The 57,671-nt window shown below is 31.6% G+C and carries 55 protein-coding genes; 30 read left to right on the plus strand and 25 right to left on the minus strand.

The window, feature by feature from the left end:
• The first annotated feature begins 12 nt into the window (after positions 1-12).
• Positions 13-789 (plus strand): 5'-nucleotidase C-terminal domain-containing protein, encoded by a 777-nt coding sequence (locus MW871_RS03030; protein WP_248427513.1) that lies wholly within the window; start codon positions 13-15, stop codon positions 787-789.
• Positions 790-947: 158 nt separating this feature from the next.
• Positions 948-1,859, plus strand: coding sequence for a bifunctional metallophosphatase/5'-nucleotidase (locus MW871_RS03035; protein WP_248427514.1), 912 nt, complete (start codon positions 948-950; stop codon positions 1,857-1,859).
• On the opposite strand, the gene MW871_RS03040 is transcribed toward MW871_RS03035, so the two are convergent.
• The 6 genes from MW871_RS03040 to rpsF form a co-directional block, all read right to left on the minus strand.
• Positions 1,856-2,557, minus strand: coding sequence for a hypothetical protein (locus MW871_RS03040; RefSeq protein WP_210646304.1), 702 nt, complete (start codon positions 2,555-2,557; stop codon positions 1,856-1,858). The two genes, MW871_RS03035 and MW871_RS03040, sit on opposite strands and share 4 nt — an antisense overlap.
• Before the next feature lie 108 nt (positions 2,558-2,665).
• Positions 2,666-4,663, minus strand: a complete 1,998-nt coding sequence (ligA, locus tag MW871_RS03045) for an NAD-dependent DNA ligase LigA (protein WP_248427515.1) — start codon at positions 4,661-4,663, stop codon at positions 2,666-2,668.
• 76 nt (positions 4,664-4,739) lie between these two features.
• Complete coding sequence (locus MW871_RS03050) at positions 4,740-5,213, minus strand: DUF6495 family protein (RefSeq protein WP_188050440.1); 474 nt, start codon at positions 5,211-5,213, stop codon at positions 4,740-4,742.
• A gap of 216 nt (positions 5,214-5,429) precedes the next feature.
• Entirely contained in the window at positions 5,430-5,873 is a 444-nt protein-coding gene (rplI, locus tag MW871_RS03055) for a 50S ribosomal protein L9 (protein ID WP_210646301.1), read from the minus strand.
• A gap of 66 nt (positions 5,874-5,939) precedes the next feature.
• Positions 5,940-6,236: a 30S ribosomal protein S18 gene (rpsR, locus tag MW871_RS03060; RefSeq protein ID WP_066077030.1), complete on the minus strand. Its 297-nt coding sequence runs from the start codon at positions 6,234-6,236 to the stop codon at positions 5,940-5,942.
• 2 nt (positions 6,237-6,238) lie between these two features.
• Complete coding sequence (gene rpsF, locus MW871_RS03065; RefSeq protein ID WP_188050438.1) at positions 6,239-6,580, minus strand: 30S ribosomal protein S6; 342 nt, start codon at positions 6,578-6,580, stop codon at positions 6,239-6,241.
• Between the two features lie 167 nt (positions 6,581-6,747).
• Between rpsF and MW871_RS03070 the strand changes: the two genes are divergently transcribed.
• Positions 6,748-7,443, plus strand: coding sequence for a LytR/AlgR family response regulator transcription factor (locus tag MW871_RS03070; RefSeq protein WP_188050437.1), 696 nt, complete (start codon positions 6,748-6,750; stop codon positions 7,441-7,443).
• A gap of 113 nt (positions 7,444-7,556) precedes the next feature.
• On the opposite strand, the gene priA is transcribed toward MW871_RS03070, so the two are convergent.
• The 4 genes from priA to nadC form a co-directional block, all read right to left on the minus strand.
• On the minus strand, positions 7,557-10,007 hold the full coding sequence (gene priA / locus MW871_RS03075) for a replication restart helicase PriA (RefSeq protein ID WP_248427516.1): 2,451 nt from the start codon (positions 10,005-10,007) through the stop codon (positions 7,557-7,559).
• 75 nt (positions 10,008-10,082) lie between these two features.
• Positions 10,083-10,511 carry a DUF2147 domain-containing protein gene (locus MW871_RS03080; RefSeq protein ID WP_210646299.1) on the minus strand — a complete coding sequence of 143 codons (429 nt, stop codon included), beginning with the start codon at positions 10,509-10,511 and terminating at the stop codon, positions 10,083-10,085.
• Positions 10,512-10,653: 142 nt separating this feature from the next.
• A complete protein-coding gene (locus MW871_RS03085) occupies positions 10,654-11,565 on the minus strand; it encodes a YihY/virulence factor BrkB family protein (RefSeq protein ID WP_188050434.1) in 912 nt (303 codons plus the stop codon).
• Positions 11,562-12,419, minus strand: a complete 858-nt coding sequence (nadC, locus tag MW871_RS03090; protein ID WP_248427517.1) for a carboxylating nicotinate-nucleotide diphosphorylase — start codon at positions 12,417-12,419, stop codon at positions 11,562-11,564. Before nadC ends, MW871_RS03085 begins: the two co-directional genes overlap by 4 nt.
• A gap of 214 nt (positions 12,420-12,633) precedes the next feature.
• On the opposite strand from nadC, the gene MW871_RS03095 reads away from it, so the two are divergent.
• The 4 genes from MW871_RS03095 (at position 12,634) to MW871_RS03110 (ending at position 14,861) form a co-directional block, all read left to right on the plus strand.
• Complete coding sequence (locus MW871_RS03095; protein ID WP_248427518.1) at positions 12,634-13,080, plus strand: hypothetical protein; 447 nt, start codon at positions 12,634-12,636, stop codon at positions 13,078-13,080.
• A gap of 27 nt (positions 13,081-13,107) precedes the next feature.
• Complete coding sequence (locus tag MW871_RS03100) at positions 13,108-13,599, plus strand: CIA30 family protein (protein WP_188050431.1); 492 nt, start codon at positions 13,108-13,110, stop codon at positions 13,597-13,599.
• Between the two features lie 115 nt (positions 13,600-13,714).
• Positions 13,715-14,188, plus strand: coding sequence for a 23S rRNA (pseudouridine(1915)-N(3))-methyltransferase RlmH (rlmH, locus tag MW871_RS03105; RefSeq protein WP_188050430.1), 474 nt, complete (start codon positions 13,715-13,717; stop codon positions 14,186-14,188).
• A gap of 103 nt (positions 14,189-14,291) precedes the next feature.
• Positions 14,292-14,861, plus strand: coding sequence for a helix-turn-helix domain-containing protein (locus tag MW871_RS03110; protein ID WP_248427519.1), 570 nt, complete (start codon positions 14,292-14,294; stop codon positions 14,859-14,861).
• Between the two features lie 37 nt (positions 14,862-14,898).
• Here the strand turns inward: MW871_RS03110 and MW871_RS03115 are convergent, their stop codons facing one another.
• Both MW871_RS03115 and folP read right to left on the minus strand, forming a co-directional pair.
• Positions 14,899-15,522, minus strand: coding sequence for a hypothetical protein (locus MW871_RS03115; protein WP_248427520.1), 624 nt, complete (start codon positions 15,520-15,522; stop codon positions 14,899-14,901).
• A complete protein-coding gene (gene folP / locus MW871_RS03120) occupies positions 15,522-16,346 on the minus strand; it encodes a dihydropteroate synthase (RefSeq protein ID WP_248427521.1) in 825 nt (274 codons plus the stop codon). The genes MW871_RS03115 and folP overlap by 1 nt, the downstream gene beginning before the upstream one ends.
• An 89-nt stretch (positions 16,347-16,435) precedes the next feature.
• Here folP and MW871_RS03125 point away from each other — a divergent pair, with 89 nt between their 5' ends.
• From MW871_RS03125 to MW871_RS03160, 8 genes are all read left to right on the plus strand, one after another.
• A complete protein-coding gene (locus tag MW871_RS03125) occupies positions 16,436-16,981 on the plus strand; it encodes a DUF1599 domain-containing protein (RefSeq protein ID WP_188050427.1) in 546 nt (181 codons plus the stop codon).
• A 140-nt stretch (positions 16,982-17,121) separates the two neighbouring features.
• On the plus strand, positions 17,122-18,222 hold the full coding sequence (locus MW871_RS03130; RefSeq protein WP_248427522.1) for a BT_3928 family protein: 1,101 nt from the start codon (positions 17,122-17,124) through the stop codon (positions 18,220-18,222).
• Between the two features lie 263 nt (positions 18,223-18,485).
• Positions 18,486-18,980 (plus strand): TlpA family protein disulfide reductase, encoded by a 495-nt coding sequence (locus tag MW871_RS03135; RefSeq protein WP_248427523.1) that lies wholly within the window; start codon positions 18,486-18,488, stop codon positions 18,978-18,980.
• A gap of 52 nt (positions 18,981-19,032) precedes the next feature.
• Entirely contained in the window at positions 19,033-19,785 is a 753-nt protein-coding gene (gene tpiA, locus MW871_RS03140; RefSeq protein WP_248427524.1) for a triose-phosphate isomerase, read from the plus strand.
• A 108-nt stretch (positions 19,786-19,893) separates the two neighbouring features.
• On the plus strand, positions 19,894-20,727 hold the full coding sequence (prmA, locus tag MW871_RS03145; RefSeq protein ID WP_248427525.1) for a 50S ribosomal protein L11 methyltransferase: 834 nt from the start codon (positions 19,894-19,896) through the stop codon (positions 20,725-20,727).
• Between the two features lie 45 nt (positions 20,728-20,772).
• Positions 20,773-21,048, plus strand: a complete 276-nt coding sequence (locus tag MW871_RS03150; RefSeq protein ID WP_210646290.1) for an ATP-dependent Clp protease adaptor ClpS — start codon at positions 20,773-20,775, stop codon at positions 21,046-21,048.
• 95 nt (positions 21,049-21,143) lie between these two features.
• Positions 21,144-22,415, plus strand: a complete 1,272-nt coding sequence (locus MW871_RS03155) for a sterol desaturase family protein (RefSeq protein WP_248427526.1) — start codon at positions 21,144-21,146, stop codon at positions 22,413-22,415.
• Positions 22,416-22,424: 9 nt separating this feature from the next.
• Entirely contained in the window at positions 22,425-23,108 is a 684-nt protein-coding gene (locus MW871_RS03160; RefSeq protein WP_248427527.1) for a lysoplasmalogenase, read from the plus strand.
• A gap of 41 nt (positions 23,109-23,149) precedes the next feature.
• On the opposite strand, the gene MW871_RS03165 is transcribed toward MW871_RS03160, so the two are convergent.
• Together MW871_RS03165 and MW871_RS03170 are read right to left on the minus strand one after the other, a co-directional pair.
• A complete protein-coding gene (locus MW871_RS03165; RefSeq protein ID WP_188050419.1) occupies positions 23,150-23,566 on the minus strand; it encodes a DUF6691 family protein in 417 nt (138 codons plus the stop codon).
• Positions 23,567-23,609: 43 nt separating this feature from the next.
• Complete coding sequence (locus MW871_RS03170) at positions 23,610-24,170, minus strand: YeeE/YedE family protein (protein ID WP_188050418.1); 561 nt, start codon at positions 24,168-24,170, stop codon at positions 23,610-23,612.
• Between the two features lie 247 nt (positions 24,171-24,417).
• Between MW871_RS03170 and MW871_RS03175 the strand changes: the two genes are divergently transcribed.
• The 9 genes from MW871_RS03175 (at position 24,418) to MW871_RS03215 (ending at position 35,235) form a co-directional block, all read left to right on the plus strand.
• Complete coding sequence (locus tag MW871_RS03175; RefSeq protein ID WP_248427528.1) at positions 24,418-25,731, plus strand: TolC family protein; 1,314 nt, start codon at positions 24,418-24,420, stop codon at positions 25,729-25,731.
• Between the two features lie 475 nt (positions 25,732-26,206).
• Positions 26,207-27,283, plus strand: a complete 1,077-nt coding sequence (locus MW871_RS03180) for an efflux RND transporter periplasmic adaptor subunit (RefSeq protein WP_248427529.1) — start codon at positions 26,207-26,209, stop codon at positions 27,281-27,283.
• 142 nt (positions 27,284-27,425) lie between these two features.
• On the plus strand, positions 27,426-30,674 hold the full coding sequence (locus MW871_RS03185) for an efflux RND transporter permease subunit (RefSeq protein WP_248427530.1): 3,249 nt from the start codon (positions 27,426-27,428) through the stop codon (positions 30,672-30,674).
• A gap of 77 nt (positions 30,675-30,751) precedes the next feature.
• On the plus strand, positions 30,752-31,057 hold the full coding sequence (locus MW871_RS03190) for a hypothetical protein (RefSeq protein WP_248427531.1): 306 nt from the start codon (positions 30,752-30,754) through the stop codon (positions 31,055-31,057).
• A gap of 23 nt (positions 31,058-31,080) precedes the next feature.
• Positions 31,081-31,266, plus strand: a complete 186-nt coding sequence (locus MW871_RS03195) for a YgaP family membrane protein (protein ID WP_188050413.1) — start codon at positions 31,081-31,083, stop codon at positions 31,264-31,266.
• A gap of 259 nt (positions 31,267-31,525) precedes the next feature.
• Positions 31,526-31,978: a 2-dehydro-3-deoxyphosphooctonate aldolase gene (locus tag MW871_RS03200; protein ID WP_248427532.1), complete on the plus strand. Its 453-nt coding sequence runs from the start codon at positions 31,526-31,528 to the stop codon at positions 31,976-31,978.
• A 169-nt stretch (positions 31,979-32,147) separates the two neighbouring features.
• Positions 32,148-32,966 carry a 3-deoxy-8-phosphooctulonate synthase gene (gene kdsA / locus MW871_RS03205; protein WP_210646282.1) on the plus strand — a complete coding sequence of 273 codons (819 nt, stop codon included), beginning with the start codon at positions 32,148-32,150 and terminating at the stop codon, positions 32,964-32,966.
• A gap of 18 nt (positions 32,967-32,984) precedes the next feature.
• Entirely contained in the window at positions 32,985-33,830 is an 846-nt protein-coding gene (locus tag MW871_RS03210; RefSeq protein ID WP_248427533.1) for a hypothetical protein, read from the plus strand.
• Positions 33,831-34,122: 292 nt separating this feature from the next.
• Entirely contained in the window at positions 34,123-35,235 is a 1,113-nt protein-coding gene (locus MW871_RS03215; RefSeq protein ID WP_248427534.1) for a PAS domain-containing sensor histidine kinase, read from the plus strand.
• Positions 35,236-35,283: 48 nt separating this feature from the next.
• Here MW871_RS03215 and MW871_RS03220 read toward each other — a convergent pair whose 3' ends face one another.
• The 4 genes from MW871_RS03220 to corA form a co-directional block, all read right to left on the minus strand.
• Positions 35,284-36,660, minus strand: a complete 1,377-nt coding sequence (locus MW871_RS03220) for a M28 family peptidase (RefSeq protein ID WP_248427535.1) — start codon at positions 36,658-36,660, stop codon at positions 35,284-35,286.
• A 166-nt stretch (positions 36,661-36,826) separates the two neighbouring features.
• Entirely contained in the window at positions 36,827-38,026 is a 1,200-nt protein-coding gene (locus tag MW871_RS03225; RefSeq protein ID WP_248427536.1) for an acetate/propionate family kinase, read from the minus strand.
• Between the two features lie 205 nt (positions 38,027-38,231).
• Complete coding sequence (gene pta / locus MW871_RS03230; RefSeq protein ID WP_248427537.1) at positions 38,232-40,325, minus strand: phosphate acetyltransferase; 2,094 nt, start codon at positions 40,323-40,325, stop codon at positions 38,232-38,234.
• 72 nt (positions 40,326-40,397) lie between these two features.
• A complete protein-coding gene (gene corA / locus MW871_RS03235; protein WP_248427538.1) occupies positions 40,398-41,468 on the minus strand; it encodes a magnesium/cobalt transporter CorA in 1,071 nt (356 codons plus the stop codon).
• Positions 41,469-41,793: 325 nt separating this feature from the next.
• On the opposite strand from corA, the gene MW871_RS03240 reads away from it, so the two are divergent.
• On the plus strand, positions 41,794-44,355 hold the full coding sequence (locus MW871_RS03240) for a zinc-dependent metalloprotease (protein WP_248427539.1): 2,562 nt from the start codon (positions 41,794-41,796) through the stop codon (positions 44,353-44,355).
• A gap of 143 nt (positions 44,356-44,498) precedes the next feature.
• On the opposite strand, the gene MW871_RS03245 is transcribed toward MW871_RS03240, so the two are convergent.
• On the minus strand, positions 44,499-45,104 hold the full coding sequence (locus MW871_RS03245; RefSeq protein ID WP_248427540.1) for a hypothetical protein: 606 nt from the start codon (positions 45,102-45,104) through the stop codon (positions 44,499-44,501).
• 127 nt (positions 45,105-45,231) lie between these two features.
• Entirely contained in the window at positions 45,232-45,957 is a 726-nt protein-coding gene (locus MW871_RS03250; protein ID WP_188050403.1) for a bacteriorhodopsin-like, read from the minus strand.
• A gap of 109 nt (positions 45,958-46,066) precedes the next feature.
• Here MW871_RS03250 and MW871_RS03255 point away from each other — a divergent pair, with 109 nt between their 5' ends.
• Positions 46,067-46,960, plus strand: coding sequence for a Brp/Blh family beta-carotene 15,15'-dioxygenase (locus tag MW871_RS03255; protein ID WP_248427541.1), 894 nt, complete (start codon positions 46,067-46,069; stop codon positions 46,958-46,960).
• Positions 46,961-47,057: 97 nt separating this feature from the next.
• Here MW871_RS03255 and dnaK read toward each other — a convergent pair whose 3' ends face one another.
• Positions 47,058-48,944, minus strand: coding sequence for a molecular chaperone DnaK (gene dnaK, locus MW871_RS03260; RefSeq protein WP_188050401.1), 1,887 nt, complete (start codon positions 48,942-48,944; stop codon positions 47,058-47,060).
• 287 nt (positions 48,945-49,231) lie between these two features.
• Between dnaK and MW871_RS03265 the strand changes: the two genes are divergently transcribed.
• From MW871_RS03265 to MW871_RS03275, 3 genes are all read left to right on the plus strand, one after another.
• Complete coding sequence (locus MW871_RS03265) at positions 49,232-49,564, plus strand: hypothetical protein (RefSeq protein WP_248427542.1); 333 nt, start codon at positions 49,232-49,234, stop codon at positions 49,562-49,564.
• Positions 49,565-49,675: 111 nt separating this feature from the next.
• Positions 49,676-50,065: a DUF1398 domain-containing protein gene (locus tag MW871_RS03270; protein ID WP_248427543.1), complete on the plus strand. Its 390-nt coding sequence runs from the start codon at positions 49,676-49,678 to the stop codon at positions 50,063-50,065.
• 87 nt (positions 50,066-50,152) lie between these two features.
• Entirely contained in the window at positions 50,153-50,590 is a 438-nt protein-coding gene (locus tag MW871_RS03275) for an acyl-CoA thioesterase (protein ID WP_248427544.1), read from the plus strand.
• A gap of 159 nt (positions 50,591-50,749) precedes the next feature.
• Here the strand turns inward: MW871_RS03275 and MW871_RS03280 are convergent, their stop codons facing one another.
• From MW871_RS03280 to MW871_RS03295, 4 genes are all read right to left on the minus strand, one after another.
• Complete coding sequence (locus MW871_RS03280; RefSeq protein WP_248427545.1) at positions 50,750-52,333, minus strand: MFS transporter; 1,584 nt, start codon at positions 52,331-52,333, stop codon at positions 50,750-50,752.
• 4 nt (positions 52,334-52,337) lie between these two features.
• Complete coding sequence (locus tag MW871_RS03285; protein ID WP_248427546.1) at positions 52,338-53,390, minus strand: HlyD family secretion protein; 1,053 nt, start codon at positions 53,388-53,390, stop codon at positions 52,338-52,340.
• Between the two features lie 37 nt (positions 53,391-53,427).
• On the minus strand, positions 53,428-54,798 hold the full coding sequence (locus tag MW871_RS03290) for a TolC family protein (RefSeq protein ID WP_248427547.1): 1,371 nt from the start codon (positions 54,796-54,798) through the stop codon (positions 53,428-53,430).
• 110 nt (positions 54,799-54,908) lie between these two features.
• Positions 54,909-55,739 (minus strand): AraC family transcriptional regulator, encoded by an 831-nt coding sequence (locus MW871_RS03295; protein WP_188050394.1) that lies wholly within the window; start codon positions 55,737-55,739, stop codon positions 54,909-54,911.
• Positions 55,740-55,896: 157 nt separating this feature from the next.
• Between MW871_RS03295 and scpC the strand changes: the two genes are divergently transcribed.
• On the plus strand, positions 55,897-57,390 hold the full coding sequence (gene scpC / locus MW871_RS03300) for a succinyl-CoA:acetate CoA-transferase ScpC (RefSeq protein WP_248427548.1): 1,494 nt from the start codon (positions 55,897-55,899) through the stop codon (positions 57,388-57,390).
• Positions 57,391-57,671: the final 281 nt, after the last annotated feature.

Below are 57,671 nucleotides of genomic sequence, written 5' to 3' on the forward strand. Positions count from 1 at the left end.
AGTTGCATTTAAATGGTAAATCTAAAAAAGTATAATGACGTTTCTAAACTTTTTGTTATATTCTTAACATTATTTTTAGTCACATCGTGTAGTAAACAAAATTATCAAGTCACTAAGATTGTTGGCAAACAATTTCCTATTACTGAGAAGGAAAATCAAGTTACTGAAATTGAGAATTTTATAAAACCATACAGAGAACATATTAATAAGGATTTAGACAGTATTCTTGCTTACTGCCCAGTAACACTTGATAAAAGCGGAAAATGGCAATCTACTATTGGTAATCTTATGGCAGATGTTTCTTTGATGCGTGGGAATCTTGTATTTGAAGCAAGAGAAAACAAAAAAATAGATATTTGCTTGCTAAATAGTGGCGGTGTTCGTTCTATACTTCCTAAAGGTAATGTAACCGCTAGAAATGCTTTTGAGATTATGCCGTTTGAAAACAGTATGGTTGTAATTGCTTTAAAAGGAGAGCAAATCAATGAAATGGTTGATTTCTTTATCGCTGATAAAAAGCCACATCCTCTTTCTGGAATAACATTTACAATTGATAAAAACAATCAGTCTAAAAATATATTAGTTCAAGGAAAACCACTTCAAAAAGAGACTATTTATTATGTAGGAACAAATGATTATTTATCTGATGGTGGCGATAATATGAATTTCTTTAAAAAAGCAGTTCAGAAATTTTATTTAGATTACAAGTTACGAGACATACTTATTGACTATTTTAAGCAAGTAGATACCATTCCAGTAATTACTGATGTTAGAATAACTGTTGAATAGATAAAAGAAGTCGGAAAGAAAGATATTCTTTAGAAACGTTACCCCCTAGCCCCGATTGAAGCGGCATCCCACGCTTTTTAGCGTGGATACAGCGTAAAGCGGGAAAAAGCTCCTGATTGTTATTTGCCTTATACTGGCGATCACTAAAAATACATAAAATGAAAAGAAGAGAATTTATAGAAAAAACAGCTGCAACTTCAGCTTTATTGAGTTTAGGACTTTCCTTAAGTAGTTTTGAAACCGCAAAGACCAAACACCTTACCATTTTACATACCAATGATGTACACAGTTATATTGATCCATTTCCGGCAGATCATCCGAGAAATGCAAATATGGGAGGTGTAGCCCGCAGAGCAGCATTGATAGAAACAATTAGAAAAGAAAATCCAAACGTACTGCTTCTTGATGCAGGAGATATTTTTCAGGGAACTCCTTATTTTAACTATTATGGAGGAGAATTAGAATTTAAACTAATGAGCATGATGAAATATGATGCCTCTGCTATAGGAAACCATGATTTTGATAACGGTTTACAAGGTTTATATGCTCAACTTCCGCATGCTACCTTCGATTTTATATCGGCTAATTACGATTTTAAAAATACAGTTATGAATGGGTTTGTAAAACCTTATAAAGTTTTTGATAAAAACGGAATAAAAGTGGGTGTTTTTGGATTGGGAGTTGAATTACAAGGTTTGGTTGATAAAAAAATGTACGGAGAAACAGTTTACAATGATCCTGTGGAAACTGCTCAAGATATGGTTCGTATATTAAAAAAAGAACTTAAATGCGATTTGGTTATCTGTTTGTCTCACATTGGTTACAGCTATAAAAATGAACCTAATAAAATATGTGATTTAAAATTAGCTACTTTAACAAAAGATATTGACATGATAATTGGTGGACATACGCACACCTTTCTAGATAAACCAACTATTGTGAAAAATATTGAGGATAAAGACGTACTAGTAAACCAAGTAGGATGTTACGGAATTAATCTTGGAAGAATTGATGTGTTTTTTGATTCGGACAAAAACAAAACACACCAAGGAAGATCCATCGTGGTTTAACTGATGTTTTTCATAGCATTCGTTTCTGCATCTATAACAAAGCGATAAAAAACATAATAAACACCCGCATTTAGCAACATCGCCAATGGTCTAAACACGATTGGCGCTAAGTTAGATAAATAATATTTTTCTATAAAAACAATAAAATATTGTGTCAGAGACAATAATCCAAAAATAAACAACCAAGCATTTTTTTTGTTAGGATCCATTAGATATTCTGATAAAGCGAGACCTCCAATTACAGATATTAGTATGTTTTGAAACACTAGTAGAACGTAACTTTTGGTGTCGATACCAGTAGAAATTAACAAGAGATAGAAAAAAATAAATACAAAAGGGATTATCGCTATAAAAAAAGGAATGTAATCTTTGAGTTTAATTAATTGAATAACATAATAAATTAAAAGGATTCTGTGTACTAAGAAAACGAGTAGACCTAAAAACAATAAATATTGAGTATTGGGTATAAACAAAACATTAGTAATTAAGGAAAGAAAGAGAACTATAAAAAAGAGCCAATTTCGTTTTTTAGACATGTTCCAATAAAGAACCATAATCCCAATTGACAATAATGGTTTAAAAAAAAACAACAAGCCTTTATCAAAAAAGAATTCTATCACTACTTCAATTATCACTATGATAAAAAAAAGTAAAGACAAGCTTTTTCCAATCCTATTTTCATGTTTAAGAGTAAACATAATAATTTGTTTTTTTTCAATTTATAAAATACACCAATTCACCATTAACCACTCATAAAGAGCGACTTAGAGTAAATAAGTTTAATTTAATAATAAATGTACAAATTATTATTCTACTAATTTCATAAATTCAATTTCTGAAATAATCGGAATATTGAGTTTACTAGCTTTCTCCAGTTTTGCTGGTCCCATATTTTCTCCAGCAACCACATAATCCGTTTTGGTAGAAATAGAGCTTCCCACTTTTCCTCCGTTATCTTCAATTGCTTTCTTTAAGTCATCCCGTGAGAATTTTTCAAAAACTCCAGAAACTACAAAGGTTTTATTTGCAAGTTTATTGGTCGCATTTAGATTTATTTTCTCTATAATTTCAAACTGAATTCCATAATTTTTCAATCGCTCTATAATAATTTTATTTTCAGCATTATCAAAAAATTCTATTACACTTTTTGCTATACGTTCGCCTATTTCGTCTACTAAAATCAAATCTGGTAAAGTTGCATTACTTAAAGCATCAATAGACTTGTAGTATTTTGCTAATTTTTTAGCTACAGTTTCACCCACAAAACGAATTCCCAAAGCAAATAATACACTTTCAAATGGTATATTTTTGGAATTTTGAACACCTTTAACCAAATTTTCTGCAGATTTCTGAGCCATTCTTTCTAAAGGAAGAATTTGATCCACTGTTAATTCATACAAATCAGCATAATTATGAACCAACCCATTATAGAATAATAGCGCAACGGTTTCACCACCTAGTCCTTCAATATCCATTGCTTTTCTAGAAATATAATGTTGAATTCTGCCAATAATTTGCGGAGGGCAACCATAAAAATTAGGACAGTAATGATTAGCCTCACCATCATTGCGAACCAATAAAGTTTCACATTCCGGACAGTGGGTAATGTATTTTGTGCGTTCTGAATTCTGTGGTCTTTTACTTAAATCTACGGCAATTATTTTAGGAATAATTTCACCTCCTTTTTCTACAAAAACGGTATCATCAACTCTGATATCGAGTTTTTCTATTTGATCAGCATTATGTAAAGAAGCTCTTTTTACAATGGTTCCTGCTAATTGTACAGGCTCTAGATTAGCAACAGGAGTTATTGCTCCTGTGCGTCCTACTTGATAAGAAATTGAATTTAATTTTGTAGAAACTTGTTCTGATTTGAACTTATAAGCAATTGCCCAACGTGGGGATTTAGCCGTAAAACCCAATTCATCTTGGTAATGAAAAGAATTAACCTTTACCACTACTCCATCCGTTTCATAAGGAAGATTGTGTCTATGTGTATCCCAATAATCAATAAATTTAAAAACCTCCTGTAAATTTCGAGCTAATATAGCTTCTTTAGGCGCTTTGAACCCCCAGTTTCTAGCGACTTCTAGTCCTTCAAATTGAGTTTTAAAAGGAAGATTGTTACCTACTAAAAAATACAATAAACAATCCAAAGGACGTTTGGCTACTTCGGCACTATCTTGTAATTTTAAACTTCCTGAAGCTGTATTTCTAGGATTAGAATAAGGTGTTTCACCTATTTCAATCAATTCCTGATTCATTTTTTCGAACCCAGCAAATGGCAAAATAATCTCTCCACGAACATCAAACTTTTCAGGGAAATTTCCTTTCAGTTTTAATGGAACTGATTTTATAGTTTTAATATTATTGGTAACATCATCACCTTGAAAACCATCTCCGCGAGTTACCGCACGTTTTAGAATTCCATTTTCATAAGTAATACTAATTGATGCGCCATCGTATTTTAATTCACACGTATATTCTAAAGGAACGTCTCCTAATACTTTTTGAATGCGTTTTTCCCAATCTAATAATTCTTCTTTAGAATAGGAATTATCAAGAGAATACATGCGTTGTTGATGCGCAACTGTTTGAAAGTTTTTGGTTATAGCACCACCTACTCTTTGTGTTGGAGAATTTTCATCAAAGTATTCAGGATGCTGATTTTCAAGTTCTTGAAGTTGTTTTAATTTCAAGTCAAAATCATAATCAGAAATTAATGCTTCATCTAACACATAGTAATTATAATTGTGTTGATTTAATTCCTCTCTGAGAGTCTGAATTGTATTTTGGATGTCCATATAAAATAAAAATTGGCTATTTTAGTTTCTGTAAAAGCGTACTAAAATAACCAATTTAAAAATAAAAACACTAAAATTACGACTCAATAATCGAATTTATTTGTTTATACAAAAGTCCATCACTTAAAAATGCACCTTGCTGAATCAATGCAAAAAGAGAGGTGTTTCGATCTTCTGTAAATTCTTTCTTTCCTATTTTCATTTCAATAGTATCGGTAAACATATTGTCGCTTAACCACTGCAATCCTTCTTTAGTTAAAAAATCAGTCTCGGGAACCAAAGACTTCAACACGATAGATTGTACGTGGGTATCAAAACATTGAAAAAGAAAAATATGATTTTTAGAAAAATGCTCTAAAAATTCTGCTTTTGTAAGAACGCCTTCCCAAACCAAATCAGAAAAAACATCTAATTCTTGTTCAGCCACTTCTGGTTTTTCTTTTTTAATGGTATCCCATTCTGCTTTATCAATAGTTTGCGTCGCTAGGAAAGTACTAAATTCCTGATTTAGTTCCTCAAATTGTTCTTTAGTTAATCTGGAGTATTTCATAATAGTAAATTTTGCCGCTAAGGCATTAAAGCGCGAAGCAATTTTTTATGACTTGTAATTATAATCACTTTTTCACGAAATTGAAAAGAATCTTAGAATGGTGTTGAAATAAAATTATTTTCAAGAAAAAAAATCAATTTCTTCGGTATTTCTTGAGGTAATTAAAACAAAAAAAATCCCGACTTTCATCGGGATTTAGATATCTAAATATAGAAATTATGCTTTTTCAGCAACAATTTCATAATCCAATTCAACGATTACATCTCTATGTAAACGAACGTTAGCAGTATATTTACCAGTACGTTTAACGATTCCGCTAGTGATGAATTTTCTATCGATTGTTTGTCCACCTTTAGCTAAAGCTGCTGCGATATCAATATTCGTGATTGAACCGAATAATTTTTCACCACCTGCTTTCGCGAAGATTTTAATTTCGATAGCTTTTAAAGCTTCTGCTAATGCTTTTGCATCTGCAACAACTTTAGCTTCTTTGTGCGCTCTTTGTTTTAGGTTTTCAGCCAATACTTTCTTTGCAGAAGAAGTAGCTAAATGTGCTTGACCAGTTGGGATCAAAAAGTTACGACCGTAACCATTTTTTACCGTAACGATATCATCTTTAAATCCTAAATTCTGAACGTCTTGTCTTAAAATAAGTTCCATGTTGTTGTCCTTGTATTATAGAAGTTAGGTTTCATATTTCAGAAAACCAACAAACTTTGTTAAATATTATTTTAGTAAATCCGCCACGTATGGCATTAAAGCTAAGTGACGAGCTCTTTTTACAGCAACTGAAACTTTTCTTTGGTATTTTAATGAAGTTCCAGTTAAACGACGTGGAAGAATTTTTCCTTGTTCGTTTACGAATTTCAATAAGAAATCAGCATCTTTATAATCAATATATTTGATACCTGATTTTTTGAAACGACAATACTTTTTTTGTTTGTTTGTCTCTATATTCAAAGGCGTAAGATATCTAATATCTCCGTCTTTTTTTCCTGAAGCCGATTGTTGTAGTGTAGCCATGATTACGCTTTTGTTGCTTTTAATTTAGTTCTTCTTCTTTCCGCCCAAGAAATTGCGTGTTTGTCTAAACTTACAGTTAAGAAACGCATAATTCTTTCGTCACGTCTAAATTCAGTTTCAAAAGCAATAAGAACTTCTCCTGGTACTTTGAATTCGAATAAATGGTAAAAACCAGATTTTTTGTTTTGAATTTCGTAAGCCATTTTTTTAAGACCCCAATCTTCTTTCGATACCATTTCTGCTCCTCTACTAGTAAGAAAATCTTCAAATTTGCTTACTGTTTCCTTTACCTGTGTGTCAGATAAAACGGGATTTAAAATGAAAACAGTTTCATAATGATTCATAAAAATATATTTATATGTTATTTTGGGTGCAAAAGTAATCAATATTTTTAAACAAACAAGTCTTAACTCCTTTTATTCGACGAATGACTAAAAAAAAGGAAATTCACTTGGTTTTTTTCAAATAAAAAAAGTATGTTTACGTAGCCAAATCTAAAAATTCATTATTTATGAAACTAAACTGTGTCGTAGTGGATGATAGTTCTATCCAGAGAATGATAATAGCTAAGTTAGTTAATAATCATCAAAATTTGAACTTAATAGGCGACTTCTCTAATGCTATTGAAGCCAAGAATTGTATGGCTATACATAACGTTGACTTGATTTTTCTTGATATTGAGATGCCTGTTATTAGTGGCTTTGATTTTCTTGATGGTTTAAAAGTAAAACCTCAAATTATCTTTATCACTTCTAAGGCTGAATATGCTATGAAAGCTTTTGATTATGATGCAACAGATTACCTTCAAAAGCCTATTGCGATTGATCGTTTTAATTCGTCAGTAAAAAGAGCTATTGATTCTCACTTATTAAAAAAAGACAATAAAGAAGAAGAAGGAGAACATATATTTATTAAAAGTAATTTAAAAAAATTAAAAATTTTCACTTCTAAAATTAAGTGGATTGAAGCTTTTGGTGATTACGTTAGAGTTGTAACCGAAGACGATAGCAATCTAGTCCTTTCGACGATGAAATCTTTTGAGAATGATTTATCAAAAGAAAAATTTGTCAGAGTACATAAGTCTTACATCATCAATATTGATAAAGTAGAGCGTTTTAATAGCAAGTATGCCGAAATTGGAATGACTAAAATACCTTTAAGTAGACACAAGAAAGAAGACTTAGTCAAAGCGCTTTCATTCTCTTAAAAGACTAAAATCAATAAATTATAAATCCCCCATTTTTTTAATTAAAAAAAATGGGGGATTTTATTTATAAGTCATCAATAATCTATAATAGTAGTAATATCAAATAATCTTTTTTAGTAAAAGTCAACATTCAACATTACTTTTATAGCCCTATATTGAGCAACCGCTTCAAAACTATTCAACATTTTCTGAATAGTAATTTTTGTAGCACCTATAGAAGTATTTTGAGGTATTTTAATAATAATGGTACGAATGTATTCATTTCTAATTCTGCTTATAAGTGGCTCTTCTGGGCCTAAAACAGGCATATTCAAATTTTGACTCATTACTTGATACAACCACATTGCACCTTCTTTTAATTTGTCATAATCCCTTTGTTTCAATGTTAATTTGATGATCCTAAAATACGGTGGATATTTATAAATTTGTCGGTCATAAAGCTGCTCTTTATACATTCCAACATAATCATTATTTGCCACTTGTTGTATCGTATTATGATTCGGATTGTAAGTTTGTATAATAACTTTACCTTGTTTTTCAGCTCTTCCTGCTCTTCCTGCAACCTGTGTTAACATTTGAAAACTTCTCTCAAAAGCTCTAAAATCCGGATGGTATAACATATTATCAGCATTCATAACTCCTACCAAACTTACATTATCAAAATCCAATCCTTTAGCTAGCATTTGCGTACCTACTAAAATATCTATTTCTCTATTCTTGAAACTATCAATAATTTTTTCGAAACCAAACTTTCCCCTAGTCGTATCTTGATCCATTCTCCCTATTTTAGAACTTGGAAAAATAGAAAGTAATTCTTGCTCTATTTGTTCGGTTCCAAAACCTTTAGTGGTCAAATCTATACTCGAACAGGCATGACAATTCGTTGGTTTTGCCATGGTATAACCACAATAATGGCATCGCAATTGATTTTTATGTTTGTGATACGTTAAGCTCACATCACATTGTTGACACTGCGGAACGTGACCGCAAGTAATACACTCTACAATGGGTGAATAGCCTCTTCTGTTTTGAAATAAAATAACTTGTTCGCCTAATGACAAAGCTGTTGTAATTTCAGCAATTAAAACATCGCTGAAATGTCCAGTCATTTTCTTTCGGAAATATTTATCTTTAAGATCTACTAATTCAATAATAGGCATCATAACATTTCCGTATCGTTTTGACACTTCTACTAAACCAAATTTTTCAGATGTAGCATTAAAATAGGTTTCTAAACTAGGCGTCGCTGAACCCAATAAAACTTTTGCTTTGTGCGAATGAGCTAATACTATTGCTGCATCACGCGCATGATAACGAGGCGCAGGATCAACTTGCTTGAAGGTTTGCTCATGCTCCTCATCAACAATTATAAATCCTAAATTATCAAATGGTAAGAATAAAGAAGACCTTGCTCCTATTACTACTTGTGCTTTTTCAGAATTTTGCAATACTTGATTCCAAACTTCGATGCGTTCATTGTTATTGTATTTCGAATGGAAAACAGCTACTTTATTTCCAAAATAAGCTCTTAATCGACCTACTAATTGTGTTGTCAAAGCAATTTCTGGTAATAAATACAAGATTTGTTTTCCGCTTGCTAGATATTCTTCAATAAGTTTAATGTAAATTTCAGTTTTACCACTGGAAGTAACACCATGAAGTAAGCAAACCTCTTTTTGAATAAAACTATCTTTTATAGCAACAAAGGCATTTTGCTGTGCCTCACTTAATTCTAATTCTTTTTCGTTTATCTTGCCTTTAAAATTTACTCTGTCTTCCTGCAAGAAATAATCTTCAAAAATCTCCTTTTCTATCAGAGCTTTAACAATTGCAGAAGAAGAATTAGCCTCTTCTACTAGTTTTTTGACTGTTATCGGTTTTTTTTCGGCTGCGCTTAATTGAAAATAACGCATTACGATTTCCTTTTGCTTATTAGCACTTTTAAGGATTTCAAGCAATTCACTTAAACCTTGATTAGAATTATATTTAGGATGCAAACGAATGTACCGAACGAGCTTAGGCTTGTAGCTTTCTTGTATTTCTTCGTGAAGAATTAAGATATTCTTGTCAATTAATTTTTGAATAACAGGAAAAATATTTTTCTTGTTTAATATTGCAATAATATCTTGAACTTTTAATGAATTTTGCTGCTGCAAAGCTTCATAAATTAGAAACTCATCATCAGAAAGCAGGCTAGTATCGACAAAAAGATCCGTTTTTTGAGAAATAAGGGTTTCACTTTCTAGCAAAAGCGCACTAGGCATTGCCCCTCTATAAACATCTCCAATAGCGCACATATAATAAGAAGCAATCCATTGCCAATGGGCTATTTGAATTGGAGTAACTATAGGTCTTTCATCTAAAATTTGATGAATCTCTTTCGCTTCGTATAGCGCAGGTTTGTTTTGATGAATTTCAATAACTAAAGCCGTATATATTTTACTTTTTCCAAAAGGAACGGCTACCCTCATTCCTATTTTAATGTAATGAAACTCTGTTTCAGAAACACTATAAGTAAATGTTTTAGCCAAAGAAAGTGGCAAAATGACCTCTACAAAATACATCTATAATTAATTATGAGTTATGAATTGAGTTATGAATTGAATCTTTACTCTAAACTCATAACTCACAATTTAAATTTATTTTACTCTTTGCCAAGTTTGCGTTCTTCCAAATAAAGAAAGACCAATATAACCACGCACTTTTAATTTATCATTTCCTTCTAAGGCTAAAAAGCATTTGTAAGTCTTTCCAGAAACAGGATCTAGAATTTTTCCTGAATTGTATTCGCTACCATCTTTTGACAAACCTTTTATAATTACAAGTCCCATTACAGGCTTGTTTTTATCTTCGCCTGTACAATTAGTACATAAGTTTTTTTTCTTGTCTGCATCTAAAATATCTACAACTTTACCGTAAACTTTACCTGAATGCTCATAGATTTCGACAATAGACTTAGCTTTACCAGTCTCATCGTCAATAGTTTTCCATTTTCCCATAACTGTATTTCCTTGAGCATAAAAAGCCATTGAAACAAATAGAGAGAGGATTGTGATTGTGTTTTTCATTTTTTTTTGTTTTTAAGTCCTGAAGTTCCTAAGATTGTTGAGAAATTTTTCTCCTAATTTGGTAAATGAAATAATCATGCCAAGATTTCAATCTTTCTCAAACAGGAAATAGCTCCTAATAGTAAAAGCTATTTTAATTTAGTTAGTTATTATTTTTTGTTTTTAATTTATTTACGGTCGCATTTAGTTCAAAGCCTAATAATAAGATCATACAATTGATCCAAATGTAAAACATCAAAACCAATAATGTTCCTATTGACCCATATAATTCATTATATTTTGAGAATTTTGTTACCCAAATTCCAAAAAAATAAGAATCTAAAACTATCAGGATTGTTGTAAATACAGATCCGATAGATATAAAAGCTCTGTTTTTAACTTGTTTTGTTCCAAACTTAAAAAGGATTGAAGTGGTAACTAAAATCATCAAAATAACAAATGCATAACGTCCTAAAACAATGAGTTGTACTTGATCACTAAATACTGTTTGTTGCAAAACAACCTCAAAAACTACAATTGTAGATACCGTAACTATTAATAACAAGGACAAAAGCAACGACATACTCAATGCTACTAAATATTGGCGTACAAAACCTCTTTTTACTAGAACATGTCTTGAAGTTTCAAAACCACCTAAAATTCCATTTAATCCATTTGCCATTAAAAAAATGGATAACATAAATCCAGAAGACAATAATCCCGAATCACTATTATTCAGAATATCATTAATGATTTTATAAATTGCATCATAAGTATTTGGAGGAACACCATCCTTAACAAACATTAAAAAATCTTCCTGAAAGCCTGTAATAGGTATAAAAGGAATTAAATTTAAAATAAAAAGAGCAAATGGAAATAATGCCATAAAGAAACTAAAGGCAATTGCGCTCGCATGATAAGTCAAAGCACTTTCTACAATTCCTAAACCATAGAGTTCTAATAAATCATATAAAGACAAACCTTCCAACCAAGGAAGTTTTATCTTTTTTAGACCATGAACAAGATTCCGAATGATTGGAATTTTTTCAATTTTAGCTTCAATTTCTACACTCATATTGCTTTTAAACTCAAATCCATATTATATACGGAATGCGTTAAGGCACCAGAAGAAATATAGTTCACTCCACATTCTGCATACTGCCGAATTGTGTTCTCATTTATATTACCGGATGATTCTGTTAAGCATTTGTTACCAATCATAGCGATAGCTTTTTTAGTATCCTCAAAATTAAAATTGTCTATCAAAATACGATAAACGCCTTCACTTCTTAATATTTCATCAATTTCATCTAAATTTCTAGCTTCAATTATTATTTTTAAATCTAAGTTCTTTTCTTTTAAATATTTTTTTGTTTTGGCTATTGCCAAAGTAATTCCACCCGCAAAATCGATATGATTGTCTTTTAACATTACCATATCATAGAGAGCAAAACGGTGATTTTCTCCACCTCCTATTTTAACTGCCCATTTTTCACAAGCTCTAAAACCTGGTGTTGTTTTTCTAGTATCCAATACTTTAGTGTTGGTACCTTCTAACAAATGCACGTATTTTTTTGTTTTTGTTGCGATAGCCGACATCCGTTGCATCGAATTTAAAACTACCCTTTCTGCCTTTAATATTGATTGTGAACTTCCTGAAACATGAAAAACAACATCTCCTTTTTTAACAGTAGCTCCATCTGCTATAAAAGTCTCTATTTGCATATTAGGATCTACATATTCAAAAATCATTTTTGCAAAAGCTACTCCAGCAATAATACCGTCTTCTTTGACCAGTAATTTTGCTTTACCTGTAGCTGAATCTGGAATGCATGCCAAAGAACTATAATCTCCAGGACCTACATCTTCGAGAATAGCATTTTTTATTATTAGATCTAATTCTTGCTTGAATTGTTTTTCGCTAATCATTTTTACATAAAATTTATGGAAGGCTAAAGTAATGTATATTTTGTGGATTTGAAAATTTGTAAAGTTAGAAATGCTACAAATTTTTAAAAATCTCTCTAACAAAACAATTTAAGAAATAAGAAAAGCAAAATGAATTATAATATTTTTGGGTTTACTGTTTAAAATCATATATTTGAAAATAGTAATTTAAACCCCATTTTAAAAAAAACATTTAATGAGATATTATTTAACTCTAATTTTTGCAACATCACTATTAATGAGTTCTTGTAAAAAAGAAGATACCCTAGATAACAATACGATTAAGACCACTCTTGTTCCTTTTACAGAAGTGGGCACTCAAATGAAAGCTCAACAATCTCAAGCAAACGCACAACAGCAACAAGTGGTAACCAATAATTCAGTTGCTGCAGCTCCCGTTGCAAAAGGAATGAATCCAGAACATGGACAACCAGGACATCGTTGTGATATTCCAGTTGGTGCACCATTAAATTCTCCTGCTGCCGCAAAAAATCAGCAAAGTGCTCCTGCTCCTACAATGACTTACACTACTACTGCTACACCTTCTGAAACAGTTGTTACTGCTGAAGGAATGAACCCACCACACGGTCAAGCCAATCATAGATGTGACATTGCTGTTGGTGAACCGTTACCTAAAGAATAAATTTATAACTATAAATACGCTATCAAAATGCAACCAATTACACTATTTAAATTTCATGAAAACTGTGAAATTTCCCTCTGGAAAGTGGTAAATGATAGTGTAATGGGAGGCATATCAGAAAGTAAAATAAATTTAAATATTAAACATCATGGTTCTTTTGAAGGAATGGTTTCATTAGAAAACAATGGTGGATTTTGTTCTGTTAAATATGCTTTTGAGCCCATTATTCTAGACAAAAACAAAATGATTTGCCTTTACATAAAAGGCGATGGAAAAATATATCAGTTTAGATTAAAAAACAGTAAAAGTGATTCTCATTCCTATATTTATAGTTTTGAAACCAATGGAGATTGGCAAAACATTGAAATTCCAATCACTGAATTCCAACCTTATTTTAGAGGTAGAAAATTAGACTTACCTAATTATGATGGTTCAAATTTAGAGGAAATTGCATTTTTAATAGGCAATAAAAAAAGAGAACATTTTGAATTGCTTATTGATCAAATTCTGATAAAATAAATTAACACCTTTTAATTCCTGTCATTTTTAAAATGTTTTCAAAAAACTTGCATCATTAAAGTACATTTCAAAATTTGTAATTTATATATATTTGCATTTCTGAAATTTAATAAAAATGAATATCAAACTCATTGCTATTGGTAAAACTGATAACAAAGCTCTACAAACTTTAATAGACGACTATACGAAACGATTGTCTTTTTATATCAAATTTGATTTGGATATTATTCCTGACATCAAAAACGTAAAAAACTTATCGGAAAGTCAACAAAAAGAAAAAGAAGGAGAATTGATTTTGTCTAAAATCACTGCTACAGACCAACTTATATTACTAGACGAAAACGGAAAAACATTTTCGAGTGTCACTTTTTCAGAAGAATTGCAAAAAAAAATGAACTCAGGCGTTAAAACTTTAGTTTTTGTAATTGGTGGTCCTTATGGTTTTTCAGACACGGTTTATGCCAAAGCTCAAGGTAAAATCTCACTTTCCTTAATGACATTTTCGCACCAAATGGTCCGATTATTTTTTATTGAACAATTATACCGAGGATTTACGATTTTAAAGAACGAACCATATCATCATCAGTAAAAGTAAGTCTTGACTAAGTAATGTCGTCCAATTGTCAAATAAAGTCGTTAAAATTATGAATGAATAACAGTAAATTTGACAACTAACTTTAAAAACTTGTGTCATGATTTCAATAGGCGAATTAGTTTATAATTCTAGAAAAGATAAAAAGATAACTCAAGAAGAGCTTGCAGAAATTTCTAAAGTGAACTTGAGAACAATTCAAAGAATTGAGAATAATCAAAATAAGCCACGCGAAAGCACATTAAAATTAATCTTTGATGTATTAGAAATAAATAATACAATTTCTGAATTTAAACAAAATAAAATTACAAAGAATTATGCTGAATTGTTTTTCGAGTATATGTTTTTAATTGTAATAAATTTGGTCTTAATGGGAATTATAGGTTGGTTAACTTTAGATTCTGAAGCAAATTTGAATAGTCGATTTGCAGCATTACTTTTAAGCTTTTTTATTCCAATATTCATAGTTTTATTGACAAAAAATATTAATAAAACAGAAAGACTTTTGAAATTTGGCAGCGGGCTTTTTCTTTATATTATTGCATCAATAATTAGTGTGGGATTTCCGACAGCTTTTTTAACAGGTTTAGTCGTTTGTTTATCAATTGCGCTTTTCACTTTGTTTTATGGAGACAATTTTATGAATAGAGAAAAATCGCCTGATCTATAAGCGAATCATTCGCTAAGATTAATAAAAATTTATTCCACTAAAACACAAATTCATCTCTTTCCACATTTACTTTTGTAGGAATCAAACTTTCTATAAAAATTTTATTTTGTAGATAACTTCCATAAGACATCTGTTTGTCAAAACAAAAAGTAACTTCTTTTGATTCGTCTTTTAATTTTAGTAAATATTTTTTCAGGTCTTCTCTTTTTACAATATTATTGTCAATTAAAATTTCATTTTTCTTGTTGATATAAATTACAGTTCCAATAGGTTTCTCCATTTTATAATAAACATTTGTAAAAGGAATAAATGCTAAATTTTTTCCAATCGTATCGGCATAAGAATAATAATTTTCAGCTTTTTCGTTCTTATGTGCTTTTTCTTCGCGTTTCTTTTTTTGTAATTTCATAATCTCAGGAATTACCAAACGCATTGGCAAACGTTTGTCAATATTTAGGATCCAATTAGTAGAAATAATACTGTTTTTTCGGTTTACTTCTGCTAAAGTATCTTTGCCATTTGTTCGAAAGAAGATATAAATTGGAGATAAATCATCAACATTTTTAACAATAGTTGTTGCCGCTTTTGGCAACATAATATCTTCTTTATTTCCACAAGAAAATAAAAATAAAAGAACAACAAGAGTAAAATATTTCATCATTATAAATTAATTTTAGTAAACAAGGTAACACATTCTACGGCTTCTTTTACGTCATGAACACGGATAATTTTTGCTCCTTTAGTCAATGCCAATGTATTTAAAACTGTAGTCCCATTCAAAGCATTTTCGATTCCAATATCTAGCGTTTTGTAAATCATTGACTTTCTTGAAATACCAACCAGCAATGGCAATTCTATCATTTTAAACAATTCTAATTTTTGAAAAACCTCATAATTTTGATCTATAGTTTTGGCGAATCCAAATCCAGGATCTAAAATCAAATCATTGATTCCGAAACTTCGTGCTGCTGCCACTCTTTCAGAAAAGTAAAATAACATTTCTTTGACAATATCTTCGTAAGTAGTCATCGCTTGCATGGTTTGCGGGTTACCGCGCATGTGCATCATAATGTAAGGAACATTGTATTTGCCTATTATTTCTAACATTTTAGCATCTAGCATTCCTGCTGAAATATCATTGATAATTGCTGCACCACTTTCTATAGCAACCTTGGCGACTTGACTTCTAAATGTATCAATAGACAATATCGTTTCAGGAAAATGTTTTAGAATTAAATCTACAACAGGAATAATTCTAGAAATTTCCTCCTGTTCTGAAACAAATTCCGCGTTTGGTTTACTGGAATAAGCGCCAACATCAATAAAAGCAGCTCCATCGTTGAGCATTTTTTCAACTTGAGAAAGAATTTCAGATTCCTTTTTATACTTTCCACCGTCGTAAAAAGAGTTGGGTGTTACATTCAAAATCCCCATAACTTTGGGGATTGTTAAGTCAACCAGTATTCCTTTGCAGTTAATAGTCATTCGTTTATATTTTTATAGACTTCAAAATTCTCCAATCAAGAATATTATTGCTATTTTTGAAGAAATTTGAATACAAATATACATCAATAATGAAGAATACTTCAAAGGAATATGACACTGTAATTGGTACTTGTCGTACATTGTTTATTAACAAAATGAAAGATTATGGATGTGCTTGGCGTATTTTAAGACTGCCTTCACTAACTGACCAAATCTATATCAAAGCACAACGAATTAGAAGTTTACAAGAAAATGAAGTGCGCAAAGTGGATGAAGATGAAACAGGTGAGTTCATCGGGATTATCAATTATTCTATAATGGCGTTGATTCAACTTGAATTAGGAGTTGCGGACCAACCAGATTTAACTGTTGAAAGAGCCACTCAATTATACGATTCAAAAGTAGCAATCACGAAAGAATTAATGCAGAATAAAAATCATGATTATGGTGAAGCCTGGCGCGAAATGCGCGTGAGTTCATTAACTGATTTAATTCTTCAAAAATTACTTCGCGTTAAACAAATTGAAGATAACAAAGGAAAAACATTAGTGTCTGAAGGAATCGATGCAAATTACCAAGACATGATTAACTATTCGATTTTTGCTTTGATATTAATGGGTTTTGGAAACAAGTAAGATTTTAATTTATAAAAATTACTCTATTTTATTTACAAGAAAACATAAATAGTAAGTACGTAAAAATTTAAAATTTTTGTCTTTTATAGTTTGTAACAAATCATAAAATAATTAGCAATAAAATAAAAATATAAAAAATAATGAAAAATATAATTACTCAATTTTCCAGAATATTTGTTGGAATTCTATTTATAATTTCTGGATTAATAAAACTAAATGATCCATTAGGATTCTCTTATAAATTAGCCGAATATTTTAGTGAACCTGTTTTCAACATGCCTTTTCTGGTTCCCTTATCATTGGGAATTGCTTTATTTTTAGTGATTCTTGAAGTTGTTCTGGGAATTATGTTACTCATTGGTTACAAAACTAAATTTACAATTTGGAGTTTACTAATTTTAATAGTAATGTTTACTTTCCTTACCTTTTATTCTGCTTACTTTAATGTTGTAAAAGACTGTGGATGTTTTGGAGATGCTTTAAAACTTACGCCTTGGCAATCTTTTACAAAAGATATCGTATTACTTTTCTTTATTTTAATTTTATTTTTCAATAAAACACTTATTAGACCATTATTTAAGAATAGTATTCAAAATATAATTATTTACGTTAGTATCTTTTTATGTTCATTTATGGGAATTTTAGTTTTAAATCATTTACCACTAATTGATTTTAGACCATTCAAAGTCGGAAATAATATCCAAAAAGGAATGCGTATTCCTGACAATGCAGAAAAATCAGTAGTTGAAATGATTTTTATCTACAAGGTAAATGGAGTTGATAAAGAATATACCGAAAAAGATTTGGCAAACATCCCAGAAGGAGCTGTATTTGTTGACCGTAAAGATAAAATAATTACAGAAGGTTATGTTCCGCCTATTCACGATTTTACGATGGAAAAAAATGATACAGATTATAAAGACGAGTTTTTAGAATCACCAAAAACAATGCTAATCGTTGCTTATGACTTGGTAAACGCAGATAAAGGTGGCATGGCCAAAATGGAAAAACTATATCTTGAAGCAAAGGCAAAAGGATATAAAGTAGCGGGAATGACAGCCTCTACTCCAGAAGAAATTGATGCTGTAAAAAAACAATTTGGACTAACGTTTGATTTCTATTTTTGTGATGCTATTACCTTAAAAACAATTGAGAGATCGAATCCTAGTATTGTTATTCTTGATAAAGGAACAGTTACTCAAAAGGCGCATCATAATGATCTTAGCGATTTAAAATTATAACAAACGATCACTTTATAATTTTAGGATATGAATTACAATAACTCTTTTGGAGTGGCAGTAATTCATATCCTTTTTTTAATTAAACACTATTCCAAAACCTTTTAATTTTAGAAATTAAAACCATGTTTTTTTAAAAACAAATCCATTTACTTATTAACTATAACGATATTACTTGAATCGTAAGGGTTTGAAAGTTTCAAAAAATTCATATTGTGTGTGAAAGGTTCAGAATGTTTGTTTAAATTTGTTAAAAACAACCTGAAATGAAAAAAACAATATTAGCCTTAATTGCTTTTGCAACATTTTCTTGTTCTAAAGCTCAAAAAACAGAATTTGCAAAAGAAGCTTTATCAGAAACTCTTTTAGCAACTGATGGAAGTCAAGTTGCTTTTAAAAATATTTTAAAAAAATATAAAGGAAAAACATTAGTAATCGAAGTATGGGCTTCTTGGTGTGGTGATTGTGTCAAAGCAATGCCAAAAATAAAAGAATTACAATCTAAAAATCCTGATGTTGCTTACTTATTCCTTTCAATGGATAAAACTGCAGAGCAATGGAAAAATGGAATTGAAAAACACGAAATTAAAGGAGATCATTTTATGGCAAACGATCAAATGAAAGGTGTTTTTGCAAAAGCACTAGACGTAGATTGGATACCGAGATATATAATCGTTGATAAAAAAGGAAAAATTGTTCTTTACAGAGCTATTGAAACTGATTTTGATAAAATTAATGAGACTCTAGAAAAATTGAAATAATTTTTTTTAAACAACCATAAAAGCAAACTATTAAATTATTAAGATAATTAATATGAGAAAGAAGATTGTTGCAGGAAACTGGAAAATGCACAAAAATGCTGAGCAAACCGAAGATTTATTGAATGAGTTAATAGCTAAAATACCTACAGACACTACTGTAAAAGTATTGGTTGCTCCTACTTTTATAAATTTAGCTTCAGCTGTAGATCATTTAGAATTTACTAATATTGATGTGGCTGCACAAAATGTTCACCAAGCAGAATCTGGGGCTTTTACTGGAGAAATCTCTGCTGATATGTTAAAGAGTGTTGGTGTAAACACTGTAATTCTTGGTCATTCTGAACGCAGAGCTATTTTTCATGAGACAGATGCTTTAATTGCTAATAAAGTAGACACTGCTTTAGAACATGATATGACGGTTATTTTTTGCTTTGGAGAGGAATTAAAAGATCGCCAAACTAAAAACCATTTTAATATTGTTGAAAATCAGCTAAAAGATGGAATTTTTCATATTGAAGCCAAAGATTGGGAAAATATTGTTTTGGCATACGAGCCAGTTTGGGCAATAGGAACGGGAGAAACTGCTTCGCCAGAGCAAGCGCAGGAAATGCACGAATTTATTAGACAGACGGTTCGAAATGCTTTTGGAGCTGACATTGCCGATACAGTATCTATACTTTATGGTGGAAGTGTGAAACCAAATAATGCAAAAGAAATTTTTTCTAAACCAGATGTTGACGGAGGCCTTATTGGTGGTGCAGCACTAAATGCTGACGATTTTGTAGCTATCGTAAACGCAATATAAAAGTTAAAAAATAAGTTGCAAAAAGAGGTTTGAAAGTATTCAAGCCTCTTTTTTTTTGTTTTCATTATTGAATTGAAATAGAATGCTACCTTTGCAAAAAAATTAAACATGTCAAACATATATATAGGATATCATTTTACTATTGAACCTAAAGAATTGGGTTCAGAAATATTAATAGCTCAGTTGGGCGAAAAAGCATTTGAAAGCTTTACCGAAACAGAAAAAGGAATTTCTGCTTTTGTACAAAAGGATTTATGGGACGAAATGATTCTTGATGATATTCACATTTTACAATCAGACGAATTTACTATTGATTATACTTTTGAAGAAATCGAACAAGTGAACTGGAATGAAGAATGGGAAAAGAATTTTGAAGCGATAGATGTAGATGGAAACTGCCATGTTCGCGCTCCATTTCATCCAAAAACAGATGCCGAATTTGATATTGTAATTGAACCAAAAATGAGTTTTGGAACCGGACATCATGAAACGACTCACATGATGATTCAACATTTATTAGAAATGGATGTTACCGGAATGAAAACGCTAGATATGGGTTGTGGAACAGCTATTTTAGCCATATTAGCAGAGATGAAAGGAGCAAAACCTATCGATGCTATTGATATCGACAACTGGTGTTACTTAAACTCTATCGAGAATGCAGAACGTAATAATTGCAAGCACATTACGGTTTATGAAGGAGAAGCAGCATTACTTACAGATAAAAAATACGATTTGATCATTGCAAATATTAACCGTAATATTTTGTTGAATGATATGCAAAGTTATGTAGATAGTTTAAATCCGGGTGGAACTTTACTTTTAAGCGGTTTTTATAATGAAGACATTTCATTTATAGATTCTTCTTGCAAAGAGAAAGGGTTAACTTATGTTAAAAAATTAGAAAGAAACAATTGGGTATCTTTAAAATACGTAAATTAGTGTTGGTATTATTTTATTAATTACGAAAGTACAAAAACCTACAAAATGAGTACTAAAGAAAAAGTAAGAGAAAGAGTAAGTCTAAAAGAATCAGTACATTTAGATAATGAAATAGTAGTTTACAACGATGATGTAAATACTTTTGATCATGTTATTGAAACTTTGATGCGTGTTTGTGAACACGCTCCCGAACAAGCGGAACAATGTTCGCTAATCATACATTATAATGGAAAGTGTACTGTTAAAACAGGTGCTTACGAAAAGTTAAAATTACAATGCACTCAATTATTAGCAGCAGGACTTAATGCTGAAATAATTTAAATAACAGTAAATTCTATTTTAGAAAAAATTTATTGTAAATAATTTAAAGACACTCTCTTTTATCCTATATTTGGATAAATGAAAGTGTTTTTTTTATGGAAGAATATGGTAAAATTCTAGTTTATGTAATGCCCATTTTTTTAATTTTAATTATAATTGAAAAATTATACGGACATTACAAAGGAGAAAATACTTCTCCAAATATGGATTCTGTTTCGAGTGTAAGCTCCGGAATGGTCAATTCTGTAAAAGATGTATTGGGAATTAGCGTTACATTAGTATCCTATGATTGGATGGTTTCTAAAATTGCTTTATTTCATTTAGAAGCAAACACATTAACGTATGTTATCGGTTTTATCGTTATCGATTTTTATGGTTATTGGAGTCATCGTTTATCTCACCAAATAAATTTTTTATGGAACAAACACGCCATTCATCACAGTAGTGAAGAATTTGATCTGGCTTGTGCTTTGCGCCAAACTGTTTCAAGTTTTGTCAATCTATTTACCTTTTTATTAATACCAGCAGCACTTATTGGCGTTCCCGCAAAAGTTATTGCAATCACTATTCCTATACATTTGTTTTTGCAGTTTTGGTATCACACCAAACACATTAAAAAAATTGGATTTCTAGAAGAAATACTCGTTTCCCCTTCTCATCACAGAGTACATCATGCCATAAATCCAGAATATTTAGACAAGAACCATTCGCAAATATTTATAATTTGGGATAAATTATTTGGTACTTTTCAAGAAGAATTAGAAAGTGTTCCTCCTGTTTTTGGCATTACAAGACCTGCACAAACTTGGAATCCGATACGGATTAATTTTCAGCATTTATGGTTGTTGATCACTGATGCTTGGCGCGCAGAAAAGTGGCAGGACAAATTTACTATTTGGTTTAAACCAACAGGATGGCGACCAGAAAATTTTGAAATTAAATATCCTGTAAAAAAAATTACAGATGTCTATAATTTCGAAAAGTACGGAGCTATATACTCTAAAAAATTGATGTATTGGTCTATTTTTCAAGCAGCAATTACTTTACTACTTATAACATACATGTACAACTCAATTGCAATAATAGGATTGCCAAATGTATTCATTTATGGAGCGTTTATTTTCTTAAGCGTTTACAGTTATACTGAATTGATGGATGCTAGAAAAATTTCTATGCTATGGGAAAGCATCAGGTTTTTATTTGGTATTGGATTAATCTTCTATTTTGGAGATTGGTTTGGTATAAATCAACTTTTCCCTTTTGCTACATATTTAATAGCCGCTTATCTCATTTTATCGTTAGTTGTTACATTATATTTTAACAATAATAATTTTGAAAAAGAACTTTTGTCAGTGACAACTCCTTAAACTTATTCTATGAAAAGTAATCACGTATTAACTGGTTTTATTGGCTTCAGCCTTATTTATTTGGTTATAATTCTTTTGGGTAGAGAAGATATTACCGCCTTTTTAAAACCTTTTCTACTTCCTTTTTTAATAACGGCTGTTTATTTACAAGAAAACTTTTCTAGTAAAAGAACACTTTTAATAGCACTTACATTATCTTGGATTGGCGATATTATATTACTTTTTGTAGCCAAAGGAGAAATCTATTTTATAGGAGGATTGATTGCTTTTTTATTTTCGCATATCTTTTATATTATATTATTTAACAAGCAATTAAAAATCTATTTAAGAAAAAGTAAAACCATTTATTGGATAGGAATTACATTAATAATAATTTATCTAATAGGAATGATGGTTTTACTGATGCCAAATCTTGGTGAATTACTACTGCCTGTTTTTGTATATGCAATGACCATTTCAATCATGTTGTTATTTGCATTAAAGGGATTTTTAAATTGGCATAAGCCTGCTAATACTTATATTTTAATAGGAGCAATAATATTTGTAGCTTCGGATAGTATACTGGCTTTTGATAAGTTTTATGCAGCAATACAATACAGTACCTTTTTGATTATGTCAACTTACTTAACAGCACAATATTTAATAGTAATTGGTATTTTAAAACTAAACAAAAAAAAGCTGCAAATTCCTTAGAAAATGCAGCTTTGATAATGATACTATAATTTTTAATTGATTTAGTGAGGCAATTTATTTTTTAGCAATCCGTAAAGATAAGTTCCTAAAAGTGCACCAAAAAGAACAATAAAAACCGTCCAGAAACCAGCCCCTATTAATATAAATATAGGTCCTGGGCAAGAACCAACTAGCGCCCAACCTAATCCAAACAGTATACCGCCAATCCAATAACGAGCGGATCCTTTTTCTTTATCTTGAATAACAATTGCTTCTCCTTTAATATCTTTTATTTGGTTTCTTTTAATTAGCTGAATTCCTATAACTCCCGTCAAAATGGCTACCGAAATAATTCCGTACATGTGAAACGATTGAAATTGGAACATTTCGTAAATTCGATACCAAGAAACTGCTTCAGATTTAGTTAGAACGATTCCAAAAATAAAACCGACAACTAAGTATTTTAATATATTTTTCATTCTTTGTATTTTAATTTTTAAAAATTAATTTTTGTTGTTCGTATTAGTTCAAAATTAATGGTAATAAAAAATGTACCATGATTAAACCACCCACAAAAAAACCTATAACTGCTTTAAGAGAAGGGATTTGCAAATTACTTAACCCTTGAATAGCATGACCCGAAGTGCAACCTCCAGCATAACGTGAACCAAAACCTATTAATAAACCCCCTATTAAAAGAATGAAAATAATTTTTGGCGATTGTAAAATCTGAGTTCCAAAAAGAGCTTCTGGCATTAATTTTCCGTTAGGAGCATCAATTCCCATTTCTGATAATTGTTTTATAGTTTCTGGATTAATTGACACATTAGAAGGATCGCTCATATAATGCACGGCTACAAAACCACCTATCATTGCGCCTAAAACTACAACTAAATTCCAGCGCTGTGCTTTCCAATCAAAATCAAAAAAAGAAACCCTTTTGCCCAAACCTGCAATAGAGCATAGAGATCTTAAATTAGAAGACATTCCGAATGTTTTGCCAAAATAAATTAACGACATCATAATCATACCTATTATAAATCCAGAAAAATACCACGGCCACGTTTGAAAAATTACTTCCATATTTTATTTTTATTTTTTTACAAAGATAAGGCGCATTTTCAATAAAAGGAAGCGGTTAAGTAATGAAAGTGACAGTATAAACTGATTGTTCATTTTAAAATTTAGCCATTCTCAATAAATTGAAAATGAAAGCAACTAAAATTCAATATTTTAAAAATTAGTAGATTTAAATGGCGTGTGTGACTTATGTTACCGTGCAAGCTTTTTTGTCAATCTATCTTTGCTTCATAAATCTGATACAATAATTATGAAGAATATAAAATTTATACTGCTCTTAGGAATTCTTACTATTTCTACTGTAGGATTTAGTCAAGACACTTTGACTATTTCTAAAAAAGATATTTGGTTAAAAGCTTCCGATAAAAATTTACAAATTAAGATTTCAAATCAAGACTTTAAATCAGCACAGGCAGATTACAGACAATCAAATTCTTTGTTTTTGCCAAGTGTTTCAGCTTCACATACTGCAATTTCTACTACAAATCCTTTGATGGCTTTTGGTTCTAAACTGAATCAGGAAATTTTGACAGCTTCTGATTTTAATCCTGCTTTGCTAAATAATCCTGCTCGAACAAAAAACTTCGCAACCAAATTTGAGGTTTTACAGCCTATAATCAATGTGGACGGAATTTACGGAAGACAAGCAGCTAAGGCTAAAATGGATGCTTACGCTTTGCAAACAGAACGCACTAAAGAATATTTAGAACTAGAAGTTAACAAAGCTTTCATGGAATTGAAATTAGGTTATAAGGCAGTTAAAGTTTTAGAGAAAGCAAATAAAACGGGCGATGCAAATTTGAAACTGATAGAAAATTATTTCAAACAAGGAATTCTACAAAAAACGGATTTACTATCGGTTCAGGTGCGAGTAAATGAAATTGAAAATCAGTTGCAATATGCCAAAAGTAATGTGCAAAACGCATCAGATTATTTAGCCTTCCTATTAAATGATGACAACACGAACAAAGTCTATAAACCAATTGAAGAATTAGAAAATGTAATTGCACTAGAAAGCATTAATACGACACTTTCAAACGATAGAAAAGACATCCAAGCGATGGATAAATCATCCGAAGCTTACGCCAAAATGTTGCAATCTAGTAAGATGAATTTCTTACCAAGATTAAATGCTTTTGGAAGTTACGAATTGTACGATGATACTTTGTTTGGTACCAATGCTAAAGGATATTTAGTTGGAGCACAATTATCTTGGAGTTTATTCGACGGTTATAAATCCATTGGCAAAATGGAAAAAGCAAAAGCAGAATTCCAAAAATCAGAGATTGAAAAGCAACAATATAAGGCCAAAAGCCAATTGGAATTAAACAAAACCAACCGTCAGTTGAAAGATGCAGAGAACAAAGTGAACCTTTCTAAACTAGCTTTAGAACAATCGCAAGAAGCCTATCGCATTCGCAGCAACCGTTTTACACAAGGTTTAGAAAAAACAACCGACTTGTTACAATCAGAAACACTGATGTTTCAAAAAGAATTGGAGTTTTTGCAAGCAGTTTTCGAATATAATTTTACTCAAAATTATTTACATTTTTTAACGAAATAAAGAAATCAAAATTCAATTGCAAAATTACTTAGACGCTTTTTATTCCTGCAAGGTTTCCAAAACCTTGTAGGTATTAAAAAATTTAGTAGATCGTAATAATATAAATTAAAATTATACCTACAAGGTTAAAAAAAACCTTGCAGGATTGAAAATAAAAAAAAATTTACAATTGCAAAATTACTTAGACGCTTTTTATTCCTGCAAGGTTTCCAAAACCTTGTAGGTATTAAAAAATTTAGTAGATCGTAATAATATAAATCAAAATTATACCAACAAGGTTAAAAAAAACCTTGCAGGATTGAAAATAAAAAAAAAATTTACAATTGCAAAATTACTTAGACGCTTTTTATTCCTGCAAGGTTTCCAAAACCTTGTAGGTATTAAAAAATTTAGTAGATCGTAATAATATAAATCAAAATTATACCTACAAGGTTAAAAAAAACCTTGCAGGACAGAAATCAATAAAAACAAAACTATGAAAAAGATATTTATACCCTTATTAGCAGTAATTCTTTTAGCTTCTTGTAACAGCGAAAAGAAACAAGAAATTGCAAAAGAACCTGCTATTGCTGTAAAAGTAAGCGGAGTTTCTGAAAACAACAATAGTCCTTTTGTTACTGCAAGCGGAAAAATTGAAGCTAAGAATAGTGCCAACTTAAGTACTAGAATGATGGGGTATGTAACCAAACTTCACGTACAAGTAGGTCAAAAAGTAAATGTTGGACAATTACTAGTAAGCATTAATAATACCGATTTACAAGCTAAAAAAGCGCAGGTTGATGCGAGTATTCTTCAAGCGACTGCAGGTTTTAATACTGCTAAAAAAGATTACGATCGTTTTGTGAATTTATTCAAAGTTCAAAGTGCTTCGCAAAAAGAATTAGATGATATGACTGCACGCTACGAAATGGCAAAAGCAGGATTAGAAGGGGCAAAACAAATGAGAAATGAAGTGATGGCTCAGTTTTCTTACTCGAATATTACAGCTCCATTTGCTGGCGTGGTTACCAATACATTTATCAAACAAGGTGATATGGCTAATCCAGGAATGCCTTTAGTAAGTGTTGAAGGTGCCTCTAAGTTACAAGTAATGGCAATGGTTTCTGAAAATGATATTGCGGCAATTACAAAAGGAATGCCTGTTAGCGTTTTAGTAAAGTCATCGAATGAGAAATTAAACGGAAAGGTAAGCGAGGTAAGTATTTCGGCTACTAATACAGGAGGGCAATATTTAGTAAAAGTAGATTTAGACAAAACAGACGCTACTGTTTTATCAGGAATGTTTGTCAATATTCAGTTTCCAATTGCAAATAAAGCAAACACATCAAAAAGTGAAGTGCTACTAGTACCAGAATCCGCTTTAGTAAAACAAGGACAATTAACTGGAATTTATACTATTGGAACTGGAAATGTAGCCATATTAAGATGGTTGCGTGTTGGGAAAAGCTTTGGCGAACAAGTTGAAGTTTTGTCTGGACTTTCATCTAATGAACAATATATCGTTTCAGCAGATGGGAAATTGTATAATGGAGCAACTATCAGTGTTCAGTAAAATAAAAGTGTTCAATAGAGTAGTGATCCCATCCCCAACCCTTCCCAAAGGGAAGGGAGAATAATAGTATAAAAAACTTTTTTAAAGTAACTAACCTCTATAAATTCCCCCTTTGGGGGTTATGGGGATAAAATAAAAAATTATGCAAGAAGGTATTTCAGGTAAAATAGCCAGTTTTTTCATGAATTCAAAACTCACCATTTTATTAATGATTGGTTTGATGATTATTGGAGTTTACAGTTCATTTTTGATTCCAAGGGAAGAAGAACCTCAAATAAATGTACCAATGGCCGACATTTTAGTTGGTTATCCGGGAGCAAGTCCGTCAGAGGTAGAAAGTCGTGTGGCAAAACCATTAGAGAAAATTATATCTAACATAAAAGGTGTAGAACATGTGCACACGATGGCTATGAACGGCCAAGCCATGATTATTGTACAGTTTTATGTGGGTCAAGATGTGGAGCGTTCGTATGTAAAACTATACGATGAATTAGCAAAACATGAGGATATGTTCCCAAAAGGAGTGTATAAACCAATGGTAAAAACACGTTCGATTGACGATGTTCCGATGCTGGGAATTACTTTATGGAGCGAAAAAGAAGATGCTTTTCAAATTCGACAAATTGCTGAAGAAGTAACTTCGGAGATTGAGAAAATCAAAGATGTAGCTATTACAAAAGAAATTGGAGGAAGTAATCGTGCGCTAAAAGTAGTTTTAGATAAAGATAAAATGGCCGAAAATGGCGTGGATGCTTTAGGAATTATGCAAATGATTCAGGCTAATAACGGCAGTTCTCAATCAGGTGGTTTTGTTCAAAATGATCAAGAATATTTAGTGACTACAGGACAGTTTTTATCGAATGCTGAAGATGTAGAAAACTTAGTGGTTGGTATTAATAAAAACATGCCTGTCTATTTGAAGCAAGTGGCTAAAGTGCAAGATGGACCAGAAACACCTCGTAGTTATGTTTCTTTTGGATATGGTAAAGCCAATGAAAAATTTAAAACGGCAAAATCAGAATATCCTGCCGTTACTATTTCTATTGGAAAAGTAAAAGGAGCTGATGCGATGAAAATTTCGGAGAAAATCCTTCACAAAGTGGAATTATTGAAGAAAGATTTAATTCCGAATGATGTTCACGTTGAAGTAACTCGAAATTATGGAGAAACAGCTTCGGATAAAGTAGGCGAACTTTTATTTCACTTATTTATTGCGATTGTTGCGGTAACCGTTTTAGTAATGCTGGCTATGGGATGGCGCGGTGGATTAGTGGTATTTTTCTCTGTTCCATTAACCTTTGCACTGACTTTATTTAGTTATTATTTATTGGATTACACGTTAAATAGAATTACACTTTTTGCATTAGTTTTTGTGGTGGGAATTGTGGTTGATGATAGTATTATTATCGCCGAGAATATGCACCGCCATTTCAAAATGAAGCGACTGCCGTTTAAACAAGCAGCTATTTATGCGATTAATGAAGTAGGAAATCCAACAATACTAGCCACTTTTACAGTAATTGCAGCGATTTTACCAATGGCTTTTGTATCAGGAATGATGGGGCCTTACATGAGTCCGATGCCTATTGGAGCTTCGATTGCGATGATATTGTCACTGTTTGTTGCCTTGACTGTTACACCTTATTTAGGGTATCATTTACTTCAAGAAAAAGATACGCAAGAACATAAAGAAGCCGAAGGATTAGAAACAAGCTTTATTTATAAAATATACAACAAACTAGAACGCCCTTTATTAGAAAGTAGCTCCAAAAGAAGAATACTATTAGCCGTAACGGTTTTGTTATTAATTGGTTCCGTTTTTATGTTTTTCACCAAATCGGTGGTGGTAAAAATGTTACCTTTTGATAATAAAAATGAGTTCCAAGTAGTAATTGATATGCCAGAGGGAACTACGCTAGAACGCACAACAGCGGTAACTAAAGAAATTGCGCAATATCTATCAACAAGACCAGAGGTAGTTAATTATCAAAATTATATAGGTACCTCCGCTCCTATCACGTTTAACGGATTAGTGCGTCATTACGACATGCGCGGTGGTAGTAATATGGCGGATATTCAAGTTAATTTATTACACAAAGAAGAGAGATCGATTCAAAGTCATGCTATTGCTAGAGACATGCGTGCCGATGTTCAGAAAATTGCTAAGAAATATGGTGCGAATGTGAAACTGATTGAAGTGCCACCTGGACCACCGGTTTTATCAACTTTAGTTGCTGAGATTTATGGCGGACCTAATTATAACGAGCAAATAAAAGTAGCCAAACAAGTAAAAACTATTTTAGAAAACACTTCTGATGTCGTTGATATCGATTGGATGGTTGAGGACAATCAAGTGGAATACAAACTCGAAATAGATAAGGAAAAAGCAATGCTAAACGGAATTGCTCCACAACAAGTGGTTGGCAATCTAACCTATTTACTAAAAGAATATCCTGTTGCTAACTTATACGATGAAAATTCAAATGATAATGTAGCAATCGTTCTTTCTCTAGATGATAAAGACAAAACAAGTTTACAAGACATTCAGAATTTAAAAATCAAAGGAAATCAAGGAAACATGATTCCGGTGAGTGATTTAGTAAAAGTAAAAACAGATACTTTACAAAAAACCATTTACAGAAAAGATCAAAAACGTGTGGTTTATGTAACAGCTGATATGGCTGGAGCTTTAGAAAGTCCTGTTTATGCCATTTTAGGAATGAGCGACCAACTAGCTAAAATGAAAGTTCCAAAAGGCTATAAAGTAGATGAATTGTACATGGAACAACCTACGGATGAAAGTAATTTTACCGTAAAATGGGATGGAGAATGGCAAATTACACTAGAAGTGTTCCGTGATTTAGGAGTTGCATTTATGGTAGCGATTGTTATCATCTATATGTTAATCGTAGGATGGTTCCAAAACTTTAAAACGCCAATCGTAATGATGTTAGCCATTCCGTTATCGCTGATTGGAATTGTATTTGGGCACTGGTTGTTAGGTGCTTATTTTACAGCTACTTCTTTCATTGGGATGATTGCCTTAGCTGGTGTAATGGTTCGAAACTCGGTTTTACTGATTGACTTTATCGAGATTAGATTGCAAGATGGCGTTCCGTTAAAACAAGCGATTATAGAAGCTGGAGCGGTAAGAACCTCCCCTATTTTACTAACGACTGGAGCAGTAGTTATTGGAGCATCGATCATATTGTTTGACCCATTGTTTCAAGGATTGGCAATTTCGTTAGTGTTTGGAGCTATTGTTTCTACTATTCTAACCTTATTAGTGGTGCCATTAATTTATTATATCACAGAGAGAAAAAAATGGGAATCGTCCACCAACCAATCCAAAGTTGGAGAGCCAGAAACAGAGTCTTCTACTAAATTATAAAATAACATTTATTAACGAAAAGTACTTGAAGTTTTTTGACTTTGGACTTTGGACTTTGGACTTTTAAAATATAAACTATGAAACTACTTATTATAACTGCTGTCCTAGATTTTGAAAATGACATAAAGCAAATGTTAAAAAAAGCTCATGTAAAAACCTTTACTTTTAAAGAAGTAAAGGGGTTTACCGATCTTTCTGAAGAAGCCATAGAAAGCAACTGGTTTGCTGGCGATATTCACGAAACAGAATCCATCCTTTTTTATGCTTTTGTGAAAAAAGAAAATATTGACTCACTGTTTGATTTGGTTAATGACTTTAATGCAAAACAAGTAACTAAATCAAACATTCATATTGCAGTTCTTAATATTGAAAAATCAAATTAATAAAATAATAAATACACAGTATCATGAAAAACAGAATCGTAAGAGCCGTAGCAGGAATTTTTATATTGACTAGTTTGCTTTTAGCACATTATTTAAGTCCAAATTGGTTATGGCTTACAGCCTTTGTGGGAGCTAATTTATTTCAATCTTCCATTAGTAAATGGTGTTTGTTAGATACCATTTTGAATAAATTAGGTGTAAAAGATTAGCTTTTTAGTTATTAATAATTTGTGCTGAGTGATTAGCGCTTGGTAAATCAAGATTTAGGAGTTAATGTGAATTCTAAAGTAAGTATTCTTAACGTAAAACTATAGATTAAAAACTAAAGAATGTTTTTTAAAGCTTTTATTAGCAAAAAACATTTTCTACTCTTATAGAATTTAAAGTTCTGATTATCTTTGTACTAATAATGAATGTTTTGGCCAAGCAATTACCAATACTTTTTAACGCTACAGATTAATCAACTATATGAAAAAAAATCTTCTATTTATCGCTTTATTAATACTAACTGTATCTTGTGTGAGTACCAAATCGACTTTGAAAAATGTTGATGACAACGCACCAAACTTAGTTCTTACAAATCAAAATACGTTTGTAATCACTGCTTTTAGTACAGATAAAAAATATGGATATGAAGCTGATTATCCTATTAATATCTTTTATAAAAACACCTTAAACGATAAGATTAATCAACAACGCTTCTTAAATGCGTTAGCGGGTCCAAATGGTGAAAAAATAACGTACGAAAAATTAGAAAGTTGCTGTCCTTTTCCCACTAAAAGAACGGATCTTGGCGCAGGTTTTTTAGATGTTTATGAATTAAAATGGGAAGGGCAAAAAAAACCAATAAAATTATACCTAAACATTTACGAAAAAGGTTTAGTGATGGTTCCTCTTGGGCTTAGTTTAAAGAAAAATTAGCATTTTAACCGTATTCCCTAGCCCTGATAGTAGTGAAAATCCTTTTCCTTTTTTGAAAATAAAAGGAAAAGATTGCAACGGATAGCAGGAAACAGCTTCAAATAAAACGTTAATAATAAAGGAGAGTCATAAAACCTAACTATCTTTGCACCTTCAAAAAACAACTACTATGAACATACATAAAATTCCACAAATTAAGCATACCGAAAGCGGTAACTTCTTTCTATTAGCTGGTCCTTGCGCGATTGAAAGTGAAGAAATGGCAATGCGAATTGCAGAAAAATTAATTGGTATTACTGACAATTTACAAATTCCATTCGTTTTTAAAGGCTCTTTTAAGAAAGCAAATCGTTCAAGAATAGATAGTTTTTCAGGAATTGGAGATGAAAAAGCACTTAAAATTCTTAGAAAAGTATCGGAAACATTTCATGTTCCTACAGTAACTGATATTCATACGAATGAGGATGCGGATATGGCTGCTCAATATGTTGATGTGTTACAAATTCCAGCATTTTTAGTGCGTCAAACGGATCTTGTTGTAGCTGCAGCCAATACAGGTAAAGTTGTAAACTTGAAAAAAGGACAATTTATGAGTCCAGAAAGTATGAAGCATGCCGTACAAAAAGTTTTAGATTGCCAAAATGAAAATGTAATGGTGACCGATAGAGGAACCATGTTTGGTTATCAAGACATGATTGTTGATTTTAGAGGAATTCCAACGATGCAACAATACGCTACTACGGTTCTTGATGTTACCCACTCTTTGCAACAACCGAATCAGAGTGCTGGTGTAACTGGTGGAAGACCCGACATGATTGAAACTGTTGCTAAAGCTGGTATCGCAGTGGGTGTTGATGGGATTTTTATAGAAACTCATTTTGATCCTGCTAATGCAAAAAGTGACGGTGCAAATATGTTGCATTTAGATTATTTTGAATCGTTAATGACCAAATTAGTTGCTATTAGAAAAACAGTAAACTCATTTTAAATAAAGAACTAAATTACAATGAAACCCATTTTTTATATTGCTGCCATTCTTATTACATTATTTACTATTAATGCGAATGCACAAGAAAATACTCCAATTCAAGATAAATATACTGCACACAATAAAGGCAAATTTTTTGTTTCGTGGGGAGGAAACCGCGAAAATTATACTAAGTCAGACATTAACTTTAGAGGGAAAGATTATAATTTTACTTTAGAAAACGTAACAGCACATGACAAACCAAAAGGTTGGCATGTAGATTATGTTAATCCAGCTAGAATGACAATTCCTCAAACTAATTTGAGACTGGGCTATTTTATTACGGATCACTACAGTGTTACAATTGGTGTAGATCACATGAAATATGTTATGTCACAAGATAAAGCGGTAAATTATACTGGTTTTTACCCTAATCCGGGAACTTATGACGAATTATTACCAAACAATCAAATTTTGTTGACTGAAAAATTTTTAAAATTTGAACATACTGATGGATTGAATTATGTAAATACGGAGTTCTCAAGATTTGATGATATATCCTCTTTGTTTAAAATCACTAACACCGATAAAATTCAAGTAAATCTAACAGAAGGAATTGGATTTGGATTATTATATCCTAAAACAAATACCACTTTATTGGGCAAAGATCGTCATGATGATTTTCATGTTTCCGGTTTTGGAACTTCTGTAAAAGCAGGTTTGAATGTTACGTTTTTTAAACACTTTTACGTACAAGGAGAATTAAAAGGAGGTTATATCAATATGCAAGATATTAAAACCACTAAAAGTAGTGAGGATAGTGCTTCTCAAGATTTTTTCTTTTTTCAAAGAATAATTGCTGTAGGAGGTATATTTAAAATCTAACAGTTTTCAATAAAGTAAAGATATGTAATCTCAAAAGTATCGTAATTTAATGTTTTCTAAATAAAATTCCTCCAAATAGTGATTTACTTTTTGGGGGAATTTTATTTTAAATTTGTTTTTATTCTTATTTAATTATGTTAATTCTTACAAGTTATGCTTACTTATTTTATTTGAAATAAGAATAACATATGGGCTTTTTTTAATATTAATTATTTAAATTTGAGCAAATCATTATTATTTTTTTTCACTAAACAATTCTTAAAATTAGTAATAGCATAAAACTAAATAATTAATGCGACTCAGTCCAATGACCAAAAATAAAACTACAAGTGATCCCAATGGGATTTACCGCTTTGATAATTTTTTTACGATCTCAGCTGATTTAATTTGTATTGCAGGATTTGATGGTTACTTTAAGCGAATAAATCCAGCTGTTGCAAAATTATTAGAATACTCTGAAGAAGAATTATATGCAAAACCTATTCTTGATTTTGTTTTCAAAGATGATCTACAAGCAACAATAGAAACAAGGGAACAAGTTTATAACAATAAACCCTTATTAAACTTCGAAAATAGATACCTAACCAAAAGTGGTAAAATTGTTTGGTTGTCCTGGACCTCTATGCCTGTAGAATCCGAACAATTGATTTATGCAATTGCAAAAAACATCACCCATAAAAAAAGAATAGAAGAAGAACGAAATTTAATATTGACGAATCTTACGCAAATAAACAAGGAGCTAAAAATTTTATCACATAAAACATCACATGACCTAAAGTCTCCTATTAATAATATGCTTTCCGTTTTTAACCTAATTGATGTTTCAAAAATTAATGATCCTGAAACATTAGAATTGATTGAAGTTTTAAAATTAACAAGTGAAAATTTAAAAGAAACTTTAAACGACTCCATAGACCAATTAATAGAAAATGAAAATGTAAACACTCAGTTAACAGATATTAATCTAAAGACAGCTCTAGAGGAAGTTCTCCTTTCTATCAATTCTTTACTAGAGGATTCAAAAGCCATTATCAATATTGACTTTTCTGAAGTGCAAAATATAATTTTCAATAAAGCTTATCTAAAAAGTATTTTTTTGAATTTGATTACGAATTCAATAAAATATGCTAAACCAGAGCAAGTTCCATGCATTACCATCAAAAGTCAAAAAACGAATGGCATTAAACAATTAATTTTTTCGGATGAAGGTATTGGTTTTGATATGGATAAAGTGAAGGATAAAATATTTGGTTTATATGAAAAATTTCATGGTAATGAAGATTGTACCAGCAACGGCATTGGTTTGTATTTAGTGTATAATCACATTTCTAGTTTAGGTGGTAGAATTGCAGTAGAGAGCAAATTAGATGAAGGTGCTACATTTACTATTTCATTCAAATATTGAAAAAAAACATAATATAGCACCTTCAAAAAATTTAGTGTTTTGCTATTTTTATTTTAGAATTCCGTTTTGATCTATTAAGTATATCAAAGAAGCCATTGTTGCAGCTCCTAATTCTAATTCTCTTTTATTTATAGCATCAAAAGTATCATTAGCAGCATGATGATAATCAAAATAACGTTGCGAATCCGGCTTTAAGCCCGCTTTTACAATGGTTTTAGAAGTAAGTGGATCTATATCTGAACCTCCATGTCCTTTTGTAAAACTGTGGATTAAATACGGTTCAAAAAGATTTTTCCATCCTTGAATTCTATTAAAATTGGCTTCATCTGATTCAAAAGAAAAACCTCTTGGACTAAAACCACCTGAATCACTTTCTAAAGCAAAAATGTGATTTTCATGATTTGCCTGAGCCAATTCTTCATATTTCTTACCGCCTTTTCCTCCATTTTCTTCATTCATAAACAATACAACACGAAGGGTATTTTTAGGTTTATATCCCAAGTTCTTAAAAATGTTGATCACCTCCATACTTTGTACCACTCCTGCTCCATCGTCATGAGAACCATCCGCTAAATCCCAAGAATCTAAATGCCCTCCTACGACCATAATATTTTCAGGATGTACGCTACCTTTTATTTCACCCACAACATTATAAGATAAAACATCTTCTAATTGCTGACAGTTTTGCTTAAAATAGAATTTTAAATCTGGATTCTTTTTTAATGATTTACTCAACAACTCTGCTCCATTCGTACTTATTGCAGCCGTTGGAATGTATTGAGATTTTGGTAAATCACCGTAGCTTTGATTTCCTGTATGCGGAAAATCATCTAGTCTTAAGTTCATAGAACGAACAATTGTTCCTACAGCACCAAATTTTGCTGCTTCTTTTGCTCCTGCATATCTTTGGTCTACACATCCTCCGTAGGATTTAAAAGTTTCAATAAACTCTTGTTCCATTGGTCTATTAAAAAAAACAATTTTACCTTTTAATTTATCGCCTAAAGTGTTCAATTCGGCAATGCTTTGTACTTCGATCACCGCTGCAGTAAGTCCGTTTTTAGCTGTAGCAATAGATCCTCCCAACGCACAAATTGGCACTGTTATTTTAGTCTTATTGTCTAGAATATAAGCTGTTTCTTTTTCGCCTCTAACCCATTTTGGGACCATCACTTCCTGAAGATATACTTTATCTAAACCTAGTGTTTCTAATTGTGCTTTAGTGTACAAAACAGCCTTTTGAGCATTATCAGATCCAGAAAGTCGTGCACCAATTTTATTGGATAAATGATCTAACCAATCGTAGCATTTAGCGTTTGTCAAGGAAGATTTATAAATTTCTTTAAAGAATAATTCGTCTTTAGTTTGTCCAAAAATGGCTATGCCGTTTAAGAGCAATGCGGCTAATACGATTGATTTTTTCATAATTTTAAAATAGATATTAAAAAATAAAATTTAGTTTTAGTTAGATTCGCAATTTCGTCATTATTAATGAAATATTAATAACACATTAAAAAAAATCCTGCTCGTTTTATAACTTGCAGGACTTTAGTAATAGTTTCATAACTAATATGTATAAAAAAACAGCTAATTAATTCAGTAACAATTCATATACCTGATTGGCAATTTCAATTTCCTCGTTGGTAGGAATTACTAATATTTTTGTTTTAGAATCTGGTGTATTGAGTTCTCTGATTTCCTTAGAACGCAATTCATTTTTTTCTAAATCTAATTCAATACCAAAATAATCCATATCCTCACAAACTAGTTTTCGAATATAGGAAGAGTTCTCGCCTATTCCTGCTGTAAATACAATAGCATCAAGTCCGTTTAGAACTGCAGCATAAGAACCAATATATTTTTTTATTCTATAAGCATTCATGGCCAATGCTAATTGACAATCTGCAATTCCATTTTCCGCATTTGCTTCGATATCTCTTAAATCACTATAACCCGTAAGCCCTAGCATTCCGCTTTGTTTTTGTAACATTGTATTTACCGCTTCTAAAGAGTAACCTAAAGTATTCACTAAATAAAATAGAATAGATTGATCTACATCGCCGCTTCTAGTTCCCATTATAAGACCATTCATAGGTCCAAAACCTAAAGTATGATCTACACTTTTTCCATTTTTTATAGCAGTCATACTGCATCCATTTCCTAAGTGAATTGTAATTATTTTAGATTCTTTACTAAAAGAATTCTGTGTCAAATAATGAACTGCATTTTCCGAAACGTATTTATGACTGGTCCCATGAAAACCATACAATCTTATTTTATGTTCTGTCAAAAGATAATTTGGCAGGGCATATTTATGTGCGATAACAGGAATTGATTGATGAAATGCGGTATCAAAAACAGCCACTTGTTTCGCTGCAGTAAAAATAGTTGTAGCTACAATTATACCTTCTAAATTAGCAGGATTGTGCAATGGAGCTAAATCAAAAAGTTGTCTGATTTTTTCTTTCACTTCCTCAGTAATAACCACTGTATCAGAAAAAGTACTTCCGCCATGTACTACTCGATGACCAACCGCTTCAATCTCATCGGTACTTTTTATAACTCCTATTTCGGGATGCATTAATAATTCTGCAATTTTTTCTAAACCTATCTTATGATTTGCAATAGACAAGGACTCTTCTACTTTACTTGTTTTAGTTGTGTACGTTAAGTTTGAATTTTCTAATCCAATTCGATCAATCATCCCAGAGCAGATAACTTCATTTGCAGGCATGTAAATCAATTGGTATTTTATAGAAGAACTCCCTGAGTTTATTATTATTATTTTCATTTTTTTTATTTTGTTTTTACTACAAAGACTCGAAAGATTCCTAAAAGTCTTTTCTATACCACCAAGACGCTAAGTCACGAAGTTTCTTTAATCATTTTCTTTACTTGCAAAACTCTAAGGCACAAAATTTTTTTTGAATATCTTAATTAATATTATTAGTGACTTTGAGTCTTAGTGGCTTGATTTTTTTCTTTTTTATAAAAATTTACAATCCTTGCGCTTGAATTGCAGTAATTACAACTGTATTTATAATATCATCTACAGTACAACCTCTGCTTAAATCGTTTACTGGTTTGTTCAAACCTTGTAACATTGGTCCAATTGCTAATGCTCCTGTTTCTCTTTGCACCGCTTTATAAGTATTATTTCCTGTATTTAAATCTGGGAAAATAAGCACACTCGCCTGTCCTGCTACTTCTGAATTTGGCATTTTACTTTTACCGACTTCCATATCAACGGCAGCATCATATTGTATTGGTCCTTCAATTTTTAAATCAGGACGTTTTTTTCGTACTATTTCAGTTGCTGCTCTAACTTTATCGACTTCATCCCCTTTTCCTGAAGCACCAGAAGAATAGGAAAGCATGGCAATTTTAGGTTCTATTCCGAAGGCTAAACTGGAATCTGCTGATGAAATAGCTATTTCTGCTAATTGCTCAGCTGTTGGGTTTGGATTAATGGCACAGTCACCAAAAACAGATACTCGATCTTCTAAACACATGAAAAATATAGACGAAACAATGCAGGTATCCGGTTTGGTTTTTATGAATTGTAAAGCGGGTAAAATAGTATGTTGCGTTGTGTGAGCTGCGCCAGAAACCATTCCGTCTGCATCTCCTTTATACACCATCATTGTTCCAAAGTAAGAGACATCTTCCATTAAATCTTTGGCCATAGCCATAGAGACGTTTTTATTTTTTCTTAACTCATAATAGGTATTTACATAATCCTCATATTTTTCAGACTCGATTGGATTTATAATGTTGACTTTAGAAAAATCAACTGCAATTCCTAATTCGGCTACTTTACTTTCTATCTGTTTTTTGTTTCCAATGATAGATATATCAACCACATCCATCGCTAATAATCGAGAAGTTGCAATAATTATCCTTTCGTCACTTCCTTCTGGTAAAACAATATGTTTTCGGTGTTGTTTTGCTCTTTTAACAAGATTGTATTGAAACATTTTTGGAGTCATACCATCTGCTTCAAAAGAACTTAATTTTTTTGATAAACCTTCTAAATCAACATACTTTTCAAAAGTGGTTATAGAAGCTTCAATTTTGTGTTTATTATCGGCATAAATCTTTGATTTTATGTTTCCTAATTGGTTTGTTATTCCGTAGGTTCCTCCTTCTACGGTAATTATAGGAACAATAGTTGTCAATCCCTCAATTAATTTGATGATACTATCTTCTGGCAGAATATTACCGGTTAAAACAATTCCTGAAATAGTGGGGTAATTTGCGGACTCATTTGCTTGTAAAGCACCCAATATAATATCGGCTCTATCTCCCGGAGTAATTACTAAGGCGTTTTCTTTTAGGTGTAATAAATAATTGCGCAATTGCATAGCACCTACGCTAAAATTACCAACTTCATTATTCAAGGAATCTGCACCAAACAATACTTTAGCACCCAAAACATCTACAATTTCTTTGATCGTAGGATTATGTAAACTAGATATTATAGGAATGGCGTCGACTAAAACTTCTTTAGGTAAGTTAGATTTTAAACCATCTGTTACTAATTTAATATTCTCGGGCTGCACTTTATTGGCAATGACAGCCAAGACTTCAACATCCTTAACTTTAAAGGAATCGTAAGCCAAATACAGACTATCAATTAATTCATCTAGCGTTTTTCCTACTCCAGAACCCACAATTATGGTTGGAATTCCTAAATTCTTGGCAATAAGGACATTCATATCTAACTCTATGACTGTTCCTTCACCACTAAAACTTGTTCCTTCTACCAAAACAAAATCAAACTGTTCTTCTAAACGTTTGTATTTATCAATAATAAGATCTAAAACCTCTCCTATTTTTCCTTTATTCTTTTTTTTAATCAGCTTACTTTTGGTAATTGCGAAAGCATCTTCAAAATCAATATCTAAACCGAAATGAGAAATAACAGTTTCGATATGATTGTCTAATTTTCCATCCTCAAAATCTTCTATTATGGGTCTGAAGTAACCAACTTTAGCAGTTTTTCCAATAAGCATACTCATCAATCCAAGAGTAATAATAGATTTTCCGCTATTGTGTTCACTCGTTGCAATATATATGGCTTTGTTCATTATACTATTTTTTATTCGTACTAAATTTATTTTCTAAAATTCTATTTATTATAATTTATATCATGTCTGGAATTAAAACCATTTTCTTTTTTTAAAATAAAAAATCATTGCTATTCCGATAAATACCATTACTCCAATGATAATATAGTATCCATTGCGGTATTCTAATTCTGGCATAAACTTAAAATTCATACCATAAACACCAACAATAAATGTTAATGGAATAAATATGGCAGAGACTATGGTTAGCGTTTTCATAATCTCATTCATTTTATGCGTTTGAGCGGCAAAATAAAAATTGGAGGCACTTTCTAATGATCCCATATCTGCTTCTATTTGTTCTAAAAGTTCAAAACTTTTTTGATGCAAACGGGAAAAAAAACTAAAACTCTCAAATGCTATTCCATCAAAAACATTGTCATCTTTCATGCTTTTGATTTCATACAAAGAATCCCTCAGCGGTATTATAGAACGTTTTAAAAAATTAAAATTATCTCTGTGTTTTTCTATATGTTCTAATGTCAAAGGATCAATACTTTTCTTCGAAAGATTGATCAATTCTTCTACTTTATCTTCTTCATTTTCGATAGTGATGTAGAAATTTTCCATGATGGCATCTAAAAGAATGAATAATAAATAATCTACTTTTTTAGTACGTACTAATCCCGAATGGGTTCGAATGCGTTCCCGAATATGTGTAAAAAAGTCTGAACGTTTTTCTTGAAAAGAGATTAGAACACCATCTTTTATTAAAAAACTAATTTGCTCAACACTTATATTATCTGAATTTCCGGCGGGCAAAAGTGATTTTATATTAAAAAATAAAACATCAGGCTGTTCCTCTAATTTAGTTCTTCTACTGGTATTTAAAATATCAGTAAGCATAAAATTATCTAAATTAAAATAAGCACCAATCTCTTTTACGACTTCAATATCATTTAAACCATGAATATTGAGCCAATTGCTTTTTTGATTGTTAATGTATTTAGACAGATCAGACACTTCAAAATCTTCATATTCGGCTAAATCTAGATCGTCATATACAAATAATTGCATTTCTGATTCATTTTTTTTATGAATTCCAGTATATTCAAGATTATACGGTTGCAGCTTTCGGCCTTTTTTATATTTTATTTTTCTCATGCAAAATCGTTTATGTAGTAATATTACAAAAACTTTTTTAAAACCTCCGCTTCATATTCCTTTTGGGCTTTTAAAACGAATATCATGTTATTAAATCACCAATTTTAAAACAAAAATAACGACAATTATGATCCTATTTCATGAGATAAATCATATAATTAATTATAATTCAAAGAACATCAACAAATGTTAATTCTCTAAAATTAAATTTCATAGTGCTAAATTTTGAAAATATATCAATAGATTTGAAAATTGATGGTAAAAAATAAAAAATTCTTATTATTTACTATTCCTACTATTTATTAACCAACATACTATTAACTAAATGATTAAAAAAAATTTAACCTTACTTATTGTTAGTCTGTTTATTTTTTCGGCCCAAGGAACAATTGCTCAAAGTAGAAAGGATAAAAAAGCAGCTAAAAATGCTATGGCAAAAGTGGATGCAAAATCCAGTGATGTAAAAAAAGAACCAAAACCTTATCGAAAAGTAATTGATTCGACAGCAGTTACCCAAAACGGACTAATTACTGTTCATAAAATTGACCAAAAATATCTTTATGAAATTTCGGATTCTCTTTTAGGAAGTGAAATAATGACCATCACCCGTTATTCTAAAACCCCAGCTGGTGGAGGTATTTTTGGTGGAGAAGAAATCAATAGACAAGTTGTTCGTTGGGAAAAGGGATTGAATAACAACCTTCTTTTGCGATCTATTACTTATGTTATAATGTCTCCAGACGAAGACAAACCATTGGCACAAGCAGTCAAAAATTCTACTTCAGATCCTATTATAGGAAACTATTATGTCTTGGCCTATAAAAAAGATAATGATGGAAAAATTATAGGATATGTAATCGATTTGACACCTACTTTTGATGCCGATGTTCAAACATTTTCACTAGATCCGATTAAAAAACAATTATTAAATATACAAGCGTTTCAAAAAGACCGCTCTTTTATCTCAAAAGTCAGTAGTTATCCTATAAACACCGAAATAAGAAGTGTAAAAACATTTACTACTACACCTCCAAAAATCAGTAGTACACCAACACCACAAATTGGAGTGAATTTACCTTCTGCTTTAGACGCTGGTGTGATTACAGTAGAAATGAATACTTCTATGATTTTATTACCAAAAACACCGATGCGAAAAAGAGAATTTGATGCTCGCGTGGGTTATTTTGCAAACCAATTTGGCGTTTTTGAAGAGGATTCTCAAAAATCTGACACAAAAGTATTTGCGGTAAGATGGCGTTTAGAACCAAAATCTGCTGAGGATGCTCAAAAACAAAAAAATGGAGAACTAATTGAACCTCTAAAACCAATCGTTTATTATATTGATCCTGCGACTCCAGAAAAATGGAAAAAATACATCAAACAAGGAATTGATGATTGGCAAGTTGCTTTTGAAGCTGCGGGTTGGAAAAACGCCATTCGTGGAGAATATTGGCCAGAAAATGATCCGACGATGAGTCTAGAAGATGCTCGTTTTAGTGTACTTAGATATTTTGCTGCAGAAATTCAAAATGCATACGGTCCCAATGTGCATGATCCAAGAAGTGGAGAAATTTTAGAAAGTCACATTGGTTGGTATCATAATATTATGAGCCTTTTAAGAAATTGGTATTTAATTCAAACTGCCGCTGCAAATCCAGAAGCAAGAGCAAAGAGATTTGATGATAAGCTAATGGGCGAATTAATTCGTTTTGTGTCTTCTCACGAAGTGGGACATACATTAGGACTTCGTCATAATATGGGAGCTAGTTCTGCCACACCTGTAGAAAAATTAAGAGACAAAGATTTTGTTGCAAAAAATGGTCATACTTCTTCTATCATGGATTATGCTCGTTTTAATTATGTGGCGCAACCAGAAGATGGGGTTACTGATTTCTTTCCAAAAATTGGAGATTATGACAAATGGGCAATAAAATGGGGTTACTCTTATTTTGAAGAAGCGAAATCTGAGAAAGAAGAAAAAACCATTTTAAACGAAATGACTAAAAAAGCGTATAAGAATAATCGCTTATGGTTTGGAACTGAATCTAGTCCTTACGATCCAAGGTACCAAACAGAAGATATTGGTGATAACGCAATGAGAGCTTCGGAATATGGAATCAAAAACCTAAAAAGAATTTTACCAAACCTTATAGAATGGTCTAGCGAAAAAGGAGAAAGCTATAGTGAACTAGATGAGCTTTATGGCGCACTTACCGGACAGTTTAGAAGGTATATGGGACATGTTACAAAAAATGTTGGTGGAATATATGACTCTCCAAAAACATACGATATGACTGGAAATCAGTTTACAGTTGTTCCAAAAAGTATTCAGAAAGATGCTGTAGCTTTCTTAAATACACAATTATTTACGACTCCAAAATGGTTGTTAAATCAAGACATTCTATCTAAAATAAATCCTGATAGTGGTGTAGAAGCCATTAAATCGATGCAAGACGCAACATTAAGTAGTTTATTAGCGGGAGATAGAATGGTTCGATTAATGGAAACTTCGAGTGCTAGCAAAGAAAATTACGCTGTAGACGAACTGATGACTGATTTAAATAAAGGAATTTTCTCTGAGTTAAAAGGCTCCAGCAGTATAGATATTTACAGAAGAAATATTCAAAAAATCTATGTAGATAAACTTATCGAATTACTTAAACCTGGTTCAGCAACAGTAAGATCAGTTCCTGTAGGTGTAACTTATGGTTTTAATACCCGAAAAGTAAACTTAGCACAAACCGATCTTCCTTCAATAGCTAGAGGTCAATTGAACACTTTAAAAAGTGATTTAAAAATGGCTACGATCAGGATGACTGATACTGTGAGTAAATACCATGTGCAAGATTTAATAGCAAGAATTGGAGAAGCTTTAAATCCTAAATAGGATTATTCAGTCTCAATAAATACTTTTTTATAAAATAAAATGTAAAATAAAACCCGACTTATTATAACAATAAGTCGGGTTTTTATTTTATAAATAAGAATAAAATATTGCTATTTTTTAATTAAGATTAAAAAACAGCAACGTTATTTTTTTTTCTTTTTAGGTATGACATTAGAAACATTTTCAAACTTTTTATCTGTTAAGTTATACGTCAATTTGTTTTCCTGTGTTTTGTTTTTTAAAATTATATCTCCTTCATTAGTAACATTCAGCATAAATCCTGCATTTCGTACTTTTTGAATCGTTTGAGTAGCACTCTGATCTTTATCTACAAAATTTGTTTCTTTAATTTTAATAACAGACTGAACATTGGAAATTAAAATCTCTTTTGAAAATACATCAAATATTTCATTGTTAATAGAAGAAGACTCTTCCGTTTTTGAAGGACTAATTATTGAACTACTTTCCAGCCAACTTAAATTATACAATTTAATTCCTTTTGCAGTGAATGGAGTAATTTTGCATTCTAAAAGCAATTTAGGATCTGGAATCTTTTTCAATTGAATGGTATCGTTACTCACCTCTTTATTAACAATCAGCAGATAAAAATTATTATTAGATACTTCCGCTCTAATATTATCAATTTTTGCTAAAGTAACACCAGTAATTTTTTTGGAGCTTTTCTTTTTTTGACTATAATTGATATTAAATGAAAGACAAAGAATAAGCAATACGCTAATTTTATACATTATAAGGGAGCTAAGAATTTTCAACAAAATTAAGAAGAATAGTATGATAATTATTAAAAAGTTGAAATAAAAAAAACCAGACTATAAATAGCCTGGTTTTACAATTAAATATAAACAAACAAAAAAATTAATCCTTTTGGTACTTAACTGCTAAACTGTAAATAACTAAACCAAATCCAATTTTATTAATGGCATCTGCAATGTTATATACTACATCAATATTTCCTGCTGGTATAAATCCGTTGTACCATCCTGTTGTTCCCATCATGTATCCTAAAGGATAAATAGACCATCCTACTAGAACAAACCAACATAAGATTTTGTGTGCTTTTTGAATCTCTCCTCCAGCTGCTGCAGCTAGTTTTGATGCTTCTCCCAACCAAATTTCATATACTATAGCAAAATAAGCAAGACCCGAAATAAAGCCCCAAAGTGCTGCACTATCAGTAAAAACTACTTCACCAAAGTAACCTGTAACTAACATTACAATTGAGTAAATAATCATTTTCCATAACAAGGACTGTTTTGCTCCTGCTACTTTTAAGATAAGGTAAAATTCTAAACACATTAACGGCACTGTTAATACCCAATCAACGTAGCGAAAGAAAGTAGGCGATTCCCCAAAAGAAGCCCAATAATCTCGCATGTAAAAGTAATGCACTGCTGCGATAAAAGTAATCAATCCCGAAACTAAAACGGAGGTACGCCATTTTCTGTCGAACTGACTTAAAGATAGAAAGAAAAATGCTGATGCAGCCATCATAGCCATACAGCCTACAAAGAACGTAAAACCTACATAATCTGTTGGTGATAACTTACCAACCAATGCTGAAATAAACATAAAGTTTGTCATAAGTAAAAATTTAAATGGTTTTTGTTTACTCAAAGTTAATAAAAGTTAAACAATAATTTATCTTTTTGTTTAACTATTTTTAACTATTTTTAAACAATAATTAATACCAATGAAAAATTATAAAAACATTGCAATCGTAGCAAGCTTTTTTGCTTTATGGATGGATTCCTTTTTATCTACTAAAAATCAGATATTTATGGGTTTTCTATTCATATTTTCATTCGGAATACTTCACGGAGCCAATGATTTATTACTAATTAAGAATATAATTGAACAAAATAAATCTAATTCTTGGCTAAAAATCTTTACATATTATGTAATAATTGTTTTAGCTGGAATATTACTTTTTTACATTATTCCGCAGTTTGCTCTTTTACTTTTTATAATAGTCAGCGCGAATCATTTTGGAGAACAACAATGGCAAAAATTGAATTCTCTTTTTCCTAAAACATTAGTTGTTGTATATCAATCTTTATATGGTATGATTGTATTACTCTTGCTTTTTAATTTTCATAGTAATCAAGTAAAAGATATCATCAAAACAATCACTCATTTCATTATTCCAAAAGAATTACTATTATACACTCTTCAAGCTTCGATTGTGTTATTCCTTATAATAAGTAGTTACTTTTGCTGGAAAATAGAGAAGATTAGAAAAAAAATAATCTTAGAATTATTTTTTTTATTTGTGTTCGCAATTTTATTTAAGTCTTCTAGCTTAATTTGGGGATTTGCCATATACTTCGTTCTCTGGCACAGCATACCTTCCATAATAGATCAAATTAAGTTTTTGAATAAATCCTTTACCTTTCCAAACTTTTTTAATTACTGCAAATCTGCTGGAGTATATTGGTTAATATCAATAATAGGAATTGCTCTAATTTACTATAGGTATCAAGAAGAAGAATTATTCAATGCGCTGTTTTTTTCTTTTTTAGCAGCAATAACATTTCCTCATACCATAGTGATTAACAAAATGTTTAAAAGAAAAGAAAAAGTTTAAAAAAATGCAAAAAAAAACCGTTCACTTAAAGTGAACGGTTTTCTTTTATAAAAAAAGCAAAGACTCGATAAATACATCGAGTCTTTACAATAATTTATTATTTTACTTCTTCGAATTCAACGTCTTCAACATTGTCTCCTTGAGTCGCTTCTCCTTGTGGAGCAGCTTCTTGTTGACCTTGTTCTCCTTTAGCATACATTGCCTCAGTAGCTGTTTTCCAAGCTGCATTGATATTATCTAAAGCTGTTTGGATTGCATCAATATCTTGAGATTGGTGAGCCATTCTCAATTCAGTTAATGCATATTCTACAGCAACTTTATGATCATCAGCTAATTTAGAACCAAGTTCTTTTAATTGAGTTTCAGTTTGGAAGATCATTCCATCAGCTTCGTTCAATTTTTCTGCTCTAGATCTTGCGATTTTGTCAGATTCAGCGTTAGCTTCAGCATCTTGTTTCATTCTTTCGATTTCTTCAGAAGTTAATCCAGAAGAAGCTTCGATACGAATATCATGAGATTTTCCAGTTCCTTTATCAGTTGCAGAAACTTTGATGATACCATTAGCATCAATATCAAAAGTTACTTCAATTTGAGGAACTCCTCTTGGTGCTGGTGGAATACCGTCTAAGTTAAAACGACCAATCGTTTTGTTATCAGCAGCCATTGCTCTAGCTCCTTGAAGAACGTGTAGTTCAACAGTTGGTTGAGAATCTGCAGCTGTAGAGAAAACTTGAGATTTTTTAGTTGGAATAGTAGTGTTAGACTCAATTAATGTAGTCATAACTCCACCCATAGTTTCGATACCTAAAGATAAAGGTGTAACGTCAAGTAACAATACATCTTTTACATCTCCAGAAAGAACTCCACCTTGAATAGCTGCTCCAATTGCAACAACTTCATCAGGGTTAACTCCTTTAGACGCTTTTTTACCAAAGAATTTTTCCACTTCTTCAGCGATTCTTGGCATACGAGTAGAACCTCCAACAAGAATAACTTCGTCAATATCAGCTACAGTTAAACCTGCATCCTTCAATGATTTAGCAACTGGTTCCATAGAACGTTTTACTAAAGCATCTGTTAATTTTTCAAATTGAGATCTAGTTAATTTTTTAACTAAGTGTTTTGGTCCTGAAGCTGTAGCAGTTACGTAAGGTAAGTTGATTTCAGTTTCAGCAGAAGATGACAATTCAATTTTAGCTTTCTCAGCAGCTTCTTTTAAACGTTGTAATGACATTGGATCAAGACGTAAGTCAATACCTTCTTCTTTCAAGAAGTCATTCGCTAACCAGTCAATAATTTCGTGGTCAAAATCATCTCCACCTAAGTGAGTATCTCCGTTTGTAGACAATACTTCAAAAACTCCGTCTCCTAATTCAAGAACAGAAATATCAAATGTACCTCCACCTAAATCGTAAACAGCAATTTTTTGATCTTTTCCTTTTTTATCTAATCCGTAAGCTAATGCCGCAGCAGTAGGCTCGTTGATGATACGCATTACTTTAAGACCTGCAATTTCACCAGCTTCTTTAGTCGCTTGACGTTGTGCATCATTAAAGTAAGCAGGAACAGTAATAACTGCTTCAGTAACTGTTTGACCTAAATAGTCTTCAGCAGTTTTTTTCATTTTTTGAAGTGTCATTGCTGACAATTCTTGTGCAGTATAAAGACGACCATCAATATCAACACGTGGTGTATTGTTGTCTCCTTTTACTAATTTGTAAGAAACTCTTTTTGCTTCAGCAGAAACTTCGCTAAAAGAATGACCCATAAAACGTTTGATAGAAGCAATAGTCTTAGTTGGATTAGTTACCGCTTGTCTCTTAGCAGGATCTCCTACTTTAATTTCTCCACCTTCAACAAAAGCGATGATAGATGGTGTTGTTCTTTTTCCTTCTGCATTAGGAATAACAACTGCTTCATTACCTTCCATTACAGAAACACAAGAGTTTGTCGTACCTAAATCAATTCCGATTATTTTACCCATTTTTAATATATTTAATTTTATTGTATATTAGTTTTATTCACTCGGAGTCTTTAAGTCAATCTTTGTGCCAATACAAATGACACTTATAAATTGTCAGTTTATGTTAAAATTAATAATAATAAATATGACAAGATGACATTTTAGACTGACTGACAGAGGTGGAATTTAATAGTTGTAGCGGAACTCTATCCTTACATAGACACCACAATCAATCTCAATTTAACTAATCAAATTAGAAATGGATTGGCTTTTTTTATAATTAAATTCCTATGTTTGAAAAAAAAGATATGAAATTTTCAACAATACAGTTAGGAACTAATAAAATAGAAATTTTTAATTCTTATTTAGGGCGAGAGACCATACGATTGAATGGAGAAACCGTTTCCGAAAAGAAATCAATCACTGGCGCAACGCACCTTTTTACCATAATGGAAGAAGATCGCAAAGTACCTTGTAAAATAATTCTAGGTTATGGTGCAAATGGTGTCGTTATGGATTTCTACAAAGATAACATTGCTATTATAAAATCTCCTCGATCCTCCTCATTAATATTACTTTTTATGATATTACTTTTTATAACAATAGGAGTAATTATGCAAATGGCATATCACAATTATTAAACATTAAGTTTATATTGCAAGTCCAGAAATTAGTATTTATTAGATACTTGTTGTTAAATAAAACCAATACTTTTGTAATTCTTTACAATAAATCCTTTAGAAACAAAAAGTATGTTTACACTAGAACAAATTAAAGAAGCACATGATAAAGTACAAACAGCTGCTGATTTTTCAAATTACATAAAAGAAGTAATACAATTGGGAGTACAAGGATATGACACTTTTATAAATGACGGTCGAGTATCGTATTATGGTGTTGATAATTTTTCTGTGAGTACTACCGAAAAATATCCGACATTAAAGATTGCACCAAATGTAAATAAGGAACGCTTTATAGAATTTTTAGTATTACATCAAGACGGCCAAACCGATTATTATACTTTTTGCGAACAAGCGGCACAATGTGGTATTGCAAAATCGCGCGTTGCCCTTCTTGAAATGACTTGTACCTATTTTGATATTTTAGATGCTCCCATTATAATCGAAAAAATTCCAGTTTAATTTGTACATAATTTAAATTTTTAATAGCTAATTTTACTTTTGTATTTTTTTTTTTAATATCAAATAACAGCAATTAAATAAAAAACAATGACATCATTTAGTAAACAATTATCCTTGCGTTGGTCCGATTTAGACCCTAATTTTCATGTTCGTCACAGTGCTTATTATGATTTTGGAGCACAACATCGTATTGAAATTTTGGAAAGTCTAGGATTGACGATGAAAATATTACAACAAAATCATTTTGGTCCTATCTTATTTAGAGAAGAATGCATTTTTAGAAAAGAAATTAAACTTTCTGACAAGATTGTAATGCAAACAAAAGTTTCTAAAATGAAACCCGACGCTTCCCGATGGTCTATTGTGCATGAATTCCTCAATGAAGAAAATAAACTATGTGCAGTAATAACCGTAGATGGTGCTTGGATGGACACCCAATTACGCAAAATAGCCGATCCAACCCCAGAAATAGCTGTTCAAGCGATTAGTCATTTCCCAAAAAGCGAAGATTTTATGCAGCTTTAAATAGCAAAATATGATTCGAAATTTGGAGAATTTTACAGATTAAAATCTAAAAAACTTCAAATTTCGAGTCTTTTTTATTTATCGCACATTGTTATAATCTTTACAAGAAAATATTTTTTGAAAACCAAAATAGCAGCAATACTACAAATAAATATTGTTCTAATTCCCCCAAATCCTATTTCTAAAAATATCAAAGGTTTGTTTCAGATGCTGATTCATCAACAATAAAGCAACGATAACAAGCATGGCGTAACCCATAAAAGTAAAAATTTCCATATTTGACAATAAAACCGATTGTTTAGATATAGAACTCACAATTTGCTTAATTGCTAATTTATTAGCGTTATCAGAAGAATATCCTTTGGCAATAAAACTTTGGGTGATTTGCGCTACACGCATTTGGGTTTCTGGACTTTCAGGCAAAACAAATTGACTCAATTTCGAATAATGATTTTTTTGTAAAAACACTCCAGCATTTTGAATAATAGCAAAACCTAAAATACTTCCCCAAAAACGTCCTGCAACTCCAACAATTCCTGCAAATGGTCCATAATGTGTAGGTACAGCAGCTACTGTAAACAAGACTAATGGTACGAATATAATTCCAACCGCAACTCCTTGCAACATATACGGAATAGCAATATCAGACAACGAAACATCTGGCACAAAAAGAAAGGTAAACCACAGATGAAATACTGCAAAAAGTGAAAATCCGATAATAAACATATACTTTGAGGACACTGATTTTGCCAGAAATACTCCCGCCAAAACCATCCCTATTACATTACCAATTAAATTTAAATATTGCACATGCGCCACTCTCGAAGGCTCCCAATTCCAAACGGTGAACATCGTGCTATGGCAAATATTCAGAGTCGCTCTGGCGATATAAAAAAAAACCGATATGAATAATCCGTTGCGTAAATTGGCATAGCGAAATACTCCCATATCAAAAGTAGGTCGTTTGATCAGCATTTGCCTCAGCACAAAAAGCCCACCAGTTAGTAACGAAACTATAAGTGCGATTATAATTTGATCGGATTCAAACCAATACTTTTTTTCGCCATAAACAAAGAAATAAGCTCCAGACAAAAGGGAAGTGAGCAAAAAAATAAAACTTGACCAATCTATCTGATATAACGGGATTTTTCTGTGAAAACGATGACTCTCAAATGTAAGCATAACCAAGCCCACACAGACGATTTGAAACAATGCCGAACCATACGCCATGTATTTCCAATCGTAATTTTCAAGAAGCCAAACTGCAATATTCATTATAAAAGGTGTCGCCAGAAACAAAGCGCTATAATTAAGGGTAAAACCAATAATTAATGCATGTTTTGACTTGAATCTTGAAATCAGAAATTGTCTTAAGGCTACACAAGGCAATGCCATCAATATTCCTTCGGCTATTCTCAAAATAATAAATAACGAAAAATTTTCGATATAAGCCGTTAATATGAATGTTATTGCAGACAGGCCGTAAATTGTCAGGAAATATTTTTTGGTCGGGAAAAACTTAAACAATCTGCTTTCGACCAAAATAGTGGTCAAAAAAGTAGCGTATGTAACAATCATTGAAAACTGCAAATCTTCTGGCTCCACATCTAAAAAACTGGCAGCGTACGTAACATTGGAAGTATAAACTCCCAACAAAACCATCGAATGCAACAGACAGAAAAATATTATAGCGATTATGGCCCAATTGGGAACCCAAGATTTAAAGACCTTTGTATTTGACATCTGATTATTTATGTTCAGCTACAACCACCATATTCATTCCTGCTCTAAGAAAATCAGTTTGTTGATCATTTTCTTTCAATTTTATTCTAACCGGAATTCTTTGTTCAATTTTAATAAAGTTACCTGTTGCATTATCGGGCGGCAATAACGAGAAACGAGCTCCACTTGCTGGTGATAAAGACTCGATGATTCCGATAAATTTTCTACCATTTACGGCATCGGCACTCATTTCAACTTCCTGTCCAACAGATAAATATTGCAACTGCGTTTCCTTAAAATTAGCCGTAATCCATTTTTCCTTGCTAACTATAGAAACCAAAGTCTGTCCTTCCTTTATCATTTGTCCCGGCTGAATCATTTTTTTTCCCACCCAACCATCATAAGGAGCTGTAATTACGGTAAAAGAAAGAAACAAATCAGCGTTGTCAGCAACGGCTTGTTTTGACTGAATTACGGTTTGAGCAGTTGGTATTTTAGCCCAAGCTTCTGAGGTATTTAATACCGCCGACTGAATGGTGTTTGCTATTTCTTCATAATGCGCTTTGGCCAATTCATAATCCGCTTTTACCTTTTCTACTTGCTGTTCTGTTGCGGCATCTTCTTTTAATAAAGATTGATATCGATTGTATTCCAATTTTGTTTTCCAAACTTGGGTTTTAGCAGCCACCAATTGAGATTGCCTAACGGAAGTCGTATTAGCAGTTGTCTCCACATTTTTTTCTATAGCGATAACGTTACTTTTTGCATTTTCAACATCCGCCAAAGCCATATTCAAATGAGATGTATATTCCTTGTTATCGATTACAATCAAAGTATCGCCTTTATGAACAAACTGATTTTCATTATAACGTACTTCCTGAACATAACCTGTTATTCTTGCCATAATAGGCGTCACATATTGATCAACCTGAGCGTCATTAGTTTCCTCATGGTTTTTATTAAAAATATAGAACCAAATACCTAAAATAATTCCGCTGAAAACCAGAATACTGGCAACAACAGTGATTAATTTGCTAAACGATTTATGGGCTCTTGACTTATTTTCTGCTATTATCATATAGAAATGAAACTAAAATTATTGTAAACTTTGATTGTTATTTATTAAGTATTCCAGCGGTATGAAGCAATTCATATTGTTTCATAGCACCATCTATTTTCGTAGAAATTTTATTGAATTTTGCCTGAAGCAATGCATTATCGGCATCGACCATTTCGGTGATTAAAACCAACTGATTGAGGTATTTTGCTTTTACAATACGATAATTCTCTTGGGCTAAAACCAAAGCTTTATCAGTAACTTTCAGTTTATCTAGTATTTCCTGATACTGTGTGTGATTTCGAAAGACTTTATCGGTCATCTCATTTTTCACTATCTCAGATTCATTTTTTTGCAATTCTACTTTCAAATTAGCGATTTGTACTTTGGCTTTATTCTTATATAAATTTGAAATATCATAAGAAGCCTCAATCCCTACCTGCCCAATTGTGTACATAAATGGCATATCTAGACTAAAAGTCAAATACATCGGATAGCGTAAATTATAATTTCCAAAGAAGGCTAGCCTGGGCAAAGCATTTGCTTTTACCATTTTCAACTCTGTTTTTTTGACATCAATTTCTCTGCTTGCAATACGCATTTCTTCGTTTTGCATCGTTTCCTTAAAATAAAAATCATACTGTTTCATGACAGGTATCATATCGATCAAGCTTGTTGAATCAATTCTAATGTCCTCCTCTTCGGGCAACTGCAATAGTGTCTTTAAATCCTGAAGAGCAATTCTGATATTTTTTTTATTGGTCAAAGAACTTAACTCGCGGTCAGAAAGTTGTAATTCAGCACGAAGGACTTCATTTTTGGTGACGATTCCGTGACTTTTAAATGCTTTCACTTCCTTCAATCGTTCTTCTTCTTCCTTAATACTTTCCTCAATTATTTTTTGGAGCTCCATCATTTTGTAAATTCCCAAAAAAGTAGCGGTAACCTCTAATTGAACATCGTTCTCTGTTTTCTCCACATGTAGTTCAGCAATTTCATTTTCTTGGTGTGATTTTTTGATTTCATTTTTGATTTTACCTCCTTCATAAAGTGGCATATCAAACTTTGTAACCACATCATAAATTGTATTTCCAGGTTCTGGAGCGACCACTATTTGTTTAGTAAAACCACCACCTTCCCACAAAGTCACATCAGACAATCTAGAATACATGGCATTAAAACCAATTTCTGGTAAACGAAGATTTTTGGCCTCTTTAATTCCAGTTTCCGAAATTTCCTTTAAAATATGGGATTTTTGTATTGTCCTATTATTCACTTTTGCAATTTGGATTGCTTCATTCAAAGTAATGACTTTTGGTTGCTGCGCATGTGCTCCTATTGGAACTTGAAAAAAAAGGAATGCTAACAAGAGAACTCGAAGAAAATTAAATCTCGATTGGTTTGAAGAAACCCACTTTATGAGAAACATAATATAAAAGTATTTACCGCAAAGGTATCTACTCTATTTCATGTGGTAAAATCAACAAAAGTCATATATTTATTCATTTCAGACAAAATAAAATAAAGAAAAAATTACTGCTAACTATAATTGTTCTTTTTTAAAATCTCCACTCCGTTTAAATAATCCGAAGGTCGTTGCCCTAAAGTTTTGAAAAAGGTATTACTAAAGGTAGGTACGCTATTATAACCAACTGCTTGCGCCACTTCATTTACCGAAAGTTTTTTTTCAAGCAATAATTCAATCGCTTTTAAAATTCTTCGAATTGTGAAATATTGGATAAAAGACATTCCTAAATCCTTTTGAAATAAGCGGTATAAGGAGCGTTCGCTAAATCCGAATCGATCCGCTAAATCAGAAAAAAGTATTGTGTCGCCTAAGTTTTTATCTAAGTAATCAATAATTTTAATCAGCCGAGTATCCTTTGGAAAAGGCAGTGATAAAGGCAAATTGGTCAAGCAGATTTCGGGTAAAATAGCTTTTATAGCAAGGGCGATACTATAATTACGACTTCCTTTTTTTAGATTTCCATTCCATCGATTCGTGAAAAGCATCATTTGCAACAATAAATCATTGATGGGGTAAATCCCTTCGGTTCCATAAAAGGAATCTTCATTCATTTCCACCGGAAAATACAAATTACGCATCATTACGCTTTGAGAATTGGGTTGAATGCTGTGCGCAATTCCAGCAGGAATCCAAATAAAGTGTCGGGCCGGAAGAAAATAAGTTTTAGCCTCGGTGGTAACATAAACTATTCCGCCTTCTGCATACAGCATTTGGCCTTTTTCATGTTTATGAGTGGGAATCATCAGTTCTCCCATTAAATCATGATGACAATAAATACTTTTTTTATCAGTATCAACCTCTCTCGTGTAATATTTTTCGGCTAAAATCGTTTGCTCTTCCATACTGGCTGAAATGAATATTTTTATGGCTTCCTACGATATTTATCCAATTTCATTTTTTGCTAAAATTGCACTACCTATAAATGATATTTAAAAAAACAATTCATTCATTAAGGAAACATCATTTTTTAGGTGTTTTATTTCAAAATAAAAACAAATTATGCAATTGGACAGAATCAGATTTCAAAGTTACAAAGACAAAGTTATTTCTGCGCAGCAAGCCGCTCTTTATTTTAAAGATAAAATGACTGTTGGAACCAGCGGATTTACAAAAGCAGGTGATAGTAAAGCCGTTTTACCAGCTTTTGCAGAAAGGGCAAAATCGGAAACGATTGCAATCACATTGATTACGGGCGCTTCTTTAGGTCAAACTACCGATACTGATTTAGCTAACAATAATGCTTTATATAAAAGAATGCCTTTTCAATCTGATGCAAGTTTGAGAAAAAAAATAAATGAAGGTACCATTTTATATATCGATCAACATTTAAGTGAAACCGCTGAATTATTAGAAAACAAACACCTTCCTAAAATTGACATTGCGGTAATTGAAGCCACTTATATTGATGAAAACGGAAATGTTATCCCAACAACTTCTGTTGGAAACTCCGCCACATTTGCGCATTTGGCAGATAAAATAATCATCGAAATAAACACTTCTATTCCTTTAGAATTTAAAGGAATTCATGATGTTTACACTTCAAAATCATATCCCAATAGAGCTGTTTTAAACATCACTGCTACAGATAGCCGAATTGGTCAAGATTTCATTAGTATTGATCCCAAAAAAGTGGTTGGAATTGTTTTTACTGAAATTTTAGACAGTCCTGCAAAACCAACCGAAAGAGATCCAAAAACGGCTGCTATTGCTAATCATTTGTTAGAATTTTTTGAAAATGAAATTAAAGAAGGCCGTTTAACCAATTCACTAATGCCCTTGCAAGCCGGAATTGGAAAAGTCGCTAATGCAGTAATGTCTGGATTTGCCAAAAGCAATTTTGAAAATCTAGTAATGTATTCAGAAGTATTGCAAGACAGCACTTTTGAACTTATTGACAGCGGAAAAATGAGTTTTGCTTCGGCCTCTTCAATTACAGTTTCTGAAAATTGTTATAAAAATATTCTTGAAAATTTCGATTTTTATAAAGACAAAATAGTGCTTCGACCACAAACCATTAGCAATTCAGCAGAAGTAATCCGAAGACTAGGCGTCATTGCAATTAATACAGCCATTGAATTTGACATTTATGGAAATGTAAATTCCACACATATTTCTGGAACAAAAATGATGAACGGAATTGGCGGTTCGGGAGATTTTGCAAGAAATGGGTATTTGAGCATATTTGTTACTCAATCTTCTTCTAAAGAAGGGAATATTATTTCTCATGTATTACCCATGGTTTCGCATGTGGATCATACGGAACATGATGTCGATATTTTGATAACAGAACAAGGAGTCGCTGATTTAAGAGGACTTGCTCCGAGAGAAAGAGCCAAAGTCATCATTGAAAACTGTGTACATCCCGAATACAAAGAGGAATTATTAGATTATTTTAACCGTGCTTGTGCGCGTGGCGGTCATACTCCTCACCTTCTGGAAGAAGCATTTAAACTTAACTTACGATTTATTGAAACAGGAAGTATGAAGAAGTAAACCTGAATATAATTCCCTTTTTTTCCATTTGTTACCAAAAACTACAACCTTAAAAGTTGTAGTTTTTTTATACCTACCTAAATCATGTTTTTGTACTTAGGTTTTTATTAAAACTAATAAATTATTTATCGCTTTACTATTACTTAAATCGTTTGAGGAATTTCAAATAGAATTACATAACAATTTTAAACAACCTTACAGAAGTAGAAACGGAAAACAAGTTTAAATTGAGTGGTTATACTCCCCTATAATGTAAATGATTCCAAAAGACTTTATCATAT

Origin of the sequence: Flavobacterium pygoscelis (assembly GCF_023162025.1) — a bacterium.
GTDB lineage: Bacteria > Bacteroidota > Bacteroidia > Flavobacteriales > Flavobacteriaceae > Flavobacterium > Flavobacterium pygoscelis.

What these genes read in the sequence shown, in the direction of transcription:
- prmA (WP_248427525.1), top strand. Translation starts at nt 19,894, where the DNA reads ATGTCAAACATATATATAGGATATCATTTTACTATTGAACCTAAAGAA.
- MW871_RS03295 (WP_188050394.1), bottom strand. Translation starts at nt 55,739, where the DNA reads ATGGAAGAGCAAACGATTTTAGCCGAAAAATATTACACGAGAGAGGTT.
- MW871_RS03195 (WP_188050413.1), top strand. Translation starts at nt 31,081, where the DNA reads ATGAAAAACAGAATCGTAAGAGCCGTAGCAGGAATTTTTATATTGACT.
- MW871_RS03290 (WP_248427547.1), bottom strand. Translation starts at nt 54,798, where the DNA reads ATGTTTCTCATAAAGTGGGTTTCTTCAAACCAATCGAGATTTAATTTT.
- corA (WP_248427538.1), bottom strand. Translation starts at nt 41,468, where the DNA reads ATGAGAAAAATAAAATATAAAAAAGGCCGAAAGCTGCAACCGTATAAT.
- dnaK (WP_188050401.1), bottom strand. Translation starts at nt 48,944, where the DNA reads ATGGGTAAAATAATCGGAATTGATTTAGGTACGACAAACTCTTGTGTT.
- MW871_RS03185 (WP_248427530.1), top strand. Translation starts at nt 27,426, where the DNA reads ATGCAAGAAGGTATTTCAGGTAAAATAGCCAGTTTTTTCATGAATTCA.
- MW871_RS03035 (WP_248427514.1), top strand. Translation starts at nt 948, where the DNA reads ATGAAAAGAAGAGAATTTATAGAAAAAACAGCTGCAACTTCAGCTTTA.
- rpsR (WP_066077030.1), bottom strand. Translation starts at nt 6,236, where the DNA reads ATGGCTACACTACAACAATCGGCTTCAGGAAAAAAAGACGGAGATATT.
- MW871_RS03030 (WP_248427513.1), top strand. Translation starts at nt 13, where the DNA reads ATGGTAAATCTAAAAAAGTATAATGACGTTTCTAAACTTTTTGTTATA.
- MW871_RS03265 (WP_248427542.1), top strand. Translation starts at nt 49,232, where the DNA reads ATGAAATTTTCAACAATACAGTTAGGAACTAATAAAATAGAAATTTTT.
- MW871_RS03135 (WP_248427523.1), top strand. Translation starts at nt 18,486, where the DNA reads ATGAAAAAAACAATATTAGCCTTAATTGCTTTTGCAACATTTTCTTGT.
- MW871_RS03110 (WP_248427519.1), top strand. Translation starts at nt 14,292, where the DNA reads ATGATTTCAATAGGCGAATTAGTTTATAATTCTAGAAAAGATAAAAAG.
- MW871_RS03170 (WP_188050418.1), bottom strand. Translation starts at nt 24,170, where the DNA reads ATGGAAGTAATTTTTCAAACGTGGCCGTGGTATTTTTCTGGATTTATA.
- kdsA (WP_210646282.1), top strand. Translation starts at nt 32,148, where the DNA reads ATGAACATACATAAAATTCCACAAATTAAGCATACCGAAAGCGGTAAC.
- MW871_RS03165 (WP_188050419.1), bottom strand. Translation starts at nt 23,566, where the DNA reads ATGAAAAATATATTAAAATACTTAGTTGTCGGTTTTATTTTTGGAATC.
- MW871_RS03125 (WP_188050427.1), top strand. Translation starts at nt 16,436, where the DNA reads ATGAAGAATACTTCAAAGGAATATGACACTGTAATTGGTACTTGTCGT.
- MW871_RS03190 (WP_248427531.1), top strand. Translation starts at nt 30,752, where the DNA reads ATGAAACTACTTATTATAACTGCTGTCCTAGATTTTGAAAATGACATA.
- MW871_RS03040 (WP_210646304.1), bottom strand. Translation starts at nt 2,557, where the DNA reads ATGTTTACTCTTAAACATGAAAATAGGATTGGAAAAAGCTTGTCTTTA.
- MW871_RS03225 (WP_248427536.1), bottom strand. Translation starts at nt 38,026, where the DNA reads ATGAAAATAATAATAATAAACTCAGGGAGTTCTTCTATAAAATACCAA.
- rpsF (WP_188050438.1), bottom strand. Translation starts at nt 6,580, where the DNA reads ATGAATCATTATGAAACTGTTTTCATTTTAAATCCCGTTTTATCTGAC.
- MW871_RS03115 (WP_248427520.1), bottom strand. Translation starts at nt 15,522, where the DNA reads ATGATGAAATATTTTACTCTTGTTGTTCTTTTATTTTTATTTTCTTGT.
- MW871_RS03095 (WP_248427518.1), top strand. Translation starts at nt 12,634, where the DNA reads ATGAGATATTATTTAACTCTAATTTTTGCAACATCACTATTAATGAGT.
- scpC (WP_248427548.1), top strand. Translation starts at nt 55,897, where the DNA reads ATGCAATTGGACAGAATCAGATTTCAAAGTTACAAAGACAAAGTTATT.
- MW871_RS03210 (WP_248427533.1), top strand. Translation starts at nt 32,985, where the DNA reads ATGAAACCCATTTTTTATATTGCTGCCATTCTTATTACATTATTTACT.
- MW871_RS03280 (WP_248427545.1), bottom strand. Translation starts at nt 52,333, where the DNA reads ATGTCAAATACAAAGGTCTTTAAATCTTGGGTTCCCAATTGGGCCATA.
- nadC (WP_248427517.1), bottom strand. Translation starts at nt 12,419, where the DNA reads ATGATTAGCGAAAAACAATTCAAGCAAGAATTAGATCTAATAATAAAA.
- MW871_RS03250 (WP_188050403.1), bottom strand. Translation starts at nt 45,957, where the DNA reads ATGACAAACTTTATGTTTATTTCAGCATTGGTTGGTAAGTTATCACCA.
- MW871_RS03150 (WP_210646290.1), top strand. Translation starts at nt 20,773, where the DNA reads ATGAGTACTAAAGAAAAAGTAAGAGAAAGAGTAAGTCTAAAAGAATCA.
- pta (WP_248427537.1), bottom strand. Translation starts at nt 40,325, where the DNA reads ATGAACAAAGCCATATATATTGCAACGAGTGAACACAATAGCGGAAAA.
- folP (WP_248427521.1), bottom strand. Translation starts at nt 16,346, where the DNA reads ATGACTATTAACTGCAAAGGAATACTGGTTGACTTAACAATCCCCAAA.
- MW871_RS03245 (WP_248427540.1), bottom strand. Translation starts at nt 45,104, where the DNA reads ATGTATAAAATTAGCGTATTGCTTATTCTTTGTCTTTCATTTAATATC.
- MW871_RS03220 (WP_248427535.1), bottom strand. Translation starts at nt 36,660, where the DNA reads ATGAAAAAATCAATCGTATTAGCCGCATTGCTCTTAAACGGCATAGCC.
- priA (WP_248427516.1), bottom strand. Translation starts at nt 10,007, where the DNA reads ATGTATTTTGTAGAGGTCATTTTGCCACTTTCTTTGGCTAAAACATTT.
- MW871_RS03085 (WP_188050434.1), bottom strand. Translation starts at nt 11,565, where the DNA reads ATGAGTGTAGAAATTGAAGCTAAAATTGAAAAAATTCCAATCATTCGG.
- MW871_RS03100 (WP_188050431.1), top strand. Translation starts at nt 13,108, where the DNA reads ATGCAACCAATTACACTATTTAAATTTCATGAAAACTGTGAAATTTCC.
- MW871_RS03180 (WP_248427529.1), top strand. Translation starts at nt 26,207, where the DNA reads ATGAAAAAGATATTTATACCCTTATTAGCAGTAATTCTTTTAGCTTCT.
- tpiA (WP_248427524.1), top strand. Translation starts at nt 19,033, where the DNA reads ATGAGAAAGAAGATTGTTGCAGGAAACTGGAAAATGCACAAAAATGCT.
- MW871_RS03255 (WP_248427541.1), top strand. Translation starts at nt 46,067, where the DNA reads ATGAAAAATTATAAAAACATTGCAATCGTAGCAAGCTTTTTTGCTTTA.
- MW871_RS03215 (WP_248427534.1), top strand. Translation starts at nt 34,123, where the DNA reads ATGCGACTCAGTCCAATGACCAAAAATAAAACTACAAGTGATCCCAAT.
- MW871_RS03070 (WP_188050437.1), top strand. Translation starts at nt 6,748, where the DNA reads ATGAAACTAAACTGTGTCGTAGTGGATGATAGTTCTATCCAGAGAATG.
- MW871_RS03050 (WP_188050440.1), bottom strand. Translation starts at nt 5,213, where the DNA reads ATGAAATACTCCAGATTAACTAAAGAACAATTTGAGGAACTAAATCAG.
- ligA (WP_248427515.1), bottom strand. Translation starts at nt 4,663, where the DNA reads ATGGACATCCAAAATACAATTCAGACTCTCAGAGAGGAATTAAATCAA.
- MW871_RS03160 (WP_248427527.1), top strand. Translation starts at nt 22,425, where the DNA reads ATGAAAAGTAATCACGTATTAACTGGTTTTATTGGCTTCAGCCTTATT.
- MW871_RS03275 (WP_248427544.1), top strand. Translation starts at nt 50,153, where the DNA reads ATGACATCATTTAGTAAACAATTATCCTTGCGTTGGTCCGATTTAGAC.
- MW871_RS03285 (WP_248427546.1), bottom strand. Translation starts at nt 53,390, where the DNA reads ATGATAATAGCAGAAAATAAGTCAAGAGCCCATAAATCGTTTAGCAAA.
- MW871_RS03175 (WP_248427528.1), top strand. Translation starts at nt 24,418, where the DNA reads ATGAAGAATATAAAATTTATACTGCTCTTAGGAATTCTTACTATTTCT.
- rlmH (WP_188050430.1), top strand. Translation starts at nt 13,715, where the DNA reads ATGAATATCAAACTCATTGCTATTGGTAAAACTGATAACAAAGCTCTA.
- MW871_RS03240 (WP_248427539.1), top strand. Translation starts at nt 41,794, where the DNA reads ATGATTAAAAAAAATTTAACCTTACTTATTGTTAGTCTGTTTATTTTT.
- rplI (WP_210646301.1), bottom strand. Translation starts at nt 5,873, where the DNA reads ATGGAACTTATTTTAAGACAAGACGTTCAGAATTTAGGATTTAAAGAT.
- MW871_RS03155 (WP_248427526.1), top strand. Translation starts at nt 21,144, where the DNA reads ATGGAAGAATATGGTAAAATTCTAGTTTATGTAATGCCCATTTTTTTA.
- MW871_RS03080 (WP_210646299.1), bottom strand. Translation starts at nt 10,511, where the DNA reads ATGAAAAACACAATCACAATCCTCTCTCTATTTGTTTCAATGGCTTTT.
- MW871_RS03270 (WP_248427543.1), top strand. Translation starts at nt 49,676, where the DNA reads ATGTTTACACTAGAACAAATTAAAGAAGCACATGATAAAGTACAAACA.
- MW871_RS03130 (WP_248427522.1), top strand. Translation starts at nt 17,122, where the DNA reads ATGAAAAATATAATTACTCAATTTTCCAGAATATTTGTTGGAATTCTA.
- MW871_RS03200 (WP_248427532.1), top strand. Translation starts at nt 31,526, where the DNA reads ATGAAAAAAAATCTTCTATTTATCGCTTTATTAATACTAACTGTATCT.